A 57,671-nucleotide genomic window follows, 5' to 3' on the forward strand; every position below is an offset into this window, starting at 1 on the left:
GGCGCTCGCGCAGGCGGGCGATGCGGCGTTGCGGATGATGCGCGCGCAGCACCGCGTCGGCGTGGCGCAGGCGCGCGCCGTCGCGTTCCAGGCGCAGGCGCCAGGCTTGTTCGAGCCGGCGCAGCGCGTCCTGCTGGCGCGTGCGCAGCGCGGCCAGCCGCGCCTGCGGCCGCAGCGCGTTGAGGCGCAGGCCGGCGCGGTCGGCGCGCTGCATGGCCTGGCGCAGGCGCTGGTTGTGCAGGTTGTGCAGGCGCGCTTCGAGCACGCGCAGGCGGTGCAGCAGATCCTCGCGCTGCGGCACCAGCAATTCGGCCGCCACCGATGGCGTCGGCGCGCGCACGTCGGCGGCGAAGTCGGCCAGGGTGAAGTCGGTTTCGTGCCCGATAGCGGACACCACCGGCACGGCGGAGGCGGCGATCGCCCGCGCCAGGCGTTCATCGTTGAACGCCCACAGGTCTTCCAGCGAACCGCCGCCGCGCGCCAGCACGATCACATCAAAACGCTGCGCGGCTTGCGCGCGCATCAGCATCGCGGTGATGCGTTCGGCGGCGCCGTCGCCCTGCACCGGCACCGGCAATACCTCGGCTTGCGCCAGCGGGAAGCGCCGCGCCAGCACGCTCAGCACATCGCGCACCGCCGCGCCGCTGGGCGAGGTGATGATGGCGATGCGCGCGGGGAACCGCGGCAGCTCGCGCTTGCGCTCGTTGTCGAACAGGCCTTCGGCCGCGAGCCGCGCCTTGAGTTCCTCGAACGCGCGCCGCAGCGCGCCTTCGCCGGCCTCTTCCATGTGGTCGAGCACCAGCTGGTAGTCGCCGCGCGCTTCGTACAGGGTCAGGCGGCCGCGCGCGAGCACGCGCAGGCCTTCGCGCGGGACGAACTTCAGCCAACTGCTCTTGGGCTTGAACATCGCGCAGCGGACCTGGGCGCGGGCGTCCTTCAAGGTCATGTACAGATGCCCGGACGACGGCCGCGACAGATTACCCAGTTCGCCCTCGACCCAGATCAGCGGGAAGGTGTCCTCCAGCAGATTGCGCGCCAAGGTGTTGAGCTGGCTGGGGGTGAGGACTTCGTCGGGCTGGCTGGGGGGCATGGGGTGCGGATCGACCTGGGGCGGGTTTGACTGGGCAACGCGGCGTTTTTGTTCGTCATTCCCGCGAAAGCGGGAATCCGGCGACTTTCGTGCGGGTGACGTCAAAGTCGCTGGATTCCCGCTTTCGCGGGAATGACGACAGGGGGAAGGACGCGAATCACGAAAGTTCGCCGTCGGATATCCGGGCCGTGGAGCCGATGGTATCGCGTGCGGCAGTGCGGGGTCGTTCCCGCGGTTCCAACCGTCGCCAACAGCTGCAAACCCCCGGCGCCACAGCGTTTCCCCGCGCTTCACCCCCGCGACACGAAAGCCGCGCGCCCCGGCGTTACAATGGCGGCATGAATTCAGATGCCGTCTTGCCCTGCGCCCATTCCGGTTTCGGCCCCCTGCCGCGACGCCTGACCCGCGCGGTCACGGTCGGCGGCGTTCAGGTCGGCGGCGGCGCGCCGGTGGTGGTGCAGTCGATGACCAACACCGACACCGCCGATGTCGCCTCCACCACCAAGCAGGTCGCCGAGCTGTGGCGCGCCGGCTCGGAACTGGTGCGGATCACGGTCAATACCGTGGAAGCCGCCGCGGCGGTGCCGCGCATCGTCGATAAGCTGGCGATGATGGGCATCGAAGTGCCGATCATCGGCGACTTCCACTACAACGGCCATCAGCTGCTCACCGCCGAGCCGGCCTGCGCGCAGGCCCTGGGCAAGTACCGCATCAATCCGGGCAACGTCGGCTTCGGCAAGAAGAAAGACAGCCAGTTCGCCACCCTGATCGAGTTCGCGATCAAGTACGGCAAGCCGGTGCGCATCGGCGCCAACTGGGGCTCGCTGGACCAGGCGCTGGCCACCCGGCTGATGGACGAGAACGCCGCCCGCGCCGAACCCTGGGACGCCGGCCGGGTGCTGCGCGAGGCGCTGATCCGCTCGGCCCTGGACTCGGCCGTGCGCGCGGTCGAGCTGGGCCTGCCGGCCGATCGCATCGTGCTCAGCGCCAAGGTCAGCGGCGTGCAGGAACTGATCGCGGTCTATCGCGAACTGGCCCGCCGCGGCGAGTACGCGCTGCACCTGGGCTTGACCGAGGCCGGCATCGGCAGCAAGGGCATCGTCGCCTCCAGCGCCGCGCTCGGCGTGCTGCTGCAGGAAGGCATCGGCGACACCATCCGCATTTCGCTCACGCCCGAGCCGGGCCAGTCGCGCAACAACGAAGTCATCGTCGCGCAGGAACTGCTGCAGACCATGGGCCTGCGCGCGTTCACGCCGATGGTCACCGCCTGCCCGGGTTGCGGCCGCACCACCAGCACCTTCTTCCAGGAGCTGGCGCAGACCGTGCAGGAGCATGTGCGCGCGAAGATGCCGGAGTGGAAGATCACCCATCCGGGCGCGGAGAACCTCACCCTCGCGGTGATGGGCTGCATCGTCAACGGCCCGGGCGAATCGCGCCACGCCAACATCGGCATTTCGCTGCCGGGCACGGGCGAGACGCCGTCGGCGCCGGTGTTCGAGGACGGCGAAAAGACCGTGACCTTGCGCGGGGAAAACATCGCGCGGGAATTCGTCGCGCTGATCGACACCTACGTCGAACGCAATTATGGCGCCCGCCTCGCAGGCGCCTGATTCCCGCGCGGCCGCGCCGCCTGCGGCCGCGACCAACGAAGACCGGGCCGCGATTCGCCGCGGTCCCGGCGACAGCGCGGTCGAGCAAGAGGCGCGTTTCGGCCTGGCGCTGCTGCGCCGCCATGGCTGGCGCCTGCTGCTGGTGTTCGCCGGCCTGCTGCTGCCGCTGTGGGGCTTCGCCGAACTGGCCGATGAAATCCACGAGCAAGAAGCCATTGTCTTCGATGAGCCGCTGTTGCAATACGCCCACAGTCTGGCCCGCGACGGCTTCGACCGTTTGTTCGTGATCGTCTCGCAACTGGGCTATCTGTACGGCGTGGTGCCGTTCGATGTGCTGCTGGTCGCGGTGCTGACCGTGCTGCGGCGTTTTCGCGAAGCCAGCTTCGCCGCGATCGCGCTGGCCGGTTCGGGCTTGCTCAATCTCGCCGCCAAGCAGTTCTTCGCACGCGAGCGGCCTTCGCTGTGGGATTCGATCGCGCCCGAGCACAACTACAGTTTCCCCAGCGGCCACGCCATGGGCTCGATGACCTTGCTGGTCACCCTGGCGCTGCTGAGCTGGCCGACGCGCTGGCGCTGGCCGGTGCTGGCGGTGATGGTGCCGTTCGTGGCGCTGGTGGGGTTCTCGCGCTTGTACCTGGGGGTGCATTACCCCTCCGACATCCTGGCCGGATGGGCGGTGGCTACGGCGTGGGTGGTCGCGACCTATCTGGTGGTGTACCGCGGCGGGCTGCTGAGCCCGTGGCGTAAGCGCGGCGCGGCGTAGCGAGAAGTCAAGCGGCGACGGCTGTTCAAACGACCGTTCGTCCGAGAAACATTTGATCCGTTTATCAGAAGGACGCCCCGGCCAGGTGGGGGGGGACTGGCCTGTGCGCGTTGGCACTAGAGGGGAGCGCACTAGGCACTGATTATGTGCCGGGATCGAATCGCATCCTGATCACGGGCCGTCGCGCCCGCGCCGAGGCGCGGGTGTTGCGGATTGCTTTGCACACTGAAGTGGGGGACGTTTCAGATGCACAAGGTGTTTAAGAAAACTTCGATCGCGCTCGGTGTAGCGGCCGTGGCCGCCATGGCCGGCGCGAGCGTGCTGAGCCTGTCCGGGGGGACGGCCGGCAGCGCCGCTATCGGCGCGGCGCCGGCGCCGACCGGCGTCAGCAGCCTGGAGAACAAGAGTCAGCGCTACATCGTGCTGTACAAGGACGCGCCGCTGAGCACTTACAAGGGCAGCGTGCAGGGCCTGCCAGCGCCGGCGCGGCTGGAAGGGCGCGGCGCGATGACGGCGATGTCCGGCCCGAGCGAAGGCCGCATCGACGTCAAGAGCGCCAACGCGCGCAACTACGTCCGCCATCTGGACCAGGTGCAGAGCGGCTACGAGCAGCGCATCGATCGCGCGCTCGGCCGCCAGCTGCGGATCGAGCGGCGCATGCGCCACGCGCTCAACGGCATCATCACCACGCTGTCGCAGAGCGAAGCGGCCAAGGTCGCCTCGATGCCGGAAGTGATGCTGGTCGAGGAATACCGCGAATACGAAATGGCCACCGACACCGGCCCCGCGCTGATCGGCGCGCCGGCGTTGTGGAACGCCACGCCGACGGGTTTCCGTGGCGAAGGCATGGTGATCGGCGTGCTCGATTCGGGCATCAACTTCGGCAGCCCGTCGTTCACCGCGGCCGATGAAACCGGCTATCAGCACATCAATCCGCTCGGCGCCGGCCACTACCTGGGCACCTGCGCGCCCGGCGGCATCGATGAAGGCCGTTGCAACGACAAGCTGATCGGCGGCTACGATTTCGTCTGCGCCTCGCGCGCCAACCAGTGCGGCCAGCCCGACATCCGCGAAGAGCCCGGCTTCGGCGACACCAACGGCCACGGCAGCCATGTCGCTTCCACCGTCGCCGGCAACGTGCGCACCGCGACCTTCCGCGGCCGCGACGTGCATATGTCCGGCGTGGCGCCGCGCGCCAACATCATCGCCTACGACGTGTGCTACACGAAGGTCTCGACCAGTCAGGGCCTGTGCCCGAACGTGTCGGCGGCCGACGCGGTCGATCAGGCCATCGCCGACGGCGTGGTCGATGCGATCAACTACTCGATCGGCGGCGGCGCCAATCCGTGGAGCGAAGCGGTGTCGCTGGCGTTCCTCAACGCCACCGACGCCGGCATCTACGTCGCCGCCGCGGCCGGCAACGACGGCCCCGGCCCGGCCACCAGCGGCCATCTGGAACCGTGGACGGCAACCACCGCCGCGGCCCAGCACGGCCGCGGCGATTTCGTCTATCTGTTGCAGGTCACCGGCCCCGGCGCGGTGCCGGCGCCGCTGCAGACCGTGCAGTTGTCGGAAGGCACCGGCGGCGTCGCGTTCGCGGCGGCGCTGCCCGGCACCACGCCGCTGCGCGTGAGCGCCGGCATCAACGGCGCCGACGACGGTTGCGCCGCGTTCCCGGCCGGCACCTTCCAGGGCGCGGTCGCGGTGATCCGCCGCGGCACCTGCAGCTTCGCCATCAAGGCCGGCAACGCCGCGGCGGCGGGCGCGACCGCGCTGGTGGTCGTCAACAACGCCGCCGGCGGCATCGTCCCGAGCGTTCCGGGCGCGACCATTCCGGCGTTCGGCATCACCCAGGCCGACGGCAACGCGATCCGCGATTTCTCCGCCGCCAACACCAACACCTCCACCGCCGGCATCGGTTATCCGCCCACGCCGCTGCCGAACACGCCCGACGTGCTCGCCGGCTTCAGCTCGCGCGGCCCGGCCGGCAAATTCGATCTGGTCAAGCCCGACATCACCGCGCCCGGCGTGGCGGTGCTCGCGGTCGTCGCCGGCACCAGCATCAGCGGCAGCGAGAACGAGATCGGCCTCAAGGACGGCACGTCGATGGCCTCGCCGCATCATGCCGGCGCGGCGTTGCTGGTGCGTCAGGCGCAACCGACCTGGACCGTGGCCGAGGTCAAGTCGGCGCTGATGATGACGGCCAAGCAGGAAGTGTTTAAGGAAGACTCGGTCACCCAGGCCAACGCCTTCGCCATGGGCGCCGGCCGCGTGCAGGTCGATCAGGCGATCAAGTCCGGCCTGGTGCTCAACGAGACCACCGCCAATTACCGCGCGGCCAATCCGGCCACCGGCGGCGATCCCTCGTCCTTGAACGTGCCCAGCATGGGCAAGGCCAAGTGCCCGAACAGCTGCAGCTTCACCCGCACCTTCCGCAACACGCTGAGCACGCGCCAGACCTGGAACGTGCGCGGCGAGGGACTGAGCGTGGTGGTGACGCCGTTGTCGCTGGTGCTCAACCCGGGCGAGAGCAAGGCGGTCAAGGTGACCGTGCTCAGCGGCTCGCTGCCCAAGGACGGTTCGTGGAACTTCGGCAAGCTGGTGCTGACGCCGCAGGGCGGCAACACCGCGCAGCCGACGCTGCGTCTGCCGATCGCGGTCTCGGTGCCGCCGCCGGCGATCGCGCTGGCGCCCGATCAGGTGGCGTTGAGCCTGACGGCGGGCGCGACCGGTTCGGTCAACTTCCGCATCGACAACGCCGGCGGTTCCGCGCTCGATTACCAGATCGACAACACCGGTTCGGGCACGCGCACCTTCATCAATGCTCCGGTCGGCGCGGTCAGCAGCGGCTTCCGCAGCACCCAGTACACCGATCCGGCCACCGCCGGCTCGCCCGGCCAGTACTCCTCGGACGATTTCACCGTCACCGAAGCGACCCAGATCACCCGTCTGTACACGGAAGGCTTCGTCTCCAGCGGCCAGCCGCTGGCGACCACGTCCACCGGTCTGACCTGGATGATCTACCGCGACAGCGGCGGCAACCCGGAAGGCAATCCGCAGACCAGCCCGGGCACGGCCGTGTGGAGCTACTCGTCGCTTCCGACCGGCAACGGCGTGGCCATCAACGGCGCGCACATCACCTTGAACCTGGCCGCGGCCGGGCAGAACGTGAATCTGGCGCCGGGCCGCTACTGGTTGATCGTGTATTCGCGCAGCACTTTCGCTAACCGTTGGGTGTGGTTCGCCTCGACCACCGGCGACAACCTCTTCCGCGCGATCACGCCGGGCACCGCCGGCACCGGCGCGTGGACGGCCAGCACCGGTTTCGCCGGCCAGGCCTTCAACGTGCAGGGCGCCAACGCCTGCGGCGCGTCGTGGATCGGCGCACCCGATCGCGCGTTCGGACGGCTCAACCCGGCCACCGGCATCAACACCCAGGTGCAGATCAGCGCCGCGGGCCTGACGCCGGGCCCGCGAGTGGGCTTCGTGTGCGTGTCCAGCAACGACCCGCTGCGTCCGAAGGTTTCGGTGCGGGTGGCGTTGACGGTCACGCCGGCGCCGTAAGCGCGGGTATCGAGCCGACCGCGCAACGCAGCGCTGAGCCGCTGCGTTGCGCTCCTACACACGGGCCGGCATCCGGCCGGCCCGTTTCCGCATTCGACGGGTCGGCGCGCGCATGCGCCGCGATCCGCACGTTCCAGGGGATTACATGAAGACCATGCAGCCTTCCATTCTCGCCGTCGCCCTGTTGCTGGCCAGTTCGTCCGCATGGGCCGGTTCGGCCTGTCAGCTCGACGACGGCCTGGGCAACGTCGACACCGGCGGCGCCACCGCCAACGGCGTCGATGCCACCGCCTGCGGCAACGGCGCCAGCGCCGCCGGCTTCGGCAGCGTCGCGGTCGGTTCCGGCGCGCAGTCGGCCGGCGATCTCAGCATCGCCGTGGGCCAGGGCAGCGCCGCCAGCGGCCAGGCCAGTTCTGCGCTCGGCGCCGGCAGCACCGCTTCGGGCGATCAGAGCACCGCCAGCGGTATCGGCAGCACCGCCAGCGGACTGGGCAGCGTCGCCACCGGCACCGGCAGCACCGCCAGCGGCGAGCAGAGCGTCGCCGCCGGCAGTTCGGCCAGCGCCAGCGGCGTCAACGCCACCGCGATCGGCGCGAGCAGCAGCGCCGGCGGCGCCAACGCCACCGCGCTGGGCAACACCAGCAACGCCAGCGGCGACAACAGCGCCGCGCTCGGCAACAACGCCAGCGCGACCGCGGCCGACAGCGTCGCGATCGGCGGCAACTCCGTCGCCGACCGCGCCAACACCGTCTCCTTCGGCGCCGCCGGCAGCGAGCGGCAATTGGTCAACGTCGCCGCCGCGACCCAGGACACCGATGCGGTGAATCTCTCGCAGCTCAACACGCTGAGCGGCGCGCTCGGCGGCGGCGCCAGCTTCGGCGGTGGTGTGTTCACGCCGCCGACCTACGTGATCCAGGGTTCGAGCTTCAACGACGTGGGCTCGGCCTTCGGCGCGGTGGATGGTCGCCTAACCGATCTGTACGGCCGCATCGCCGCGATTCCGGCCGGCACCGGCGGCTCGGCACTGTCGGCGAACTACACCGACGCATCGAAGACCCAACTGCCCTTGGAAGGCGCCGGCGGCACGCGCGTTTCCAACGTCGCCAACGGCACCGCCGCGACCGACGCGGCCAACGTGGGCCAGGTCCAGGCCGGCGATGCGCAGACGCTGCGCAGCGCCAACACCTACACCGATTCGCGCGTCGCGCAGATGCTGGCCGCGCCGACCGAGGCGGTGAGCCGCTTGCGCGACGACATGAACTGGCGCTTCGCCCGGCAGGACGAGCGCATCGACAAGATGGGCGCGATGACCGCGGCGATGGTGCAGATGTCGGCCAGCGCATCGGGCCTGCGCACGCAGAACCGCGTCGCGGTCGGCGCCGGTTTCCAGGGCGGCGAGCAGGCGCTGTCGATCGGTTATCAGCGCGCGATCAGCGATCGCGCGACGGTGACCGTGGGCGGCGCGTTCAGCGATTCGGAAAGCTCGGTCGGCGTCGGCGCGGGTTTTGGCTGGTAACGACGCGGCCGGCACACGCGGTGTCGCGAACACGAACAAAGGAGCGCTTCGGCGCTCCTTTGTTTTTTACGCATGCGAGATGAAACAACAGAACTTCGCGCAATTCATGAACATGACGTTTCAATGCTGAAACATGCGCGATAGGCATCTGTAACCAAAGCCAAAACGTGCGCATGATCACGCCGTAACTTTTCCGCCTCGCGCAGTGTGCGCGCAGGGCGGGAAGGTTCGGCCCGGCGCGTGCGGATGCGCCGGGCGTTACGGGAAGGGCGGACGGCCGGGGCCGCGATCGCGGTCGGGCGCACGGACGACGCTGACCGACGCCGATTCCTTCTTCCCCAAACTGGACCGCGACGTGCCTGGAAGGGGGGCAGGCGTGGGGCGGTGTCTTCGCGCAATTCGTGGAGGACCTCTCGATGCCAAATGTAGTCAATCGATTGACGATCGCCGTCAGCCTGGTAGGGCTGGCCGCGCTCGCAGGCGCCGCCGTTCGCGGCCTGAGCAACGACAGTCCGGCCGATGCCGGAACCATCGGCGGCGCGCCGCCGCCGCAACGCGCCGACAGCGCGCTGGAAACCCAGACCAGCCGCTACATCGTGTTGTTCAAGGAAGCGCCGCTGAGCACCTATCACGGCGAGGTCGCCGGTTTGCCGGCGCCGCAGCGCCTGGCCGGCGCGCAGAACGCCAACAGCGCCGCGGCCGCGAAGCGCGCGGGCGGCGGTGCCGGCGGCCGCGTCGATGTGCGCAGCGCCCAGGCGCGCAGCTACGTGCAGCATCTGGACCAAGTGCAGCGCGATCACGAAAGCGGCATCCGCGCCTTGATCGGCCGTCCGCTCAACATCGAACGGCGCATGCACCACGCGGTCAACGGCGTGATCACCCGCATGAGCCAGAACGAAGCCGCGCGCATCGCCAAACTGCCCGGCGTGGAACTGGTCGAGGAATACCGCGAGTATCCGCTCGCCACCGACGTCGGCCCGCAATTGATCGGCGCGCCGGCGTTATGGAATTCCACTCCGGCGAATTTCCGCGGCGAAGGCGTGATCGTCGGCGTGCTCGACACCGGCATCAACTTCGGCAGCCCGGCGTTCGCCGCCATCGACGACACTGGCTATCACCACGTCAATCCGAACGGCAGCGGCAATTACCTGGGCACCTGCGCGCCCGGCGGCGTCGATGAGGGACGTTGCAACGACAAGCTGATCGGCGGCCACGACTTCGTCTGCGGCCCGCCCGGCAACACCTGCGGCATTCCCGGACTGCGCGAAGAGCCCGGTTTCGGCGATACCAACGGCCACGGCAGCCACACCGCCTCGACCGCGGCCGGCAATGCCTGGACCGCGAACTTCAAGGGCCGCGAGGTGCGCATCTCCGGCGTCGCGCCGCACGCCAACGTGATCGCTTACGACATCTGCTACACCATCGCCGCGACCAACCAGGGCCAATGCCCCAACACCTCGGCGGTGGCGGCGGTCGATCAGGCGATCGCTGACGGCGTGGACGTGATCAACTACTCGATCGGCGGCGGCGCTTCGCCGTGGGGCGAGTCGGTTTCGCTCGCCTTCCTCAACGCCTCCGACGCCGGCATCTACATCGCCGCGGCGGCCGGCAACAGCGGCCCGGGCGCCAGCACCATGGGCCACCAGGAGCCGTGGACCTCGACCACCGCGGCGGCCCAGCACGGCCGCGGCACCTTCGCCTATCTGCTGCAGGTCACCGGCCCCGGCGCGGTGCCGCCGGCCTTGCAGGCGGTGCAACTCACCGAAGGCGTGTCAGGCACGCCGTTCGCCGCCTCGCTGCCGCCGACCACGCCGTTGCGCGTGAGCGCCGGCATCGACACCGCCGCCGACGGCTGCGCCGCGTTCCCGGCCAATGCGTTCCAGAACGCGATCGCGGTGATCCGCCGCGGCACCTGCAACTTCACCGATAAGGTCAACAACGCCAGGAACGCCGGCGCGGTCGGCGTGGTGATCGCCAACAACCAGGCCGTGGTGGTGTCGCCCAGCGTGCCCGGCACGACGATCCCCACCTTCATGGCTGCGCAGACCGACGCCGACGCCATCCGCGATTTCTCCGCGGGCAACGCCAACACCTCCACCGCCGGCATCGGCTTCCCGCCGACGCCGATTCCGAACACGCCCGACGTGCTGGCCGCCTTCAGTTCGCGCGGACCCACCAACGGCCTGGATCTGATCAAGCCCGATGTCACCGCGCCCGGCGTCAACGTGCTCGCGGTGCTGTCCGGCACCACGGTCAGCGGCTCGGAGAATCTGGTCGGCCTGCTCAGCGGCACGTCGATGGCCTCGCCGCATCAGGCCGGCGCCGCCGCGCTGCTGCGTCAGGCGCGTCCGAGCTGGACTTCGGCGGAGATCAAGTCGGCGTTGATGATGACCGCCACGCCGAAGGTCTTCAAGGAAGACGAGGTCACCCCGGCCGACGCCTTCGCGATGGGCTCGGGCCGCATCCAGGTCGATCAGGCGGTGCATGCCGGTCTGGTGCTCAACGAGACGACGGCGAACTTCCTCGCCGCCGATCCGTCCACCGGCGGCGACGTGTCCGCGTTGAATCTGGCCAGCCTGGACAAGCGCGAGTGCGTCAACAGTTGCACCTTCGAGCGCACCTTCCGTCATGCCGGCAACGGCCTGCAGTTGTATCTGGTGCAGGTCAAGGGCGTGCAGGGCATCGCGTTCCCGCCGCTGTTGCTGTCGGGACCGGGCCAGACCACCAAGCTCAAGGTGATCGTGCTGAGCAATTCGTATGCGAAGGACGGCGCGTGGCACTTCGGCCAGGTCGAACTCAAGCCGCTGATCGGCCGCGACTCGCCGCCGCTGCACCTGCCGATCGCGATCGCGGTGCCGCCGCCGCAGATCGTGCTCACGCCCGAGCAGGTGGCCCTGAGCCTGCCGGCCGGCAGCCGCGGTTTCGCCGATTTCAGCATCGGCAATCGCAGCGCGTCGGCGCTGGAGTTCCAGATCGACAACACCGGCACCGCCTCGCGCACGGTCACGCACTCCACGGCCGAAGGCGTCAACAGCGGTTTCCGCAGCACGCTCTACACCGATCCGGCCACGGTCGGCTTGCCGGCGCAGTTCTCGTCGGACGATTTCGTCCTCGCCGACAGCACGCGCCTGTCCAAGCTGTTCTCGGAAGGGTTCGTGTCCAGCGGTTCGTCGCTGGCCAGCACCGCGACCAGCCTGAGCTGGAGCGTGTACAGCGACAACGCCGGCAATCCGAGCAGCAATCCGCTGGCCGGCGCGGCGGTGTGGAGCTACACCGCGGCGCCGAACGCGGCCGGGGTGACGATCGACGGGGCCAACATCACCCTGGATCTCGCCGCCGCCGGACAGAACGTGCAATTGCCGCCGGGCCATTACTGGCTGGTGGTGCACGCGCGCACCAGCTTCGCCAACCGTTGGGTGTGGTTCGCCTCCAACACCGGCGACAGCCAGTTCCGCACCATCGCGCCGAACGCGAGCGGGGCGGGAAGCTGGATCGCCGGCGCCGGTTTCGCCGGGCTGGCCTTCGACATCCAGGGCGAAAGCGCCTGCGGTGCGCCGTGGATCGGCGCGCCGACGCGCGCGTTCGGCCGGGTGCCGGCGCAGGGCAGCGTGGCCAACCGGGTGCGCATCGATACCCGCGGCCTCGCTGAGGGTGCGCACATCGGTTACGTGTGCGTGGCCAGCGACGATCCGGTGCGGCCGAAGGTCGCGCTGCGGGTGGCGCTGACGGTGACGCCGCGCTGATCGCGGGATATTGATCGTTCGACGACAAGCCGGGCCCGTTCGCGGGCCCGGTTTTTTATTGGCCGCGTATCACGGCCGCGGACTCACCACTCGCGCCATTGCTCGGTGATGTCTTCCTCGCGCTGCACCGCGCCGGCTTGCGCGGCGGCGCCCAGGATCAGTTCGCACAGTCCTTCGCGCTGATCGGTTTCGATCAGGTTGTAGCCGCAGCGGGCGTTGAGCGCGTTGAGCGCGAGCACGGCCTGCTTGATCGCGGCGCGTGCGGCGTCGCGATCGCCCTGGGCCGCGTCGATGGCGTCGAGGAAACGGTCGATGATGCGCTCGCACTCGTCGATCTCGCCGTCGCTGTAACCCGCATCGGCGCCGTCCTGAGCGAGGTCTTCCCTGTAGCTGCGCATGCCGTCGAGGATCTCGCTTTTCAGCTCGACGTAATCGTTCGTTTCCACCTGCATCGGGTTCCTCGGTTCGGCCAGGGCGCGTGCTCGCGCGCGGTGTGCGCGGGCCGCCGCCGCACGGCGGCGCGGCCTCGCGGGTCCGAGTGTATCGGCGCGACATTGCAGGCGATGGAAGCCGCGCGGGCACCCGGTCGCGGTCGCGGCGTGACCGGCATCGATGCTTCGACAGGGCGCGGCGCGGGCGCATTGACTCGGTGCGCCGGGCGTGATCCGCAAGGGCGATGGCGTCGTTGGCGGGGGCAAATCCCCCGCGCGGGCGGGGTGGATTTCGCAGTGGCCTCGCGCGCTGCCCCCTCCGCAAAGGGGGCTTTCTCGTGGCTACGGGCGGCGGTTGGTCAGCGGTAGATCCGCTCGCGCTCGGCCTGCAGGCGCTGGCGCAGGTACTCGTTGCGGGTCAGGCCGCTGGGAATGGTCTGCATCGCCATGACCTCGGCGACCACGATCTGTTCGCGCTGCTTGTAGCTTTGAAAGCGCGGATCGTGCTGCTGCTGATCGGCCCATTGCTGCTCGCGGCGCTGCGCGTCGGCGCGATAGCGTTGCGCCAGTTGCCGCACCATCGCCTTTTGCTGCGACGGATCGGCCACCGTAGCCTGGATCAGGCCGATGCGCAGCATCAGGCTTTCGCCGGCCGACAGTTCGCGCGCCTGTTCGTAGCCGTCGATCTCGCGTTGCAGCGTCTGCGCGCGGCGTTCGCGTTCGACCGGGCCCAGCGAAGAGGCGTCGCGGAAAAAATCGCGGGCCTCGTGCTGGAAGCGCTGGCGTTGTTGATAGCTGCGCGCCTGCGGCGTGGCCAGCAGACTCTGCAGCGGCGTGCCGCGGCTGGCGTTGGCGATCGCGGTGACCGCGGCCGGCGCCGGCGTGGCGTCGGCGCGGGCCGGATACATCGGCAGCCAGCCCATACTGACCGCCGTGGCGAACGCCACGACGGTCAGGGCCAGGCCCAGCATGACTGGATTGCGTTTCATGCCGTCGTCGCCTCGTCAGGCCAACAGTTGATCGACCAGCCAGTACAGCAGGTTGAACGGCTTGGCCTTGTCGGCCGCATCGCTGGCTTCGCTGGCGTCGAGCACCTTGCCGTTGCCGTCGAGAACGCTGTCGATGAAGTTCTTCAGCTCCAGGTTCTGCGCCTGCACGTCGCCGTTCTTGAAATCGACGATGGTCGTGCAGTGGCTTTCGTTCAAGGCGCGGTACTGCGGGAAATAACCGCCGAAATTGTCCAGCCCGTTCAAACGCGCGGCGAGCCGCTGGGTGTCGGCGCCCCACTTGGCGTGGATCAGCGCTTCCTTGGCCGCTTGCGTCGGCGCCTGCTGGATGTCGGCGTGGAAACGCTCATACGAATACGACGAATAGTTCAGGTCCTGCCAGAAATGCGTCTGGCCCAGGCGATCGTTGCGGTGCTTGTTGGCCAGCGCCGGATAGATCGAGCCCAGTTCGTTGAGATCGATCTGCGGCAGGCCCGCGGCGAGGAAGGCGAGCGGGCCGTTCGGCGCGTCCAGTCCCCACACGTCGCGGATCTTGCTCATCAGCGGTTGCGAGGGATATTCGGCCGGATTGCCGTTGCTCGGGGTGGGGAAGATCGGGCCGGAATCGTCGATCAGGTAGGCGCTGGTCGGGGCCAGATCGCTGCGCACCGAGTCGTAGGAGATCAGGCTGCCGGCGCCGCCGGCGCTGCAGCCGGTGCTGAGCATCTGGCCCGGGCGCGGCAGGTTGTCCTTGAGCCAGGCGGTGATCGCGCGGGTGTTGCGCAGGCCGTTGTGGTGCCACACCAGCGGCGGCTTCTGCCCGCTGGGATCGTCGTACACCGCGACTTTGTCGCCGCTGTAGATGTCGCCGGTGCAGTAGGGCACGTAGACCATGTTCCAGCCCTGGGTCTTGACCGCATCGAACGGGCTGACGCGGGTCACGAACGGACTGACCAGGCTCGCGCCCGGATTGAGCAGTTTCATGTAGTCGTCGGGCACGCCGTTGGGATTGCGCGCGCCGCGCACGCCCGTGGCGCCGGTGCAGCTGGCGTAGTCCCAGCACGCGCCGCCGCCTTCCATGTAGATGATGGTGTTGGTGGTGTCGGGGACGCGATTGACGAAGACCTTGTACGGCGAACCGTTGCCGCAGATCGCGCCGGTTTCCGCTGGCAGTTGCACGGTCTGCCATTGGTAGTACGCGGCCGGATCGAATCCGTCGGCGCGTGCGGTATCGCGGCTCAGCAGCGGGTATTGGCCGGTGCGCTGCGCGGGTTGGACCTGGTTGTCCGCCTTGGGCGGCGAAAACAGGTTGCGGATCGTTTCGAAGAAACCGTAATCGCCTTGCTCGGCCTGCGAGGGCAGGCTGGACAGGGCGACGGCGCCGCCCAGAAGGACGACGGCCACGTGACGGCTCAGTGCCATGATGTCTCTCTCCTTTGATCGTCATGAAGGGAGGAGGCAAACGCGCTCCGGCGCGTGCTAGGGCAGGCGCGCGACCGGGTTCCCCTCCGTACTGCAGCGTCTGGATAGCCGTGGGGGCGTGAACGGTCAATCGCGATAAGGCGTGTTTCGTCGTGCAAGGGCAGATTGACCGCGAATGCGGCTGCCAGTGACCGCTATTGCCCCGTTGCGCGTCACGGAAACCGCTGTCGCGCGAGGCGGGTTCTTGCGCTGCAGCATGTGACTGACATCGACGAATGCGCGGAGGTGTCGTGGGTCAAGCGGGTTGCGTGATGTGGCGTCGTAGTAGCAGCAGTTGTTGTCGCGGTTGCCGTTGCTGTTTCCCCTTTGAAAAAGGGGCAGGGGGGATTTGCTCTTGCTTGCCCATCACCGCAAAAAAGCAAATCCCCCGCGCGATGGAAGCAAGTTCGAACATCGAACGGACGCAGCGCGCCGCCCCCTTTTTCAAAGGGGGCGAATTGACGTGCTTGATTGGAATCGCAGCCGTTGCTGTTCCCCCCTTTGAAAAAGGGGGGCAGGGAGGATTTGCTCTTGCTTGCCCATCACCGCAAAAAAGCAAATCCCCCGCGCGATGGAAGCAAGTTCGAACATCGAACGGACGCAGCGCGCCGCCCCCTTTTTCAAAGGGGGCGAATTGACGTGCTTGATCGGAATCGCAGCCGTTGCTGTTCCCTCCTTTGAAAAAGGGGGGCAGGGGGGATTCGCTCTTGCTCGCCCATCACCGCAAAAAGCAAATCCCCCGCGCGATGAAGGCAAGTACACAGATCGAGTTCACGCAGCGCGCCGCCCCCTTTTTCAAAGGGTGCGAATCGACGCGCTTGTTCGATGTAGCCGACGCAAACCCGGCCGCCCCATCACTCCCCCGGCACCGCCCCCGCCGTCGCCGCGACCGAAGCCCGCCGCCGCGCCAGCACCGCTTCGCGATGGGCGATGTAGGCGTTGGAGCCGAGAATGATCGCCGCGCCGATCACCGTGTAGCGGTCCAGCGATTCGCCGAACCACAGCCAGCCCGCGATCGCGACCAGCGGCAACTGGGTGAAGCTGATCGGCGTCAGCGCCGAGACTTCCCCGAGTTTGAGCGCATGCGTCCACAACACCTGCCCGCCGGTGCCGAATATGCCCGCGGCGGCGATCCACGCCCAGGTGATGCCGTGCGGCCACTGCCATACGAACAAGGCCGGCAACAACGACATCGGCACCCAGAACGCATAGGTGTACAGGACGATGGTGTTGGCCGAATCGATTTTCGACAGTTGCTTGATCTGGATCGAAATCACGCCGCCCAGCACTGCTGCCAGCAACGCCGCCAGGCTGTCGATGGAAAATTCCGCCGAACCCGGCCGCACGATCACCAGCACGCCGATGAACCCGGCCGCGACCGCCAGCCAGCGCCGCGCGCGCACTTGTTCGTGCAGGAACAGCACCGCGGCGATGGTGACGAAGATCGGCGTGGAATAGGTCAGCGAGATCGCCTGCGCCAAGGGCAGGTGCCCGATCGCCCAGAACCCGGCCAGCATCGAGCAGATGCCGATCAGGCAACGCACGAAATACTTCGGCAGCTGCTTGGTGCGCAGCTCGGCGCGCTGCGCGCCCAGCAGCAGCGGCAATACCGCGAGCAGGCCGAACAGGTTGCGGAAGAACGCGACCTCGAAAGTGTGCAGCGACTGCGAGGAAACCCGGATCGCGATGGCCATGACGCCGAAACACAAGGTGCTGGCCAGCATCAGGCCGGCGGCGCGCATCGGGTGGACGGGCGCGGCGGTGTTCACCAGCGCGCGCCGACGATGCGCGGCTCCGGTTCGATGGCGACCTCGAAGCGCGCCTGCACCGACTCGGCGATGCGGCGGGCGAGGTCGAGCAGTTGCTGTCCGCTCGCGCCGCCGTGGTTGACCAGCACCAGCGCATGCGCCGGCGACACGCCGGCATCGCCGTCGCGATGGCCTTTCCAGCCGCAGGCGTCGATCAGCCACGCCGCCGAAAGCTTGCGCGTGCCGGCATCGGCGCCGCGGAACACCGGCATCGCCGGGTGCTGCGCCAGCAAGGCCTCGGCTTGCGCCGCGGGCAGAATGGGATTCTTGAAGAAGCTGCCGGCATTGCCCAGCACGGCCGGGTCGGGCAGCTTGCGGCGGCGGATCGCGATCACCGCGTCGGCCACGTTCTGCGGCGTCGGCGCGTCCACGCCCATCGCCGCCAGTTCCTCGCGAAGGCCGGCGTAGTCGAGCTTGAGCGCGGGCCGCAGCGGCAGAGCGAATTCGACTGAGCCGATCAGATAACGGTCGGGCGATTGCTTGAAGCGGCTGTCGCGGTAGCCGAAGCCGCAGGCGGCGTTGTCGAATCGATGCCATTGCCCGCTGGCCGGTTCGAAGGCTTCCACGGCATGGACGAAATCGCGCACTTCCACGCCGTAGGCGCCGATGTTCTGGATCGGCGAGGCGCCGACCGTGCCGGGAATCAGCGCCAGGTTTTCCAGCCCGGCGTAGCCCAGCGCCAGCGACTGCAGGACGAAGCCGTGCCATTGCACGCCGGCATCGGCGCGCACGATCGCGTGTTCGTCTTCATGGCGCAGCACCTGCACACGGCGGCCGCTGAGTTCCAGCACCGCGCCGTCGGGATCGCCGGCGAACAGCAGATTGCTGCCGCCACCGAGCACCAGGGCCAGTCCGTCGCGCAGCGGCGCGGCCTGCAGCGCCTGCGGCAATGCGGCGGGATCGTCGATCGAGACCAGCCACGGCGCGCGCGCATCGACGCCGAAGGTGTTGCGCTGTCGCAGCGGGGCATCGCGCACGATGCGAAGGTTCGAAGTCATGCGCGTGATTCGGAGCGGGACGGTGGGCGAGGGATGGCGGCGGGCTCAGATCGTCGGCGGCACGTGGCCACGGCTGGGCGCTTCCTTGCGGCGGCGGATGGCTTCGACGCATTCGTTGACCAACGCCGGCCCGCGATACACCAGGCCCGAATAGCACTGCACCAGACTCGCGCCGGCCGCCATCTTGGTGACCGCGTCGGCGCCGGTGAGGATGCCGCCCACGCCGATCATCGGGATGCTCTCGGGCAGGCGCGTGCGCATCTTGCGCAGCACCGTGGTGGACTGGCTCATCAGCGGCCTGCCGGACAAGCCGCCGGTTTCGTTCGCGAACGCGCTGCCTTCCACGCCTTCGCGGGCGATGGTGGTGTTGGTCGCGACCACGCCGTCGACCTGCAACTCGCCCAGCACGCGGCCGGCGGCTTCGATGTCGTCGTCGGACAGGTCGGGCGCGATCTTGACCAGCATCGGCACCCGCTTGCCCTCGCGCGCGGCGAACTTTTCCTGGGCCTCGCGCAGGGTGCCGATTAGGCGCCGCAGCGATTGCTCTTCCTGCAGTTCGCGCAGGCCGGCGGTGTTGGGCGAGGAGATGTTGACGGTGATGTAGTCGGCCAGCGGATACACGCGTTCCAGGCAGTGCAGGTAGTCGTTCTCCGCGCTGTCGTTGGGCGTGTCCTTGTTCTTGCCGATGTTGATGCCGAGCAGGCCGCCGCGGCGGCGCGCCTTGGACACGTTGCGCACCAGCGCATCGACGCCGTCGTTGTTGAAGCCCAGGCGGTTGATCACCGCCTGCTGCTCGGGCAGGCGGAACATGCGCGGCCTGGGGTTGCCGGCCTGCGGCTTGGGCGTGACGGTGCCGATTTCGATGAAGCCGAAACCCAGCGCCAGCAGCGCGTCGATATGGCTGCCGTTCTTGTCCAGTCCGGCGGCCAGGCCGACTGGGTTGGGGAAGCTCAGGCCGAGGACTTTGGTCGGCAGCGGCTTGGGCACTCGCGCCATCAGCGGGTTGAGGCCGCTGCGATAAGCCGTCTCCAGCGCTGTCAGGCCAAGTCCGTGGGCTCGTTCGGCATCCAGTCCGAAGAGGAAGGGGCGGGCAAGGCTATACACGAGGTCGGGGGGGCGCTCGGGTCGAGGAAACCCGATTATCGCCCAAGCCGGTGCCCGCGGGCGAGCATGACGATCGGCCACTGGCGCGATTTGGGATGCGCGGTCCGGGCCAGTTCATCGCTCGGCCCTTGTTTACTGCGGCGGCGTGACCCGAATCAACGTCGAGGCGGGATCGGCGATGGGTGCTTCGCCAAACCGTGCCGCGGTGCGCGCGAACGCCGGCGCACCGCGGCGCCGGGCTCAGATTTCCATGACCGGGCAATCCAGCGTGCGCACGCACGCGGCGAAACGCGTCTCGCAGCCGCTGGCCTGGTTCGGCGATTCGGCGGTGAGCAGGCAGTGCTCGTATTCGAAACGGCAGCGCTCGCACTGCGCCTCGTCGCCGGCCAGGGCGCTGAGCGAAGCGCCGAAGCCGAAGACGGCCAGGGCCACGGCGGCGAGTCGGGTGTTGCGGGTCCATGCCTTCATGTGTGCGTCCTTGAGTGAGGTGGGTGGTTCCGGCGCCGCGTTCCGGCGCGCCGGAACGCGCCACCCTGGGGGCGCGCGCGGACGCAGACAAGCTGCGATGCAGCAGATGGAGGCCGGCGCGCGGCCGCAGCGCTCAGCGCGAGCCGGCGAAGGCCAGCACCGCGGCGATGCCGCCGAAGAACAGGATCGCCACGATCACGGTCAGCACGGCGACGATCACCGAGCTCCAGCCCAGGATCAGGCCGCCGAGGGCCAGCCCGTCGCCGTCGTAGCGCTGCGGCTCGCGGCGGATCTGGCCGCGGGCGAGGTGGCCGGTGATGATCGCGGCGATGCTGCCGAGGAAGGGCAGCAGGCTCCAGCCGAGAATGCCTGCGATCAGGCTCAGCACGGCCAGGGTATTGGTCTGGCGGACAGGCATTTGCATCGGATCCGTTCCTTCGTTATTTGAACACCGTCACAGCATACGATGTGCGCCGGCGGTGGGCACGTCCTGCGCCTGTGTGTTCGTCGCGCCGCTTGCCGCGTGGCGCAAAAAACAAAACCCGCGCATTGGGCATGCGCGGGTCGGCTTGCCACTCCTCACGCGCGTGATGCGTCAATCCGGCGGCAGGCTCGGGTCGCACCGGTTGTCGATCTGGCACTGGAACAGCTGATCCAGGCAACTGGGCTGCGCGTCCGGCGTGTTGTCCCTGCACTGGTAATAGCCGTCCAGACAATACCTGCAGTCCGGAATGCCCGCGGTGGCGGTCAGCGCGGCGGCGAAGCCGAAGACGCCGAACGCGATCGCGGTGAGGCGGATGCTACGGTTCCGTGTGTTCACAAGGCTTCCTCATGTGTCGCCAGTCCGTCTGGCGAATTCACGCTAGGCACGGGGGATGGGGGCGGTCAAGCGATGGCGTCGCAGTCTGGGACCATCCGCTCATGACGGCCTCGGCACTCGTCTGGGGCTGAGGCGGGGGCTGCTTTTGTGGGAGGGGCTTCAGCCCCGATGCTTTTCTTTCCGGACCCGAGAACTTCCGCGATTTGAAAGAAAAGCATCGGGGCTGAAGCCCCTCCTACAAAAGCGCCGGAGGTCAGCGCGTAACCACCGCTTTCCCGTCCGCGATCGCCTGCCGGTAATCATGGACATCGCGATTTTGGCAGGCGGATTCGCTTGGGAGCGCGGGCGCTTCGATCGGCGGCTTCTGTCCAGCGCGCAGGGCCTGCTTGTTCGCACGGATGAATCGCAAGTGCTTGTCCGTGGCCAATTGCTGGATTCGATAGCGAGTCAGATCGACCCGGCGCGCATCGACAAAACCGAGCAAGCCGAGTACCGAGTTGTTGGACTCGCAACGCCGATCCATTCGGTAACCGGCCGACAAGGCCATGCCACCGAACACGACCGCATTGCCGATCAGAAACCACATCTGAACCGTCAGCGGATCGCGCAACCAGGGGCCGCCGAGCCACGACGACAGCCCGATCATCGCGGCCATGCCGGGCGCGCACAGGCAGAACAGCCACAGGGCCAGCCGCCGCTCCGCCTTCGCATCCGCCGCGCTGCCGCGCGCGTGGTGCATCCACAACCAGCCTTGCTGCGGGTCGAGGATCGCATGCGCGAGCAAGGCCTCGCCCTTGCGCGAAACCGCGGCTTTCACCCAATGGCCGGGCTTGAGTTTGCCGGCGCCGGCGAACTCGCCGCACACCACCTGGCCATCGATCAGGCAAGCGAAGTACTGCGTGTCTTCGGCGAAAACCAGCGCGCGTTCGATGTCGTGCGCCGCTCGCGCGATCGAGGCGGCGGTACCGGTGTCGTCAGGAGGGATTTGCGCGATCCGGGCCAGCAGCCGCTGCGGTTCGTCTTCGACGCACAACGCGTCCAGCACGCCTTCGAGCAGGAACGGCGGGATATCCGCGGGGCTATCGGCCGTCATGGCGTGCGCCGAATGCCGATGATGGTGCGGCGACGAGCATCCATCGCCGCCAGGGCGAACCCTGGCGGCAACGGCGCATGCGGCGGAGCGAAGCAGCGCATCGTCCGCCGCGTGGTGTTACAGATCGAACTTGATGCCCTGCGCCAGCGGCAGCGCATCGGAGTAGTTGATCGTGTTGGTCTGGCGGCGCATGTAGGCGCGCCATGCGTCGGAACCCGACTCGCGGCCGCCGCCGGTTTCCTTCTCGCCGCCGAACGCGCCGCCGATCTCGGCGCCGGAGGTGCCGATGTTGACGTTGGCGATGCCGCAATCCGAACCCGCGGCCGACAGGAACGCTTCGGCGGCCTTGAGGTTGGCGGTGAAGATCGACGACGACAGGCCCTGCGGCACGTCGTTCTGCAGCGCGATGGCTTCATCGAGCGTCTTGAACTTCATCACGTACAGGATCGGCGCGAAGGTTTCGGTCTGCACCACTTCGGCGTCGTTGGTCAGGCCGGTGACGATGGTCGGCAGGACGAAGTTGCCCTTGCGCTCGATCGCCGCGCCGCCGGTGGCGACGGTGCCGCCGCTGGCCTTGGCCTTCTCGACCGCGTCCAGGTAAGCCTGCACCGCATCGCGGCTGTTGAGCGGGCCCATCAGATTGGCCGGGTCGGTCGGGTCGCCGATCTTCTTCTCGACCTGCTTGAACGCGGCGACCAGCTTGGCCAGCACGTCGTCGTGGATCGACTCGTGCACGAACAAACGGCGCGTGGTGGTGCAGCGCTGGCCGGCGGTGCCGACCGCGCCGAACGCGATCGCCGGGATCGCCAGCTTCAGATCGGCCGAGGCATCGACGATGATCGCGTTGTTGCCGCCCAGTTCCAGCAGCGAACGGCCCATGCGGCGGGCGACGCGCTCGCCGACGACGCGGCCGACCTTGGTCGAACCGGTGAAGCTCACCAGGCCGATGCGCTTGTCATCGACGAAGTTCGAGGCCAGCTCGGTGCCGGCATCGTTGAACAGGAAGAAGATGTCCGGGAAGCCGCCGGCGCGCAGCGCTTCGTTGCAGACCTTCATCGACGCGATCGCCGACAGCGGGGTCTTCGGCGACGGCTTCCAGATGGTGATGTCGCCGCAGATCGCCGCGATGAACGAATTCCACGCCCACACCGCGACGGGGAAGTTGAACGCCGAGATCACGCCGACGATGCCGAGCGGATGCCACTGCTCGTACATGCGGTGGCCGGGACGCTCGGAATGCATGGTCAGGCCGTACAACTGGCGCGACAGACCGACGGCGAAGTCGCCGATGTCGATCATCTCCTGCACTTCGCCGTCGCCCTCGGGCTTGGACTTGCCCATTTCCAGCGCGACCAGCGAACCCAGCGCGTCCTTGTGCTTGCGCAGCGCGTCGGCGCACAGGCGGATGGCTTCGCCGCGGCGCGGAGCCGGGGTGGTGCGCCACACCGCGAAGGCGGCCTGGGCGCGCTCGACGATGGTGTCGTAATCGCTCTGCGAGGACGCCTGCACGCGCGCCAGCACTTCGCCGTCGGTGGGGTTGACGGGCTCCAGCACGCCGGCGTCGGCGGTCTTGGACCATTCGCCGTGGCCGAGGTAGGTGCCGGACTCGTTGTCTTTGAGTCCCAGGGCGGCGAGAACGGGGTGGGTCATACCGAAAGCTCCATGTGGTGGCACGCCGGGGGGCGTGGCGAAACGGAAAGGCGAGCGCCGCGAAGGACGCGACGGCAACGCGCGGGACGCGCGCTGCGCATGGATGGCGACCCCGACACGATTCGAACGTGTGACCTTCCCCTTAGGAGGGGGATGCTCTATCCAGCTGAGCTACGGGGCCTGGCTTTAAAATCAATTGGTTACGTGCGCCGGACGCAAGGTCCGGAGCCGGCGCGCGAAGCGCCCCGGCGACGCGATGCAGCGCAGGCAGGATCGACGCGACCGGCCGGGATTGTACTCGGCCGGGCCCGAAGGCCGCCATGCCGCGGCGGGCGGCGAGGGCGCGATGCGCCATGCGGGAGGCGTCGCGAGGCCGTAACGCTTCGGTTACATGCGGCCCGTGCGCCGCGGCTATGCTCGGGCCGACGCGATCGGCCTGCCCGCGCCCGCGCCATCGATCGATGGCGGCGCGCCGGCAGCCAGGGACTCGATCCGCCGGTCCGTCCGGACCCAGCAGCAATCAAGGAGCAGTGCATGCAATCGATCCGTTTCCGTCTTGCCCCCACCGTGTTCAAGACCGCCGCCGTGGCCGCGCTGGCGCTGTGCGCCAACGCCGCGTATGCGCAAAGCGACGCACAGGTCTACGAGTCGGCGATCGCCGAAGCCGCGCGCCTGTGTCCCGGCCATTCCAAGGAACGCACCACGCCGGGCATCCGCGCGGTCCCGGTCGGCGCGCTGCGCGTGCTGGCCCAGCGCAATTACACGATGTGCCCCGACCGTCGCCTCGACGCCGCGACACCGGCGGTGTGGTACGGCGCGGCCGGCGTATTCGCCTGGAACCCGGAAACCAAGGGCGCGGTGAAGTTGATCGCGGGCAAGGTCGATGCGATGACGCGCAAGGAAGATTTCCCGCCCGAAACGCTGGTGTGGAAAGCCGACGGCAGCGACGCCCAGGGCGTGACGGTGCCGATGTTCGAACGGCGGCCCAGGCCGGCGGGTTCGTACTGATCGCGATCGTTCGCGTTCGCCGCGGCCGTGGACCGGCGGCGGCGAACGCTTGGGTTCGGTGGTGCGCAGCGATGTGGCGACCAGCGATTCGGTGAGCGCCTGCTGCCGGTAGCGGCGGCTTGATCCGCGCTTACGACGCAAACCGCAAACCGCAAACCCGCGCCGCGGCATGCGCGGCCTTTGCCTCTATGCACGAAGGCCCGATGGCTTCGTACTCAGCCCGCATCGCCTCCAAGCGACGCCACCAGCTTATCGACGATGGCGTTGTAGAGCCCGGCGGCGAATTCGGCATCGTTGCCGGTGTCGTCGGTCATGGCGTACTGGCCGCTGGCCAGCATTCCCGCAGCCAGATGCACTGCGACTTGTTCTGCTTTTTCGCGATTCATATCCGTCTCCGTTGAAGTGTCGTGCGCGTGAGGCGCGCAGCGCCCCCGAGGGCGTGAGCGAAGGCTACTCCCGCCCGCCGTGGTGCGCGGAGGCGAAAATGGAACTGATCGGATCAGCAACGTCCAGCCGGCAAAATCGGCAACGGCGAGTGTCGTTCGCGGAAAGACGGCGCGCGTTTCAGCGCGTCGCGAGCATGTAGCGCAAGGCGCGATAGCGGGTTTCATCCACGCCCAGCGCTCGCAGCCAGTTGGCGAAATACTGCGCCAGCACTCGCGAGTTCGGGTGCGAGCCGAGATGGAGGGTCTCGAAGTCCTTGCGGTTGCGCACCTTGTCGGCGATCAGCATCTGTCTGACTTCGGCCAGCGGGCCCAACGCGATCGCGTCGTCTCCAATTCGCCGGCCAGGAACGCGTAAGCATCTGCTTTGCGCAGGGTTCCTTCCATGGATGCGGCGGTGCCGGCGTTGCCGCTTAGTCGCTTGCGTGCCTCGCTGCGAGTGAGGGCACGCAAAGCGCGCGTGCGCAGGCCGTGCGGGGACTTCGCGACGGCGCCGCCGGGCTTCGGTGTCCGATGACGATCGGCCGCGACAAGGACACGCGCCCCATGACGATGGTCCATGGCCGACCGGAAATTTCAGACACGTCTGATTTGTCGCGCTCAAAGCGTTCGCGCAGTCCGCATCGATCGCCTCGCATCGATATCGCAGCTGACTCCGTCATGGGCGCTAGCGCATGCGGACGTTCGCAGCGCGCTTCGCGCGTCCGGGCTTTCGCGCGGACGCAAGCGGGAGCGCTTCACCGGCAGACTTCAGGGGATCATCGATGACTGTTACGACTAACGCGGCGGCGCGCCTGCGCGCGGGGATACGCGCTGGCGCGAGCGCGCCACGAATGCGCGGATGGGCCGCCGTGCTCGCCGCCGCGCTCGCGCTCGGCGGACTCGGCGCAAGCGCCGCGGCCCAGGCGCAAAGCTGCGCCGCGGGCGAGACCGCGGTGAGCTTCGGTTACATCGCCGATTTCGGCGACGTCGCGAACCAGACCCTGACCGTGCCTGCCGGCGTCAATGCGATCAGAGTCCATTTGGGCGGCGCGCAGGGTGGAAGCACCGGCACTTCCGCCGTCTCTGGCGGACTGGGAGGGCAGGTGGAGGGTGTCCTGGCGGTTACGCCGGGCGATGTGGTCGGCGCGCTGACCACGGGTTACGAATACGCCGGCGACAAGCTGCACCTGACCGGCTATGGCCGCATCGACATCAACCGCACGCGCCTTCGCGGCTATGCCGAGCGCGGCCTGGGCGACCTGGATCTGCGCTACGGCGCGCAGACGCTGCGCGACAAGGGGCTGGCGCTGGGCCTGGAAGGCCAGTACGCGACCGGCGCCAACTGGCATCCGTACTGGATGCTGGAATACCGCGACGGTTCCAACGATCGCAGCGATGTCGCGTTGAACTACGTGCAGCGTGCCTCGGCGACCGATTACGTGCTGGGCTTGCGCAGTTACGGCGACCGCTCCTTTACTTACGGCGGCGGCATGGACCTGGACCTGTCCGCGGCATGGCGCCTGTCGTTGTTGCTGCGCCGTCAGCATGCGAGCAGGCAGGACGCGGCCTCGACCTTCGGCGTGTTGTTGTCCTATTCGCCGGGCGCGACGCGGACTATTGCGGTGTCGTCGATGCCGACTGCCGATGCGGTTGGTCGCCAGGCTCCTGCACGGGCCGATACCGGCGGTGGTGAAGACGGGCGCTGAGCGAGAGACCCGATACGACGCCCGCGGCGCCAGCCGCGGGCGTTCTTGCCTGAGGCCGGTGGCTTTGTTCGAAAGCACAGGCAGGCCAGTGGTCCGGCCCGGAACTCGCGGTGCATGCCATTTGTCGTTGTGGGAGGGGCTTCAGCCCCGATGCTCTTGTCACAGATCGCCGTGATTTGACCGAAAGGCGTCGGGCCTGAAGGCCCTCCCACAAAAGCGGGCCCTCCCACCAAAATCCCGCGGCTGACGCGGCGGCTGTTGTAGGAGGGGCTTCAGCCCTGATGCTCTTGTCACAGATCGCTGCGATTTGATCGAAAGGCATCGGGCCTGAAGGCCCTCCCACAAAAGCGGGCCCTCCCACCAAAATCCCGCGGCTGACGCGGCGGCTGTTGTGGGAGGGGCTTCAGCCCCGATGCTCTTGTCACAGATCGCCGTGATTTGACCGAAAGGCGTCGGGCCTGAAGGCCCTCCCACAAAAGCGGGCCTCCCACCAAAATCCCGCGGCTGACTCGGCGGCTGTTGTAGGAGGGGCTTCAGCCCCGATGCTCTTGTCACAGATCGCCGCGATTTGACGATGACGATGAATGCCTATCCTTCGGCCGAGGCCGGCGGGTTCGAGTTGGAGATGACGATGGCGGTGGGCGAGGCGAAGCGGTAGGTCTCTATAAAGTCGTCATTGCCGCGAAAAGCGGCTCCGCTTTACTTCGGCGGGGCCGAACATCCAACGACTTCAGCGACTTCAGCGACTTCAACGACTTCAGCGTCATCTTTCCAGACCGTCATTCCCGCGAAAGCGGGCTCCGCTTTAAGTAAAGCGGAGCCCGCTTTAGCGGGAATGACGAGCAGCCGGCCCGCACACTCTCTTGCCGCGCCACACTCCAGTGCCCCACGGCCGGTATCGCCCCCTCTTTGCGTTCAATCATCCAGATAGCCGTATTCAGGATCGAGTAGGAACCTCCTGAGCGCGGGTTGTCTCGCCGATGAAGTTCTTGCTTCCCGGGACGATGAAGAGGGCACGGCTAGCTTGCCGTGTGGGGTGTTGTGCTGACGGCGCGCGGGGGTGCGCGTCTTCGGCATCGGGGCTTGCGGACGCGATGAGGCGATCCGCGCTGGGGGCAAAATGAAGGATTTGAATCACGTCGCGACGCATATCGGCGCGTCGCTGGCTGCGCGCGCACAGGCTGCTGCGCGAACCCTGCGCGCAGGCGCGCGCCGCTACGGTTGGCTGCTGCTGTTGCCGGGCCTGGGCCTGGCCGGCGGCGCCCGGGCGCAGAGCTGCGGAGTCGGCGAAACGCCGGCCGCGTTCGGTTTCACCGGCGGCGAACAGACCGCCATCGTGCCGGCCGGCGTGCATTCGCTGACGGTGTATCTGAGCGGCGCCCAAGGCCGCGCGGGCCGCAGCGGTGCGGGGGACGGTCCAAGTTCTCCCGGCGGCGGCGGCGGATTGGGCGGACGCGTGCGCGGCACCCTGGCGGTCACGCCGGGCGCGGCGCTGTCCATTTGGGTGGGCGGACAGGGCTCGCAGGCGGTGAATCCCGGTGGTCTGGGGGACAGCGTGGACGGCACCGGCAGCGGTGGCGGCGCCACCGATCTGCGTCTGGGCGGCAACGGCATCGGCAATCGGGTCGGTATCGCCGGCGGCGGCGGCGGCGGCGGTAACGCCGGCTGGAGCATCGACGACGTTATCGCGGGCGGAGCCGGCGGCGTCGGCGGCGGTGGTGTGGGCGGTGCGGGGGCCAACGTGCCCGGAGGCCCCGGTCCGTTCGGCGGCAGCGGCGGTTCGGTCGGCACCGGCGGCGCCCCGGGCGCGGGCTGCCCGAGCTATCCGGGCACCACGGGTAACGCGGCCACCGGCAAAGGCGGTGTGGCCTTCAATTTCAGCGGTTCCTTCACCGGAGCCGGTTTCGCCGGCGGCGGTGGCGGCGGCGCCACGATCGGCGCGGGCGGCGGCGGTGCCGGTGTCGGCACGACCAGTTGCCAGCAGAACTGGAACGGCGGCGGCGGCGGCGGCGCGGGCGGCAGTTCCGGCGCCACCGGCCTGAGCGCGGTCACCATCAACAACGGCGTACAAAGCGGCGACGGCGCGGCGCTGATCTGCTTCGCCCAGACCGAGTTCTCGGTCGGTGGCGCCGCGACCGGCCAGACCGGCCCGGTCACCCTGCAACTCGCCGCGACCAATCCGGGCAGTTCGCAGCAGGTCGTGGTCGCGCAGGCGGCCGCGAGTTTCGTGTTTCCGACGCGATTGCCGCAGGGCGCGAACTGGAACGTCAGCGTGCTCAGCGCGCCGGCCGGACAGTTGTGCACGGTCAATCCGTCCAGCGGCCTGTCGATCGCCAGCGATGTCACCAATCTTGCGCTGAGTTGCGTGACGGTGACCACGACGGTGAACCCGCCCACCTTGCCCAACGGCGCGCTAGCGGCCGCGTATTCGCAGACGCTCACCGCGAGCAGCGCGAACGGCGGCACCGCGCCGTACACCTTCGCGATCAGCGCCGGCGCCTTGCCGGCGGGCCTGAGCTTGTCGAGCGCGGGCGTGCTGTCGGGAACGCCGAGCGCGGCGGGCACGGCCAACTTCACCGTGCAGGCGACATCGAGCAACGGCTTCAGCGGCACGCGCGCATATACCTTGACGATCGCGCAAGGCAGCCAGGCCATCACCGGCTTCGCCGCCAATCCGGCCGCGCCGGTGTACGCGCCGGGCGGCAGTTTCACGGTCTCGGCCAGCGGCGGCGCGTCGGGCAATCCGGTCGTGTTCGCTAGCACCACGCCGGCGGTGTGCACGGTCGCAGGCAGCACGGTCAGCACGCTCGCGGCCGGCAACTGCGCATTGACCGCCAATCAGGCCGGCAACGCCAACTACAGCGCCGCGCCGCAGGTTCCGCTGGCGGTGACCATCGGCCAGGCCGCGCAGGTCATCACCGGTTTCGCCGCCAATCCGACCGCGCCGGTGTATGCGCCGGGCGGCAGCTTCACGGTCTCGGCCAGCGGCGGCGCATCGGGCAATCCGCTCGTGTTCGCCAGCACCACGCCGGCGGTGTGCACGATCAGCGGCGCCACCGCCAGCATCCTCGGCGCGGGCACCTGTTCGCTGACCGCGAATCAGGCCGGCAACGCCAACTACGCCGCCGCGCCGCAAGCGACGCTGGCGGTGGCCATCGGACCGGCGACGCAGGCGATCAGCAACTTCGCCGCCAATCCGGCCGCGCCGGTGTATGCGCCGGGCGGCAGCTTCACGGTCTCGGCCACGCCTGGCCTGTCCACCAGCCCGGTGCTGTTCGCCAGCGCTTCGCCGGCGGTGTGCACGGTCGCCGGCAGCACGGTGTCGATGTTGAGCGCGGGCGCTTGCGCGCTTACCGCCGATCAGGCCGGCGACGGCAACTACAGCGCGTCGCCGCAAGTGGCGCTGACGGTGACGATCGCCGCGGCGGCGCAGGCGATCACCGACTTCGCCGCCAATCCGGCGGCGCCGGTGTTCGCGCCGGGCGGCGGTTTCGCGCTCAGCGCCACGCCGGGCGCTTCGACCAGCCCGGTCGTGTTCGCCAGCACCACGGCGTCGGTGTGCACGGTCAGCGGCAGCACGGTGACGATGTTGAGCGCGGGCACGTGTTCGCTCACCGCCGACCAGGCCGCCGACATCAACTACAGCGCCGCGCCGCAAGTGACGCTGGACGTGATCATCGGCGCGGCCGCGCAGGCGATCACCCACTTCAGCGCGAATCCGGGCACGCCGGTGTTCACCCCGGGCGGCAGCTTCACGGTGTCGGCCAGCGGCGGCGGCTCGGGCAATCCGGTGATCTTCGCCGGCGCCTCGCCGAGCGTGTGCACGGTCGGCGGCAGCACGGTGACGATGCTGAGCGCCGGCACCTGTTCGCTGACCGCCGATCAGGCCGGCAACGCCAGCTACACCGCCGCGCCGCAGGTCGCGTTGCAAGTGATCATCGGCGGCGCGACGCCGAACCTGTCGTGGCTCGGCGATATCGCCAAGACCGTGGGCGAGCCCGCCTTCGATCTGCCCGATCCGAGCAGCAACAGCAACGGCGCCTTCACCTTCACCAGCGCCAACACCGCGGTGGCGACGGTGAGCGGCCGCAAGGTCACCATCGTCGGCGCCGGCGTGGCGACGCTGATCGCGACCCAGGCGGCCACCGCCAATTACCTGCAGGCCACCATCAGCGCCACGTTGACCGTCGCCGACCGTCCGGACCCCACCCGCGATCCCAGCGTGGTCGGCGGCCTGCAGGCGCAGGTCGATGCCAGCGTGCGCTTCGCTTCGGCGCAGCAGTCCAACATCCACGATCGCCTGCGCCAGCAGCGCTACGCCAGCGGCAACAGTTCGAGCAACGGCCTGAGTCTGAGCCTGAGCAACGCCAGCGGCGCCGGAATGTCGTTGACGGCGGGCCAACTCGCGCCGGCTTCGGCGATGCGTTTGCCGGAAGACTGGGGCGTGTGGACGGCCGGCACCATCACCAACGGCCAGCGCGAACGCAACGCCCGCGGCGACGGCTTCGACTTCCGCAGCGACGGCATCACCGTCGGCGCCGACTGGCGCATCGGCGATCGCTTCCTGCTCGGCGTCGCCGGCGGTTACGGCTGGAACGACACCGACCTGGACGATGCGCGTTCCAAGCTCGACGCCAGGCAGCGATCGTTGTCGCTGTACGGCCTGTGGCGCCCGAGCGAGCGTTGGTTCGTGGACGGCATCCTGGGTTGGGGCCAACTGGACTTCGACATCCGCCGTTACAGCGCGACCGCCGGCACCACCGGCACCGCGCAGCGCGACGGCGATCAGGTGTTCGGCTCGATCACCGCCGGTTACGAACACAGCACCGGCAACGGCCTGAGCCTGACCGGTTACGGCCGCCTGGACAGCAGCCGCAGCAAGCTCGATGCGTATCGCGAACACGGCCTGGGCATCTACGACCTGAGCTACGGTTCGCAGACCGTCGAAAACAGCGGCGCCGCGCTGGGCGTGGAAGGCAGCTTCCCGATCGTGACCACCCGCGGCAACGTGTTCCGACCGTACTGGATGCTCGAATACCGCGATTCGATCGACAACCGCAGCGACGTGAACTTGAACTACGTGATCCTGCCCGCGGCCAACGATTACATCCTGGGCATGCGCAGCTACGGCGACAACGCGCTGACCTACGGCGCCGGCATGGACATGGAGATCGCCCGCGGTTGGAAGCTGTCGGTGCTGGCGCGTCGCCAACACGGCAGCGGCCAGGACCCGAGCACCAGCTTCGGCCTGCTGCTGTCGTTCGCGCCGCGCGCCGAGTCGGGCACGATTCCGTTTAATGGCTATCAAAGCGGTTTGATGACGCAAGACGGCGTGACGCCGGACCGCGGTAACGAGACCGGGCACTAAGTCCGGAGCGTTCGGCCGGCGCCGCGGATCGCGGCGCCGGCTTGATGTTCGCCTGGTCAGTGTTCCGGCCCGTCGGGGTCGCAGCGCGTCGCGGACTTGAGCCGGCCGATGCGAAGTGGCACGATCGCGCCGGTGAACAGCCGACCCGCCCCTGCGCAGCATCTGCGCGACCTCGCACGGCTGCGCCGCGTCCGCGACCGCATCGACCGCGAGTACGCGCAACCCCTGGACGTCGAGGCCCTGGCCCGCGGCGTGCACATGTCGGCCGGTCACCTGAGCCGCCAGTTCCGCCTGGCCTACGGCGAATCGCCTTACTCCTATCTGATGACCCGGCGCATCGAACGCGCGATGGCTTTGCTGCGATGCGGCGAACTCAGCGTCACCGATGTCTGCTTCGCGGTCGGCTGCGCGTCGCTGGGGACCTTCAGCACCCGTTTCGCCGAACTGGTCGGCGTCCCGCCCAGCGTTTATCAGCGTGAGGCCGCGCAGGCGACGGCGGGCATGCCCTCGTGCGTGGCCAAGCAGGTCACGCGACCGATCAGGAATCGAGAAGCGCCGGTCGGGGAGCCGCAATTAGACTGAGCGCCCTCGAACTCACACGCATCGGAACGAACACATGGACATCCGCATTCACGCCAGCTTCCTCCCGCACACCGACGCCGACGCCGCGCTGACCTTCTATCGCGACATCCTCGGCTTCGAAGTCCGCAACGATGTCGCCTACGCCGGCATGCGCTGGATCACCGTCGGCCCGGCCGGCGCGCCCGGCACCCCGTCGATCGTGCTGTTTCCGCCCGCCGCCAGCCCCGGCGTCACCGAGGACGAGCAGCGCACCGTCGCCGAGATGATGGCCAAGGGCACCTACGCCGCCATCGTCCTGGCCACGGCCGATGTCGACGGCAGTTTCGAGAAGATCCAGGCGCAGGGCGCCGAGGTCGTGCAGGAACCGACCGACCAGCCTTACGGGGTTCGCGATTGCGCGGTGCGCGATCCGTCGGGGAATCTGATCCGGTTGCAGCAGGTGCGCTGAGTATTTGTTTGCGCAATCGTGGAAGGGGCTGCAGTTTTGCGGCTCCGTTTTTGCGAGAAGCTTTGGCTCGATGTTCTCGCGGACTCTCATTGCCCCGTCATTCCCGCTTTCGCGGGAATGACGGCTGGGAGAGGACCAGGGAATGAAGGAGCGCGTTCCCCGGAATGACGAAACCTCCAACCACCCACCCACCTCCGCACCCGCACCGCGCCACCCACGGAGAACCGATGACCAAGTCCACGAGGAAGCCCCCGCAGCCGCCTGCCGCCAACGCGGCCGACCGTCACGACCTGATCCGCGTGCAGGGTGCGCGCGTCAACAACCTCAAGGACGTCAGCGTCGAGTTGCCCAAGCGCCGGCTGACGGTGTTCACCGGCGTCTCCGGCTCGGGCAAGAGCTCGCTGGTGTTCGGCACCATCGCCGCGGAGTCGCAACGGCTGATCAACGAGACCTACAGCGCCTTCGTGCAAGGCTTCATGCCGACGATGGCGCGGCCCGAGGTCGATGTGCTCGACGGCCTGACCACGGCGATCATCGTCGATCAGGAGCGCATGGGCGGCGACCCGCGCTCCACCGTCGGCACCGCCACCGACGCCAACGCGATGCTGCGCATCGTCTTCAGCCGCCTGGGCAAGCCGCACATCGGCCCGCCGAGCGCGTTCGCCTTCAATGTCGCCACGGTCAAGGCCGCCGGCGCGATCACGGTCGAGCGCGGCGCCAAGACCAAGACCGTGCGCGAGACCTTCACCCGCACCGGCGGCATGTGCCAGCGCTGCGAAGGCCGCGGCGCGGTGTCGGACTTCGATCTGACCGCGTTCTACGACGACAGCAAATCGCTCAACGAAGGCGCGCTGACCATTCCCGGCTTCAGCATGGAAGGCTGGTACGGGCGCATCTACAACGGCTGCGGCTTCTTCGATCCGGACAAGCCGATCCGCAAGTTCAACAAGAAAGAACTGCACGACCTGCTCTACAAAGAGCCGACCAAGATCAAGGTCGACGGCATTAATCTCACCTACGCCGGCCTGATTCCGCAGGTGCAGAAGTCGTTCCTGTCCAAGGACGTGGACGCGATGCAGCCGCACATCCGCGCCTTCGTCGAGCGCGCGGTGACCTTCAGCGTCTGTCCCGAATGCAACGGCACCCGTCTCAGCGAAGCGGCGCGTTCGTCGAAGATCAAGGGCGTCAACATCGCCGATGCCTGCTCGATGCAGATCAGCGATCTGGCGCAATGGGTGCGCGGCCTGAAAGAACCATCGGTGGCGCCGCTGCTGGCGAAGTTGGCGCATACGCTGGATTCGTTCGTGGAAATCGGCCTGGGCTATCTGTCGCTGGACCGCTCCGCCGGCACGCTGTCGGGCGGCGAAGCGCAGCGCACCAAGATGATCCGCCAGCTCGGCTCCTCGCTCACCGATGTCACCTATGTGTTCGACGAGCCGACCATCGGCCTGCATCCGCACGACATCCAGCGCATGAACGACCTGCTGCTGCGGCTGCGCGACAAGGGCAATACGGTGCTGGTGGTGGAGCACAAGCCGGAGATGATCGCGATCGCCGATCACGTCGTCGATCTCGGCCCCGGCGCCGGCAGCGGCGGCGGCACGGTCTGCTTCGAAGGCAGCGTCGCCGGCCTGCGCGCCAGCAAGACGCTCACCGGGCGTCATCTCGACGATCGCGCCAAGCTCAAGAAGACACCGCGCACGGCCAGCGGCGCGCTGAAGATCCGCGGCGCCAGCACGCACAACCTGCGCAAGGTCGATGTCGATATCCCGCTCGGCGTGCTGGTGGTCGTCACCGGCGTCGCCGGCTCGGGCAAGAGCTCGCTGGTGCACGGCTCGATTCCGCCCGGCGCCGGCGTGGTGTCGGTCGATCAGGGCGCGATCCGCGGCTCGCGCCGCAGCAATCCGGCGACCTACACCGATCTGCTGGAACCGATCCGCAAGGCCTTCGCCAAGGCCAACAACGTCAAGCCGGCCTTGTTCAGCGCCAACTCCGAAGGCGCTTGCCCCACCTGCAACGGCGCCGGCGTGATCTACACCGACCTGGCGATGATGGCCGGCGTCGCCAGCGTCTGCGAGGACTGCGAAGGCAAGCGTTTCCAGGCGCAGGTGTTGAAGTACAAATTCGGCGGCCAGGACATCAGCCAGGTGCTGGCGATGTCGGTCGCGCAGGCGCGCGACTTCTTCGGCGGCGGCAAGGCGCATCTGCCGGCCGCGCACGCCATTCTCGAACGGCTCGCCGATGTCGGGCTGGGCTATCTGAGCCTGGGCCAGCCGCTGACCACGCTGTCGGGCGGCGAGCGGCAGCGGCTCAAGCTCGCCACGCACATGGCGGAGAAGGGCGGGATCTATGTGCTCGACGAACCGACCGCGGGCTTGCATCTGGCCGATGTCGAGCAATTGCTGGGGTTGCTGGATCGGTTGGTCGATGCCGGCAAGTCGGTGATCGTGGTCGAGCATCATCAGGCGGTGATGGCGCATGCGGACTGGATCATCGATCTGGGACCGGGCGCGGGGCACGAGGGCGGGCGGGTGGTGTTCGAAGGCACGCCGGCCGCTCTGGTCAAAGCGCGTTCTACGCTGACGGGGAAGCATTTGGCGGCTTACGTCGGCGGGTGAGCCAAAGCAAATCCCCCGGCGCAGTTGTATTCACCTGAAGCGGGCTACGCAGGCGCCAGCCCCCTTTTTCAAAGGGGGCAACGGTCCGCGCTCGGTATCGTCCTCGCCACCGCCACCATCGCCGTTGCTGTTCCCCCCTTTGAAAAAGGGGGGCAGGGGGGATTCGCTCTTACCAACAGATCGCCGCGCAGCCCCAAAAAAGAAACGCCCCGCAATGCAGGGCGTCTCCATAAACCAGCTCAAGCGACAGCGAAAACTCACTCCACCGCCAGCCCTTCCACCTTCTGCCACCCGCGCGGCAACAACCCGCCGCGCGTAGCGCGAGCCCCCAGATACGGCTCCAGTTCCTTGAACGACAGACTCATCGTCCGCGAACCCGACCTGATGCTCAGCGTCGTGCCCGGCGCGACCACCGCCACCGCGACCACGCGCTCGGTGCCGAGCTTGGCCTTGGGAATATCGATGATCTTGTTGCCCTTGCCCTTATCGAGCTCCGGCAACTCCGACACCGGGAAAGCGAGCAGATGGCCGACGTTGGTCACCGCGACCACGCGGTCGTGCTCGACATCGCCGACCTGCGCCGGCTGCAATACCTTGGCGTTGGGCGTCAGCGACAGCATCGCCTTGCCGGCCTTGTTGCGGCCGGTGAGGTTCTCGAAGCGGGTGACGAAGCCATAGCCATGCGAACTGGCGAGCACGAAGCGGTTGTCGTTGTCGCCCGCCGCCAGCGCCTGGAACGAAGCCCCCGCGACCGGCGCGAACCGCCCCGTCAACGGCTCGCCGTTGCCGCGCGCCGACGGCAGGCTGTGGATCAACGCCGAATACGAGCGGCCGGTCGAATCCAGGAACGCGACCTGCTGCGTGCTGCGGCCGCGCGTGGCGCCGAGCAGGCTGTCGCCGTCGCGATAGCTCAGCGTGGCCGCGTCGATGTCGTGGCCCTTGGCCGCGCGCACCCAGCCCTTTTCGCTGATGACCACGGTCATCGGTTCGCTGGCGACCAGTTCGGTCTCCGACAGCGCCTGCGCGGCGCTGCGCGAGACCAGCGGCGAACGGCGCGCGTCGCCGAATTTCTTCGCGTCCGCGATCAGTTCGTCCTTGATCAGCTTCTTGAGTTTGGCCTTGCTGCCGAGCAGGGCGATCAGTTGTTCGCGCTCTTTCTGCAATTCGTCCTGCTCGCCGCGGATCTTCATTTCTTCCAGGCGCGCGAGCTGGCGCAGCCGGGTTTCCATGATGTAGTCGGTCTGCTCCTCGCTCAGGCCGAAGCGCTTCATCAGCACCGCGCGCGGTTCGTCCTCGGTGCGGATGATGCGGATCACTTCATCCAGGTTGAGGAATGCGACCAGCAAGCCTTCCAACAGGTGCAGGCGGCGCTCGACCTTGTCCAGGCGGTGGGTCAGGCGGCGGGTGACGGTGTCGGTGCGGAAGGTCAGCCACTCGCTCAGCAGCGCCCTCAGGCCCTTGACCTGCGGGCGCCCGTCCAGACCGATGATGTTGATGTTGACCCGGAAGCTCTTCTCCATGTCCGTGGTGGCGAACAGGTGGCCCATGAGCTGGTCGACATCGACCCGGTTGGAGCGCGGCACCAGCACGATGCGGGTCGGGTTGGCGTGATCGGATTCGTCGCGGATGTCTTCCAGCCACGGCAGCTTCTTGGCCCGCATCTGGGTGGCGATCTGCTCGATCACCTTGCCCGGCGAGGCCTGGTAGGGCAGCGCGGTGACGACGATGTTGGCGCCGTCTTTTTCGAAGATGGCGCGGGCGCGCACGCTGCCCAGGCCGGTTTCGTACATCTGCAGCAGGTCGGCGCGCGAGGTGATGATCTCGGCCGGGGTCGGGTAGTCCGGGCCGAGCACGTGCTCGCACAGGTCGCGGGTGGTCGCGTCCGGATCGTCGAGCAGGCGCACGCAGGCGCTGACGATTTCGTTGAGGTTGTGCGGCGGCACGTCGGTGGCCATGCCGACCGCGATGCCGGTGGTGCCGTTGAGCAGCAGGTGCGGCAGGCGCGCCGGCATCCAGGTCGGCTCTTCCAGGGTGCCGTCGAAGTTAGGCGTCCAATCGACGGTGCCGTGGGCGAGTTCGCCCAGCAGCACTTCGGCGATCGGGGTCAGCTTGGACTCGGTGTAGCGCATCGCCGCGAACGATTTGGGATCGTCGCTGGAACCGAAATTGCCCTGGCCCTCGACCAGCGGATAGCGGTACGAGAACGGCTGCGCCATCAGCACCATCGCCTCGTAGCAGGCGCTGTCGCCGTGCGGGTGGTACTTGCCGATCACGTCGCCGACGGTGCGCGCGGATTTCTTCGGCTTGGAGGCGGCGTTGAGGCCGAGCTCGCTCATCGCGTAGATGATGCGGCGCTGCACCGGCTTGAGGCCGTCGCCGATGAAGGGCAGGGCGCGGTCCAGGACCACGTACATCGAGTAATCGAGGTAGGCGCGCTCGGCGTACTCGCGCAGGGGGATCTGTTCGAAGCCGTGGAACACCGGACGTACGGAATCAGTCATGGAACCTTGGGGCAGGGTGGGGCTGAGCCCGGGATTCTACCCGGGGACGGGTTTCACCGGGTGCGACTGGCGCGCGATGCAGGCGCGGCAAGGCTTTGGCGGTATCCTCGGCGGTCTGTAAAACGCCAGAGCCGATGCCCGTGAGCCCCATGTGGATGCGTTCGATCGCCGTCGCGGCGCTGATCCTGGCCCTCGCCGCCGCCTGCTCGCAGGTGCCGGCGCAGGCGCGCAGCGGGCTGCCGGTGTACTCGTACAAGGTGGTCGCGACCTATCCGCACGATCCGCAGGCCTTCACCCAGGGGCTGATCTTCCGGGGCGGCTTCCTGTACGAGAGCACCGGGCTGAACGGCCGGTCGTCCGTGCGCAAGGTCGAGCTCGTCACCGGCCGGGTCGTGCACAAGGCGGATCTGCCGGCGGACGTGTTCGGCGAAGGCCTGGTCGATCGCGGCCAGCAAGTGGTGGTGCTGACCTGGACCAACGGCGTGGGCTTTGTGCTGAACCTGCCCGATTTCGACCCCGCCGGCACCTTCCGTTATGCGGGCGAGGGCTGGGGCCTGACCCGCTCGGCCGACACGCTGTACATGAGCGACGGCAGTTCGCAGATCCGTTTGCTCGATCCGCAGACCTTCAAGGAGCGCTCGCGCATCCAGGTCAGCGACGAAGGCCGCCCGGTCGCCCAGCTTAACGAACTGGAGTGGGTCAAGGGCGAGCTGTACGCCAACATCTGGCAGAGCGACCGCATCGCCCGCATCGATCCCAAGACCGGGCATGTGCTGGGCTGGATCGATTTGAGCGGTCTGCTGGCGAAGCACGGCCGCTCCACTCGCGGCGTCGATGTGCTCAACGGCATCGCTTACGATCCGGCGCGCGACCGGTTGTTCGTGACCGGCAAGCTTTGGCCGGATTTGTTCGAGATCAAGCTGGTGGCGCCTGCGGCGGCGCGTAAGGCCAAGCACTGAGGCGAGTGCGCGTGGGCCTGTGTCATGGCCTGCGCAGTTGATGGAGGCGCGATTGCTGTGCGAACGCGCGCGAGCGTCTGAGCGCTTATTCACAGTCACCGCCGTTTTTTTGCCCGTCATTCCCGCGAACGCGGGCTCCGCTTTACTTCGGCGGAGCCGAACATCCAGTGCCTTTCGTGCGAGAACGTTTGAAGTCGCTGGATGTTCGGCTCCGCCGAAGTAAAGCGGAGCCCGCGTTCGCGGGAATGACGGACTTGAAAGATGGCGCTGAAGTCTCTGGATTCCCGCTTTCGCGGGAATGACGATCTGGAGGGATGGCGCTGAATGATCTGGATGTTCGGCTACGCCGAAGTAAAGCGAAGCCCGCCTTCGCGGGAATGACGAGCAAAAAAGCGCGGGCGCTCGAAACCGTAGCAGGACTTTGAACAGGCGAAGAACGCGCATCCGCGCCTCTCCCTGCCGAAAGTCATGCCCGCGCACATGACAGCAACTGACGGATTTGTCAGCCAAGCGACAGCGCCGCGTAGGCGGCGCGCGCCTACAGTCGCCGCATGGTCCGCGCCATCCCCTCGCGGATCATCGGCGGCGTTTTTCTCCAAGGACGCCGCCACCTCTTCCCCTATCTGCCACGGATGCCGGACATGCCGCCCCAAACCGCACACGCTGTGTCGCCGCGCGCCCGCAAGACCGTCTACGCCGCCCTCGGCCTCGTCGCGATCGTCGGCGCCGGCCTGTCGCTGGGCGGATTCGGCAGCCGCGGCGCGCCGCCGCCCCAGGCGCCGCCGCCGGTGCCGGTCAACCTGACCCAGGTCGAACGCCGCGACGTTCCGCATTGGCAGGAAACCATCGGCACCGTGACCTCGCTGCAAAGCGCGGTGCTGCGCAGCCAGGTCGATGGCGTGCTGACCGACGTGCTGTTCCGCGAAGGCCAGACGGTCAAGCGCGGCCAGTTGCTGGCGCGCATCGACGATCGCGCCATCGCCGCCAGCCTCGACGGCGCGCAGGCGCAACTGGCGCGCGACGACGCGCAGTTGCGCTCGGCGCAATCGGATCTCAACCGTTTCCGGCAATTGTCCGGCAGCCAGTTGATCGCCCGCCAGATGCTCGATCAGCAGACCGCTTCGGTGCAGCAACTGCAGGCGACCACGCAGGCCAATCAGGCCGCGATCGACGGCGCGCGCGTGCAGTTGTCCTACACCCGCATCGTCTCGCCGATCGACGGCCGCATCGGGCTGCGCAAGGTCGATCCGGGCAACGTCGTGCGCGCCAGCGATCCCGACGGGCTGGTGACGGTGCAACAGGTCGATCCGATCTCGGTGGTGTTCGCGCTGCCGCAGGATCAACTGCCGCGCCTGCGTACGGCCCAGGCCGGCGGCAAGGTCGACGTGCAGGCGCTCGATCGCGACGCCGGCAGCGTGCTGGCCGACGGCGAATTGCGCGTGATCGACAACCAGATCGACGAAGCCACCGGCACCGTGCGCGTGCGCGCGGTGTTCGCCAACGCGAAGGACAAACTCTGGCCCGGCCAGTTGGTCAGCGTGCGCGTGCGCACCGGCCTGAGCGCGGGCGCGATCGTGATCGCGTCCGAAGCGGTGCAGCGCGGCAACGAACGCAACTTCGTCTATCGCCTGGAAGCGGGCGACAAGGTCGCGATGGTGCCGGTGCGGGTGGAGTACCAGAACGACGAGATCGCGGTGGTGCACGGCCTGCGGGCCGGCGATCGGGTGGTGCGCGACGGCCAGTCGCGGCTCAAGCCCGGCATGACCGTGGCGCCGGTCGCGGCCGCGGCGGTCGCGGCGAACACGGCCGGCGCCGACGCGCGCGTCGCGGCGGCCACGCCATGAGCGGCCAGCCTGCCGCGCGCGTTTCGATTTCCGGCTGGTTCGTCCGTCATCCGGTCGCCACCACGCTGCTGACCGCGGCGGTGCTGTTGCTCGGTCTGTTCGCCTTGCCGCGACTGCCGGTGGCGCCGCTGCCGCAGGCCGAATTCCCGACCATCCGCATCAGCGCCAGCCTGCCCGGCGCCAGCCCGGAAACCATGGCCTCGGCGGTCGCCACGCCGCTGGAAACCCAGCTGACCTCGGTGCCCGGCATCACCGAGATGACCTCGACCAGCGCCCTGGGCAGCACCAACATCACCTTGCAGTTCGTGCTCGACAAGAGCATCGACACGGCCGCGCAGGAAGTGCAGGCGGCGATCAACAACGTCTCCGGCCGCCTGCCGCGCGACATGCCGGCGCTGCCGACCTGGGGCAAGGTCAATCCGGCCGACAGCCCGATCCTGGTGCTGAGCATGAACTCCGAGCTGATGCCGCTGACCGAACTCAGCGATCTGGCCGAGACCGTGCTCGCGCGCAATCTGAGCCAGATCAACGGCGTCTCGGAAATCTTCATCGCCGGCCAGCGCCGTCCGGCGATCCGCATCCAGGCCGAACCCGAACGCCTGGCCGCGGTCGGCTTGACCCTGGCCGATCTGCGCACCGCCGCGCGCAGTTCCAGCGTCAATCAGGCCAAGGGCGCGGTGGTCGGGGCGCAGCGCATGTCGACCCTGGAAACCAACGATCAGTTGTTCAAGCCCGAGGACTATCAGCGCCTGGTGGTGACCTATCGCAACGGCGCGCCGGTGCGCCTGGGCGAGGTCGCTCATGTCAGCTTCGGCGCCGAGAACGACTACGTCCGCGCCTTTCCCAACGGCAAGGACGGCGTGATGCTGGTCGTGTTCCGCCAGCCCGGTGCCAACATCATCAACACCACCGACGCGGTGCTGGCCGCGCTGCCCAAACTGCGCGCCAATCTTCCGGCCAGCGTGGACGTGTCGGTGTTCAACGACCGCACCCGCACCATCCGCGCGTCCTTGCACGAGGTCGAACTGACCCTGGTGCTGACGGTGGCGCTGGTGGTCGCGGTGATGGGCCTGTTCCTGCGCCAATGGTCGGCGACGCTGATCGTCGGCGCGGTGCTGGTGGTCGCGCTGGTGGCGACCTTCGCGGCGATGTACGTATTCGGCTTCAGTCTCAACAATTTGACCTTGGTCGCGCTGGTGATCGCGGTCGGTTTCGTGGTCGACGACGCCATCGTCGTGGTCGAGAACATCCACCGGCATCGCGAAGCCGGCATGCCGATGCTGCAGGCGGCCTTGCAAGGCTCCAGCGAGATCGGCTTCACCGTGCTCACCATCGGCCTGTCGCTGATCGCGGCGTTCATCCCCTTGCTGTTCATGGGCGGCGTGGTCGGGCGCCTGTTCGCCGAGTTCGCGCTGACGGTCACGGTGGCGATCCTGATTTCGATCGTCGCCTCGCTGACCCTGGCGCCGATGTTGGCCTCGCGCTTCATGCGCAACGCGCCCAGGCACGATCCGCACAACCAAGGTTTCGGCGCGCGCGTGATGGCCGGTTACGACCGCAGCCTGCGCTGGGCGCTGTCGCATCAACGCCTGATGCTGGTCGGATTCGGCGTGACCCTGAGCATCGCGATCGCCTCCTACGCCTACATCCCGAAGGGCTTTTTCCCCTTGCAGGACACTGCCTTCGTGTTCGGCACCACCGAGGCGGCGCAGGATATTTCCTATGACGACATGATGGCCAAGCACAAGCAACTCGCGCAGATCGCATCCACCGATCCGGCGATCATGTCCTACGGTCATTCGGTCGGCGCGACCGGCGGCAGTCCGACCATGTCGAACGGACGGTTCTGGTTCGTGTTGAAGGACCGCGGCGATCGCGACGTGTCGTCGGAGCAGTTCATCGACCGCATGCGCAGCAAACTGTCCAAGGTGCCGGGCATCGCGATCTACCTGCGTTCGGCGCAGGACATCAATATCGGCGCCGGCCCCTCGCGCACGCAGTACCTGTACGCCCTGCGCGACGCCGACAGCGCCGAGCTGTCCGTGTGGGCCGACAAGCTGACCCAGAAGCTGGCGCAATTGCCGCAGTTGCGCGATGTCTCCAACGATCAGCAGATCGGCGCGAGCATCGTGCGGCTGGCGATCGACCGCACCGCCGCGGCGCGTTTCGGCTTCAGCGCGCAGGACATCGATCAGGTGCTCTACGATGCCTACGGCCAGCGCCAGATCAACGAATTCCAGACCCAGACCAATCAGTACAAGGTGATCCTGGAGATCGATCCGCGCATGCGCGGCAGCATCGACAGTCTGGCTTACTTCCATCTGCGTTCGCCGCTGACCGGGCAGATGGTGCCGCTGTCGGCGCTGGCGCGGATCGAGCCGCCCGCCAACGGCCCCTTGTCGATCAGCCACAACGGCCTGTCGCCGGCGGTGAACATCTCCTTCAACCTGGCGCCGAACGTGGCCCTGGGCGATGCGGTGCGCGCGGTCGAACAGGCCAAGACGCAGATCGGCATGCCGGCCAGCGTCAGCGGCAATTTCCAGGGCAGCGCGCAGGCCTTCCAGGACTCGCTCGCGACCCAGCCGCTGCTGATCTTCGCCGCGCTGCTGGCGGTCTACATCATCCTGGGCGTGCTGTACGAGAGCTTCGTGCATCCGCTGACGATCCTGTCCACGCTGCCCTCGGCCGGCATCGGCGCGGTGCTGATGCTGTGGCTGTGGAAACTGGATTTCTCGATCATGGCCTTGATCGGGCTGGTGCTGCTGATCGGCATCGTCAAGAAGAACGGCATCCTGCTGGTCGATTTCGCCGTCGACGCGCAGCGCAACCGCGGGCTGGGGCCGGTGGAGGCCATCCACGAAGCCTGCCTGACCCGGTTCCGGCCGATCATGATGACCACCATCGCCGCCTTGCTCGGGGCGATCCCGCTGATGGTCGGCCTGGGCACCGGCTCGGAGCTGCGCCAGCCGCTGGGCGTGGCGGTGGTCGGCGGCCTGCTGATCAGCCAGGTGTTGACGCTGTACAGCACGCCGGTGATCTACCTGGCCCTGGACCGCCTGTTCCTGAGCCGCCGCCGCACCGCCGCGGCCGCGGCCGCGGCCACGGCCCCGGGCGCGGCCGCCGAACCGACCATGGCCTGAGCGGAGCTGTACGATGCCCGCTGGCCCGCCACCGTCATGAACCGCACGCCGAGATGAAACTGCTGATCGTCGAGGACGAAGTCAAAACCGCCGACTATCTGCGCGACGGCCTGTCCGAGCAGGGCTGGACCGTGGACGTGGCGCGCGAAGGCCTCAGCGGCCTGCATCTGGCGCGCGAGTTCGACTACGACGTGATCGTGCTGGATGTGATGCTGCCGGGCATGGACGGCTTCACCGTGCTGCGCGAGCTGCGCGCGCGCAAGCAGACGCCGGTGATCATGCTGACCGCGCGCGACCGCGTGGACGATCGCGTCCACGGCCTGGGCGCGGGCGCCGACGATTATCTGGTCAAGCCGTTTTCCTTCATCGAATTGCTGGCGCGGCTGCAGGCGCTGGTGCGGCGCGGCCGCCAGCAGGAGCCGACCGAGCTGCAGATCGGCGATCTGCAGATCAACCTGCTCGCGCGCCGCGCTTTCCGCGACGGCACGCGCCTGGACCTGACCGGCAAGGAGTTCGCGCTGCTGGCATTGCTGGCCCAGCGCCGCGGCCAGATCCTGTCCAAGACGGTGATCGCCGCGCAAGTGTGGGACATCAATTTCGACAGCAATACCAACGTGGTCGAAGTGGCGATCAAGCGGCTGCGCGCCAAGATCGACGGCCCGTTCCGCAACAAGCTGCTGCACACCGTGCGCGGCATGGGCTATGTGCTGGAAGCGCGCGAGGACGACCAGGACGATGCCGCGCCGCCGCCGGGACGGGTGCTGGCATGAAGCCCTTGCGCGATCTGTCCATCGCCCAGCGCCTGGCGGCGATGTTCGCGCTGGCCGCGTTGCTGGTGTTCACCCTGGTCGGCGTCACTTTGTACAAAGTGCTGGAGACGCAGATCGTGCGTTACCAGCGCGCCGAACTGGAAACCAAGCTGCGCTACGTCGCCGGCAGCGTGGCGGTGTGCGACATGCGCGATCGCTGGTACAAGGTCAAGGACAAGGTCGAGAGCCTGACCTCCAGCGACCGCAGCACCAAGATATGGGCCTGGAGCGACGACTCGGGTTTCCGCATCGGCCACTCCACGCCCAAGGTGGAGGCGGCGAAAAAACGCGATCGCGGCATGGGCCGCTTGTGGCTCGGCGACAGCAACGCGCCGTACCGGACCTTGGAAGAAGTGATTCCGCCGCGCGGCGAGCGGCCGCAGGTGCGGTTGTGGATCGGTATCGACTCGTGGCCCTACGTCGCCGCGCTGCGTTCGTTCGCCTGGGCGCTGGTCGCGCTCGGCGTGGTCGGCACCGCGCTGGTCGCCTTGCTCGGCCATTGGATCGCCCTGGTCGGCCTGCGGCCGTTGCAGCGCCTGTCCAGCCAGGCGCAGAGGCTGAGTCCGAGCAATCTGTCGCAACGCCTGCAGCCGACCGAACTGCCGCCGGAACTGGGCCGGCTGACCGGCGCGTTCAACGGCGCGCTCGACCGGTTGGAGGCGGCGTACACGCGCCTGGACGCGTTCAACGCCGACGTCGCCCACGAGCTGCGTACGCCGCTGACCAACCTGATGGGCCAGACCCAGGTCGCGCTGTCGCGGCCGCGCGAAGTCGCGCAGTTGGAGGACGTGCTGCAGTCGAATCTGGAAGAACTCGAACGCATGCGCGGCATCGTCAACGACATGCTGTTCCTGTCGCGCGCCGACCAGGGCGACATCGCCCTGGACCGGGTTTGCGTGCCGCTGGCCGCCGAAGTCGCCAAGACCGGCGAGTTCATGGAATACCTGCTGGAAGAAGCCGGCATGCGCCTGCGCATCGACGGCGCCGCCGATGCCTGGATCGACACCTCGCTGTTCCGCCGCGCCATCACCAACCTGCTGCACAACGCCGTCCAGCACGCCACCCCGGGTTCGGAGATCGTGGTGGAGTTGCGCGAAGGCGTCGGCGCGGCAAGCGAATGCGGCACCGGCGCCAGCGTGGCGGTGCGCAATCTCGGCAGCAGCGTGGAGGCCGAGCATCTGGTGCGCATGTTCGACCGTTTCTATCGGGTGGATGCGGCGCGCCAGCATCGGGGCGAGCGGCATCACGGTTTGGGGCTGTCGATCGTCAAGGCGATCGCCGCGTTGCATGGCGGCAATGTGTTCGCCAGCAGCGGCGATGGCGCGACGACGGTGGGATTCAGTCTGGCCGCGCCGGAGAGCGTCAAAGCTTGAATGCGGGGCAGTGGGCTGTCGCCACCGGGTCGGCGCGAAAGCCCCGAGGACTTTTGTAGGAGGGGCTTCAGCCCCGATGCTCTTCGGCCAGAAATCCTTTTTCATCACATCTGATCGAACAACATCGGGGCTGAAGCCCCTCCCACTTGGGGTGCTGGATGCGAGCGAACGCCGGCTCGCGGAGTTGCGTATCGAAACCGAGCCCGCGTTCGGACGGTTGGTCGCCGACTGGGAACGCCGCTTCGCCGCGTTGATCGCTCAGATCGACCCGGCCGCCGTGCCCGCGCACCTGTGGCCGCGCCTGCGCAGCCGCCTGGGCTGGTCGCCGGTGGAAGGCGCACCGCCGCGCGGGCTGTGGAACAGCGTCGGCTTGTGGCGCGCCACCGCCGCGCTGGCCGCGGCCTTGGCCGTGGTCGCGCTGTTGTTCGACCGCGCGCCGGCGCCGACACCGCCGCCGCTGGTGCAGCAACCGCCGGTGCGACTGCCGCCGGTGGAAGCCGAGCCGACCCGTCCGGTCACGCGGCTGGCGCGCGACGACGGCAGCACCGGCTGGCTGGCCACGGTCGATCGGCGCCAGTCCAAGGTGCTGATGGCGCCGGTGCCCGGGCCCGGAGACGCGCAGGGGCGCATCGCCGAGCGGCGGCTGATTCCCAAGGGCGAGGCGCCGCGTTCGCTGGGCCTGGTGTCGACGCAGGTGGCGCATTCGGTGCCGGTCCCGGCCGATTTGCTGTCCAAACGGGTGGCCGGCGCGACCCTGGCGATCAGCCTGGAACCGCCGACCGGCGTGCCGCATAGCGCACCGACCGGGCCGATCATCGCCAAGGGCGGTCTGTCGCGGTGAACCCCGGGCCGCGGCGTCCCGCGCCGTGGCCGGGTCCGAGCTGTGTGGCCCCGGGAGGGGCCGCCGGCTGAAAAAAAGTTGTCACGCAACCGTTGACAGCGGAGGCGCCGCAACGCAACATACGCCTCCTCGCAGCGGCGACGGTTCATCGAAACCGCAGCGATTGGCCCAGGTGGCGGAATTGGTAGACGCACTAGTTTCAGGTACTAGCGGGTAAAACCGTGGAGGTTCGAGTCCTCTCCTGGGCACCATACAAGCAGCTCTGTACAGCTCTCAACGTCTCAGAAATGCACAAAAACCCGCGCGAAAGCGCGGGTTTTTTGTTTCTGGGAGGGTCTATCTGTCTCCCAGCAGCTCGCCCGCTCCGTGACCAAAGCTGTGTACAAGTCGCTGGCCTCGGCTGAGACTTGTACACGCGCACCGAGGACCGCGAGAAATGGGGAAATTGACAGACAAGGCGCTGCGCGCGATCAAGCCGCAAGAGCGCATCTACAACATCGCAGACGGCGACGGGCTGTCTCTTGAGGTATGGCCGAACGGTGGTCGCTACTGGCGCTTCCGATATCGATTTGCCGGGAAGGCCAAGCGGCTGAGCCTGGGCGTCTACCCGGAAGTCTCTTTGAAGGAGGCGCGCGACAGTCTCACTGTCGCCAGGGCGACGCTTCGGGGCGGTGTTGATCCGTCCCGTGACCGGAAAGAAGCTAAGCAGGCCCTGCTCACCGCTGAAGACCGCGATTTCTCCAAAGTTGCTGCCGACTGGCTGGCGTACAACAGGCCCGGCTGGGCATCAGAGACCTATCGAAAGGCTAGCTATGTCGTTGAACAATGTTTGCAGCCTTTCTGCGCGTCGGCGGAGGTCCCTATCGGCCAAGACACGGCGCATGCAACGTCACTGCTCTTGGGGACGAGCACCAATTCTAAATCGCCCAGGGTTTCATAGCCGCTCCCCGGGCGAGACCACTCCGCAGTTCCCAGCTGTCTCACGCTGGCCAATACCACTCGCGCCGGCCCGCCGACTGGGGCTAGTGGGGGTCGTTGGGGGCTAATAAGGCCCAATGAGGGCTATTGGGGGTTGGTGGAGCGTGGGCAACCGGAATCCAACTCTCTTGATTACCCAGGGTTATCCACAAGTACCCATCGTTACCTAGGATCATGATGGCGCGACGCCAACCGCGTTTGATCGCGCCATACCAGATCCTGAATTACCGCTCGTCGGAAACCGCCTGAGACGTTGACCTGACGCGACTGTTCGGTCCGTTGGTCTGACAGCAATCGACGGCACGATGCCGCGAGTAGGGGCTCGGGCGACGCGGCGTACGGACAGCTAACAGGGGATCACATGCGTCAGACAGGGGTGACACTCATATTACTTGGATGCCTACGTCAGCGAGGATCTTGCTGTGCTGCACTCGTACTTCGGTCCACTGGTTCGAGTGTCTGCCGCGGCTGACTAGCGCTCGTTCTCACCAGCCTTGTGTCGCGCCGCGGGCTTCTCGGGTCATGCCGAGGCTGATCGGCGCGTGGGCCGCTTAAGGCATGCGCACGCCGGAATGTTTCCGAGCTGGCTTGAGCCCAGCCCGCCAAGCGAAGCGTGGGCAATGAGCGGGCAGCCCGGGACTACTCCGGCTCCCACAGTTCGGTGGCTATAGACCGCTATCGGCCATTGGTGGTCCCTCAAACTGACCGCTGGGATGCGTATTGATCAGCTTTATCATCAGCACCGGCACCGCGACATCGACAGTAACGAGACAGTTACTACTTGCGCGTCGGTGTCGGCTGCACCGCGACTGATCGGTGCTACAGTTGAGCGCGGCGTTGGCGCCGGCACCTCGGAACACTGCACAAAAGGGGATCGGGGATGAGAATGCTCAAGGTGCTAGCCGCCATAGGTCTGTTTGTGTGCGCTGCGGGGCCCGCGGCTGCACAGTCTTACAAAGTAGGCAGTTGCAACGACCAGATGGGGAAACTCGAGATTGTCGAGTCGATTCAGCACTTTCCCGGAGGCCAATCGAACAAGGTCACACAGTTCGTCCGGCCTGGCCTGTGGGGTCCACAGCAGGTCTATGACTCGATACCGGATGGTTCGGGCATCCATCTGGCGCAGATCAAATCGGGCGCCGCAGGTGTCGCGTTCTGGCTCGCACGGAATGGCAACCTCGTCGCCACGAACCAATATGGCTGGCAAATCGTAGGTGCTTGCCAGTATCAAACTGCGTGGGCAGAGCAGTTCCCAGCGCCCGTCTTCGTTCCCGCGCCGCAGCCCGTTCCGTTTGCCCTCGGTGCAGACGTGCTGGCTGAGATGCCGACCATCACCTCGGTCAACGGCGCGCAGATTCCGGCCGGCATCCTTCAGCCGGGCGTGCTCCCTGGCGTGCCGGCGCTGATGTCTCTGGATGAAGCACGCGAGTGCTACGAGCGGGCCGACGGTGATCAGGATGAGCTGTTCCTCTGCGGCGCCGAAAAGGCGATGGGAAGCAAGGAGCGCGCGGCAGCCGAGTGCGTGCGATCGGCACCCGACAACACCGCGGCGGGCCTGTGCTTGCTTGGCAACCAACTTCCCGACGCGCAGGCGAAGGCGGCCAAAGACGTGGCGGACTGTTACCAGAAACACGGGGCGAGCTGGAACGATTACCCAGTTTGCATGGCGGAAAAGCAGGCAGATCCCCAAACGGCCCGGCTAATCAACTGCGCGCGTCAGCAGATGCAACAGGGCCAGCAGCCTGACTACTGGACAATGGGCTACTGCGCGTTCGGACGGGCGCTGCTCAATCCCAATCCGGAATCGACGATTGCGATCCAGTGCGCGCTGGCGACGAAAGGACAGCCTGGCCCGTTTGTGGGTTGCGCGGGCGGCAGGTTGCTCTACCGCGAGCTGGACAAGTGCCTGAATGATGGAATCGGCGGCGACGACGGTTGCTTCGGAAAGAACAACACGCTCACCAAAGCCTACGATCGCGTCGAGGAGGAGCTGCGCAAGGCGCTAGGCGGTAACAGCGTGGCCTTCAAGGCCTGGCAAGCAGCGCGTCTGAGCATGGACCCGCACCAGATGGCTGAGGCGGCCCGCAAAGTAAGGAATGAGCTCAATCAGGCTATCGCCAACGGCAACGCAGCGATGAAGCAGGCCGGTAAAGATGCGATGGAATGGGTCGATGCGGCCACCCCGGACATCACGGTCAGCACCTCAGGCATCAAGATCGAGGGCGTTAAGGTAGGGCAGATCGGCAAGGGCCTGAAGTGCTGCAAGCTCTGAACATTTGAATAGGAGGAAACATGCGTACCTGCCCGCTCTGCGTCGTTGCTCTTGCATGCTCATTCGCAGCCTCCTGCGCGACTACCGCTCCGGATCAGCCGGATGAAATGGTCGCAGCGGTGGCAGTTCCCGTCGTCTACCGTCTCCACGCCTGCGCTGATTCCGCCCATCACAATTGCGACGCCGTGAGCGAGCATTCAAGCAGTGGTGCCTGCGAAACAGCGAAGAAGGCCTACCTCGCCGCGCATCCGACACATTCGGCCGGCTGCATGAAGAAGTGATCACCCGCATCAGTTCACGGGTGAAGTGACCCATGGGGCGCCGCAAAGAGTAGCGGCATGCGGGCAAGGACGCCTCCCGCTGTTATCCCAACCCACTCTATCGTGACCGCGGCTGGACAAACAATTAGTCGTGCCTGCAAGCGAGGATTCTCGCCTGAGGCGTACACCGCACTGGCGCTGCCACCGACCGATGGGGCCGGTGTATGTTTTTCCGCAACCTGACCTTCTTCCGTATTCCCGCCTCCCTCAACTTCGATGCGCTCATGAATTGGGGGGCTTGGGGTTGATATTCGCTTAGGGTCGAAAGCAGCACCAGCGGCGGGCAAGGCCGAGAAGCCGGATCCAGCCACAGCTAGCTCATGCTGATAGCAGACCATTGGGCGCCCTTCCGTTAGCCGGCTCGTCTCGCTCAATGAGACACAGATTGACTACCGTCCGCGGAACATCGAGCGGGGTGCCCCCATGCCGAACGTGCTTGTAGATACCCGCGTTTCCCTGATTCCGCTAGGTCAGCCGGTCCGCTGGAATGCGAAGAATCAGCAGGTCAGTGACGAGGATTTCCATCTCATCGCGGAGCGCCTGCGCGAGCTCGAAGAGATCGGGGTGGTCGCGATCTCTGCCGCTAGGCGAGAGTCATTCAGTGGTCGCCGACGATGGTCGGCGATTTTCTTTGAGCGCCTGCGCTAACGCATCATCTGACCGTTGACGGTCGCTGCCGCGAGCCGTGCCAGAGCGTTAGTCGCAAGGAAGGGGCAGTGCCCCTCCCTTTCTTCATTGAAGCGTAGCCGGCGTCCCCTCACCAACACGGCCCTGACTTCCCGTTCGGGCCCGCAGCGCTTGGTCCGAAACGCCGCGCCCGGTTCGCGCAGGGTACTCTCACGGCTTCAACGGCCTGGGGTGGATCATGTTGGACCGACTGAACGGCTGGCAGCGCATCGGCGTGGTTGCGACAGGCCTTTGGTTCGCCTTCATCGTCTGCGTAGGCGCGCTGGAGGGCGGGATTACGCAGCGGGTGGCGGGAGCCCCGGCGGAGTACGAGTACGTTCCGCGCACCCCTTGTACCCCGGACCCGCCCCGACCTGACGGAAGCATCAGCTTTGAGGAAGGTTTGGGGCAGCCGCCGTGTACAGATGCCCGGTTGATCAGGGAGGAAGTGCCGGAGGTCTATCGCACGAATTGGGGCGCCATGTTCTTGGCGGCCATCATCCCCGCTATCTTGGCTTGGCTGCTTGTCTACGGCACCATCGGGGCGGTCCGGTGGGTCGCAAAGGGGTTCCGGGAAGGGCGGCAGTAACGGGATTGAGGGCGGCAGGGCAGGTCAAACGGCCAAGGGGCAAGCCGGCCCTTGACGCGCCGGGCACTGCCAGAATGCACATTGCGATGGAGTTGCGTCGGCGACAATTCTGATCTGGAGGCCACGGTAGGCCGGATTTTCCGGACGGAAGGTCCGCTATCCCACCTGCGGGATGTTCGTCGGCGTGCCCTGGTGTTCCCTAGCGTGCAGAGACTGTTTTGAACTCGGGAGCCGTGGGCGCGCCAGTTTCTAGCGGTGAACCCTCTCCGCTCTCCGCACGCCCCTCTGAAAGCCCCAGTCCTGGCGGCCTTCCGCGAGGGGCGTTTGGTTTTGGGCTTCTGGCCAGACCGCCGAAACGGTCCGTTTTCCCCTCTCTCCACCCCGTTTTTCTCCGGTCGGTTGGTCCTGAGACCAAACGCTCGTGTGCGCAAAGCGCCAAAAACAAGGTGGATTTCGCCGGCCTATTTTCTACGTTGGATTCGGACTTAGGTTATCCGTCGCGATACGAACCGCAAGAACTGGCCTTGCCGGCAGGCGGAATCAACCCGCAATCCATGGCCAGCCGTGCCAGTGCAATCTCGCCGCGCACCCCGAGCTTGGCCATCACCTTCGCCCGCACGGTGCGGATGGTGGACTCCGTCAGATCCAACTCCAGCGCGATTTCGGCGTTGCGCCTGCCATGCACCATGAGCAATGCGACCTCCAGTTGGCGCGGGCTGAGTTGGTCGAATGGCGTCGTCTCAAACAGCACCCGCGCGCCCAGCGTGTCGTCCAGATAACGCCGACCGGCGGCAACCTCGCGCACCGCGCGGATGACCGCACTCCCGTCGCGCGCCTTCGACACGTAACCCATCGCGCCGGCGGCCAACAGACGGCGCGGCACCGGTCCGCCCTCGACAACCGAGACGATTAGAACCTTCAGATCGGGATGCTCCGCTAGCAGTCGCCGGGTGACTTCCAAGCCATCCATATCCGGCAAGTGGAAGTCGCACAGCACCACGTCGACACGACGGCGTGCGATGGCGACCAGCGCGTCCTTACCGTTGGCTGCCTCGCCCACGACGCGGAAGTCCTTCTGCGTCTCCAGCACCCACGTCATCCCGATGCGAACTAGCGGATGATCGTCGATCACAAACAAGCGAATCATTTTCGTCCCCGGCATAACGCTCCGGGGACAAACTTAACCAACACACTCGCGGCGCTATCAATTCAATCATTTCAAATTTGCTTTTCGCTGAGTCGAATCTCGGCGCAACGCAGTGTAGAGATAGACGAACGCTGAAATCATCTCGGCAAACGCGCAAACAAAATCAGAGCTTTCCTACAGCATCGCCACCTTCGCTTTTGTTAGCGTCTTCCGCCTCCCTGATTGCTGGAGCATGCGATGGACAATGCTGACGATTCGTTGGTCACCTACTTCGATGTCGTTCGTCTAGATTCGAAGCGCTGGCAAGTGCGCGCAGTCGGTATACACCAGCCCGTTCCGTTCACGAGTCGCGATAGCGCGGCCTCCGTCGCGCGCGCCCAAGCCAGACAGTTTCATCTGTGGAGAGGGTTCTCAACCTGCGTAAGGGTGACCGACTCAAGCGGCGCCCTTAAACGCACAAATCGTTACAGTCAGTTCCCGGCTGAACCCCCCACCGAATTCCGACGGACGGTCTCACCTCCCGAGATGTTTGTCGGCGAAACTCTGCTGAAGCATCCTGTCCCCAACCGCCACACGGATCCCGTGGCCGCGCCTCGCACTGACATGGAATCGTCCTACCGTGCAGATCAATCCACCGTTCTTTTGTCCCTGCCCTTCTTTAGGCAGCTGACCGCGCTCGTCCGAATCGCCTCCCCAAGCACCGGCCCCCTGCCTGTGCTGTTGCACCGCGCCAAAAGGAGTTGTCTCTTGAATGCAAGATCAAAGCGCGTTATCGCGCAAAAATCGTCGCCCCAACAAAGCCCACCAGGACACAAGCTGCGGCCTCTGTGGATGGCCGGAGTGGCCCTGCTAGTTGCGCTCACTTCCATTGGAGCCGTGGCACAGGAAACCGAGAAGGTCTGGAGCACCTCCGACGCGGTCGGCAGCCCCTTCATCAGCGAACACGAAGCCCAGGAGGCCATCAAAAGGGACGTTGTGGACAACGTGCCCGATGGCCCCATGCTCAAGTTCCGCAGTGAAGGCAATTTGATCCTAAAGGACCGGACCCTCTACTGGTACGGCATTACCCCTATGCCACCGAAGACCGGGGAATGGGACTACTCATTCATTATGCCCCGCGTGTTCAACGCACCGTCCATGGACAGTGCCGTTGCGCAAACGAAGGCGTACTACGACAAGGAGAGTGTCGCCACAGGGTGCGCACCTAACACGACGGTACTCGTCCATCCAAGCAGCCAAAGGACCTTTTGGGACGACGGCGTGACCCTGCGGCAGGAATTCTTCCCCGTCACCGTGGTTTACCAAAGCGGGTTATCTGGCACCTGTACACCCATTACTTTCAGTGGCGAAAGCTATGGCATTGGCGCCGGCCGAAGTGTGGGCTGCCCCAGTTACTTGCAATGGGACCCCCAAAAGCAGGCCTGTGCCGGTGGGGGCCTATTCGCCAGCGGAAACTCGGCCATTTACTCAGCCCCGGTGCTCGCACCCGGACAATGCAAGGTCGGCAATCCCTGCGACCCATCAACCGGCGACAAGATGCAGCCAGAGACCGATTTCGATCTGGGCTGGATCAGCTTTACACGGTACTTCCACTCACTCACTTCGACGCCGATGGGCGGGTTCGGTGATGGCTGGACGCATTCGCACAACCTGCGCCTGACCGCGGGCAAGGACCCGACCAGTTGGGACGACACCGTGCACGTCGGCTTGGTCGAGGCCGATGGTTCGCAGATTTCGTTCACTCCGGTGGGCGATGTTTATGAGAGCGATGACGGCCGTGGCGACCGAGCCGTCAAAGATGGCGATCAATGGTGGGTCTATCGCAGCGATCGGGTGCTGCGTTTCGACGCCGATGGCCGGCTGCTGGAGCAGCGGTTCGAAAGCGGTGCGTCGTTGACCTATGCCTACGACGCGGTGCATCGACTCAGCACCATCACCCACAGCAGCGGCCGCAGTCTGGCGTTCGACTATGCCGCCTCGGATGGCGACGCACCCATCGCGGCGATCCGCTCGTCCGGGCGGGCGCTGGCTACCTATGGATATACGGCGGCCGGCCAGATCGAAACGGCGACCTACGCGAACTCCACGAATCGACGCTACCACTATGAGGACACGCGCTTTCCGCGCTATTTGACCGGCGTAACCATCGAGGGCGATAAGCGCTTCAGCACCTTCGTTTATGACGCCAAGGGCCGAGTGATCTCGAGCCAGCACGACGGCGGCGCCGATGGCGTGACGTTGAGCTATCCCGAAGAAGGGGGCTCCCTCATCACCAATGCATTGGGCCAACAGACCACATTGGGATTGGGCAGCGCTCCCCCTAGCGATGCGCCGCGCAAGATCAGCGACCTGACCGATAGCCGCGGTACGGCGGGAACCACTTACTACGACGAAGAGACGGATTTCCGTCGCCGGGTAGCTACGACCACCGATCGCAAAGGCATTGTGACCGAGCATGCCTACACCGAAGCCAACGATCCGGTCACCGGTCTGTTGGCACGAACCCATACCGTTACCGAGGCCAAGGGAAAACCGCAACAGCGGATCAGCGTGACCGTGACCGATGTGGCCAGCAATCGCCCGATCCTGGCGAAGGTCGGCAGCCAAGAAACCCGCATCGTGCGCAACGCCCGCCTGCAGCCGGCCAGCATGAGCGTGCGCGACACGGTCAGTAACGAAGTTCGCACCACAACCTACGCGTACTGCGAGGCCGCTGATGTCACGGCCAGCAACAGCACGTGCCCTGTGCTCGGCCTTTTGAAGTCGGTGGACGGACCTCGGACCGACGTTAACGACGTCACCCACTTCGAGTATTACGGCAGCGACGACTCGGTCTGCGCGGCGACCCCGGAGCTTTGCACATATCGCAAGGGGGACCTGCGCAAAACCATCGACGCGCTGGGCCGGGCGACGGAAATCATAGGCTACGACCCTGACGGCCATCCGCTGTCAGTGGTGGACGCCAATGGCCTCGTTACCGACTTCACCTACAACCCACGCGGCTGGCTCACTGCGACTAAGGTGCGAGGCACCGACGACACTACCCAGCAAGACGACCGTATTACCGAGATTGCCTATTACCTGGATGGCCCGGTCCAGACCGTCACCCTGCCGAGTCAAGCCCCCGTCTATTTTGATTACGACAAGGCGCGGCGCTTAAATTCCATTAACGCCAGCACCGGCGATAGGATCGATTACACGCTCGACAATGCCGGCAATATCAAGAAGCAGGAGAACCGCACCGGCAGCGGCCAACTGACCCACACCCTGTCCCGGGTCTACGACGCGCTGGGGCAGTTGATCACGGCCAAGGACGCATCGCAGAACCCGACCAGCTTCACTTACGACGCCAACGGCAACGCTGAATTAATCACCGATGCTCTGGGCCGCAAGACGAGTCAGTCTTACGATTCGCTCAATCGCTTGTCTGAGACCTTGCAAGATGTTGGCGGGTTGGCGGTGAAAACCGTCATGACGTACAACGCACTCGACCAGGTCACCAAGGTCACGGATCCGAAGGGGCTGAATACCGTCTATGCCTATAACGGCTTCGGCGATCAGACCAAGCTCACCAGTCCAGACACCGGCATCACCGACTACACGTATAACGCCGCAGGCCTGCCCGCGACCAAGAAGGACGCCAACGATGCCGCCGCGCATCGCTACACGTACGACGCGCTGAACCGGCCGACGGCGATCTTTTATACGGCGACCGGTCCGGCCGATGTGGAATACGACTACGACGCCGTCAACACCGTCTGCGCCACCGACGAAACCTTTGTCCTGGGGCGCGTTACCGCCATGCGCGCCGAAGGCACGCAGTTGCAGTATTGCTACGACCGTTTCGGCCAAGTCGTTCGCAAAGTCCAGACGGTCGCTGGCAAGAGCTTCACCCTGCGCTACGCCTACAACAAGACAGGCCTGCTCCAGGCAGTTACGTATCCTGACGGTGCCGTGGCCGACTATTGGCGCGACAACCTTGGCCGCATCCTGGAGATCTATGTCACGCCGGCCGGCGGTGTCCGGACCAAACTGCTCTATGGCACTATTTATCAGCCATTTGGACCGTCGCTGGGTTGGACCTATGGCAACGACCGCTATGTGATGATCGACTCGGATCTGGACTACCGCACCAAGTCCATCCGCGACATCGCCAGCGGTGGTTTGTCACTCGGCTACGTCTACAACCAGGTCGGCGAGATCAAGGAACTGAAGGACGGTCTGCTGGGCACCAGCTTGGCGCAGTACGACTATGACGCGCTAAGCCGACTGAGGGTGACCCGCGACGGCCCGACGAGTACCGCGATCGAGACCTACGAGTACGATCTGACGGGCAATCGTAAGAAACTGATCCGCGGCACGGTCCAAGAGGATTACGTTTATCCGGCGGCCAATCATCGCTTGAGCAGCATCAACATAGCAGGTGGCAGTACCACCAGTCGCAGCTACGACGCTATAGGAAATACCATTGCCATCGGCGGCACGGCCAAGGTGTACGCATACAACGCGAACGACCGTCTGGCCCAAGTCAAGCAAGCCGGCGTGGTTAAAGCGAGCTATCGCTACAACGCGCTCGGAGAGCGTGTCGCGGCGACGAATGGCACCTCCAGCATCATCGATGCGTACACGCTATACGACGAGCGTGGCAACTGGATCGGCGACTACGACGCCAATGGCGTGGCCAAGCAGCAGGCGATTTGGTTTGACGGCATCCCCGTTGGCTTACTGGTAGGTAGTGGTTCGACGCAGTCCTTGAAGTATGTTCAGACCGATCACCTGGGCACACCGCGTGCGGTCATTGATCCAACCCGCAATGTCGCGATCTGGACATGGGATGCAAAGAACGAAGCGTTCGGCAACAGCCCCCCGAATCAGGATCCGGACCTGGATGGCACCGCCTTCGTGTTCAACATGCGGTTTCCGGGGCAACGATTCGACACGGGTAGCGGATTCGTCTACAACTACTTCCGGG

The 57,671-nt window shown here is 66.8% G+C and carries 38 protein-coding genes and 2 tRNA genes (1 of these 40 running past the window's edge); 23 read left to right on the top strand and 17 right to left on the bottom strand.

What is annotated here, in order from left to right:
* Positions 1-1,090, bottom strand: a 1,090-nt coding sequence (gene xseA, locus J7J50_RS14285; RefSeq protein WP_215056295.1) for an exodeoxyribonuclease VII large subunit, incomplete at its 3' end; no start/stop codon positions are given.
* Positions 1,091-1,428: 338 nt separating this feature from the next.
* Between xseA and ispG the strand changes: the two genes are divergently transcribed.
* From ispG to J7J50_RS14310, 5 genes are all read left to right on the top strand, one after another.
* Positions 1,429-2,700, top strand: coding sequence for a flavodoxin-dependent (E)-4-hydroxy-3-methylbut-2-enyl-diphosphate synthase (gene ispG, locus J7J50_RS14290; protein ID WP_215056294.1), 1,272 nt, complete (start codon positions 1,429-1,431; stop codon positions 2,698-2,700).
* Positions 2,675-3,463, top strand: a complete 789-nt coding sequence (locus tag J7J50_RS14295) for a phosphatase PAP2 family protein (protein WP_215056293.1) — start codon at positions 2,675-2,677, stop codon at positions 3,461-3,463. Before ispG ends, J7J50_RS14295 begins: the two co-directional genes overlap by 26 nt.
* A gap of 246 nt (positions 3,464-3,709) precedes the next feature.
* The gene (locus J7J50_RS14300; RefSeq protein ID WP_215056292.1) at positions 3,710-7,027 is read left to right on the top strand and encodes a S8 family serine peptidase; all 3,318 of its coding nucleotides are present in this window, start codon (positions 3,710-3,712) and stop codon (positions 7,025-7,027) included.
* Positions 7,028-7,172: 145 nt separating this feature from the next.
* Entirely contained in the window at positions 7,173-8,543 is a 1,371-nt protein-coding gene (locus J7J50_RS14305) for a YadA-like family protein (protein ID WP_215056291.1), read from the top strand.
* 416 nt (positions 8,544-8,959) lie between these two features.
* The gene (locus J7J50_RS14310) at positions 8,960-12,286 is read left to right on the top strand and encodes a S8 family serine peptidase (protein ID WP_215056290.1); all 3,327 of its coding nucleotides are present in this window, start codon (positions 8,960-8,962) and stop codon (positions 12,284-12,286) included.
* 83 nt (positions 12,287-12,369) lie between these two features.
* Here the strand turns inward: J7J50_RS14310 and J7J50_RS14315 are convergent, their stop codons facing one another.
* The 12 genes from J7J50_RS14315 to J7J50_RS14370 form a co-directional block, all read right to left on the bottom strand.
* Complete coding sequence (locus tag J7J50_RS14315; RefSeq protein WP_215056289.1) at positions 12,370-12,738, bottom strand: hypothetical protein; 369 nt, start codon at positions 12,736-12,738, stop codon at positions 12,370-12,372.
* Between the two features lie 338 nt (positions 12,739-13,076).
* On the bottom strand, positions 13,077-13,706 hold the full coding sequence (locus tag J7J50_RS14320) for a hypothetical protein (protein WP_215056288.1): 630 nt from the start codon (positions 13,704-13,706) through the stop codon (positions 13,077-13,079).
* A 15-nt stretch (positions 13,707-13,721) separates the two neighbouring features.
* Positions 13,722-15,125, bottom strand: a complete 1,404-nt coding sequence (locus tag J7J50_RS14325) for a pectin acetylesterase-family hydrolase (protein ID WP_215056287.1) — start codon at positions 15,123-15,125, stop codon at positions 13,722-13,724.
* Positions 15,126-16,018: 893 nt separating this feature from the next.
* Positions 16,019-16,906 carry a DMT family transporter gene (locus J7J50_RS14330; protein ID WP_215056308.1) on the bottom strand — a complete coding sequence of 296 codons (888 nt, stop codon included), beginning with the start codon at positions 16,904-16,906 and terminating at the stop codon, positions 16,019-16,021.
* Positions 16,907-16,929: 23 nt separating this feature from the next.
* Positions 16,930-17,970: a UDP-N-acetylmuramate dehydrogenase gene (gene murB, locus J7J50_RS14335; RefSeq protein ID WP_215056286.1), complete on the bottom strand. Its 1,041-nt coding sequence runs from the start codon at positions 17,968-17,970 to the stop codon at positions 16,930-16,932.
* Positions 17,971-18,015: 45 nt separating this feature from the next.
* Positions 18,016-19,074, bottom strand: a complete 1,059-nt coding sequence (locus tag J7J50_RS14340; protein WP_215056285.1) for a quinone-dependent dihydroorotate dehydrogenase — start codon at positions 19,072-19,074, stop codon at positions 18,016-18,018.
* Positions 19,075-19,314: 240 nt separating this feature from the next.
* A complete protein-coding gene (locus tag J7J50_RS14345; RefSeq protein ID WP_215056284.1) occupies positions 19,315-19,542 on the bottom strand; it encodes a hypothetical protein in 228 nt (75 codons plus the stop codon).
* A 133-nt stretch (positions 19,543-19,675) separates the two neighbouring features.
* Positions 19,676-19,966 carry a DUF4190 domain-containing protein gene (locus J7J50_RS14350; protein ID WP_215056283.1) on the bottom strand — a complete coding sequence of 97 codons (291 nt, stop codon included), beginning with the start codon at positions 19,964-19,966 and terminating at the stop codon, positions 19,676-19,678.
* A 171-nt stretch (positions 19,967-20,137) separates the two neighbouring features.
* Positions 20,138-20,362, bottom strand: coding sequence for a hypothetical protein (locus J7J50_RS14355; RefSeq protein ID WP_215056282.1), 225 nt, complete (start codon positions 20,360-20,362; stop codon positions 20,138-20,140).
* 253 nt (positions 20,363-20,615) lie between these two features.
* The gene (locus tag J7J50_RS14360; protein WP_215056281.1) at positions 20,616-21,455 is read right to left on the bottom strand and encodes a hypothetical protein; all 840 of its coding nucleotides are present in this window, start codon (positions 21,453-21,455) and stop codon (positions 20,616-20,618) included.
* Positions 21,456-21,572: 117 nt separating this feature from the next.
* A complete protein-coding gene (locus tag J7J50_RS14365) occupies positions 21,573-23,105 on the bottom strand; it encodes an aldehyde dehydrogenase family protein (protein WP_215056280.1) in 1,533 nt (510 codons plus the stop codon).
* 104 nt (positions 23,106-23,209) lie between these two features.
* Positions 23,210-23,286: transfer RNA gene (locus tag J7J50_RS14370), tRNA-Arg, on the bottom strand.
* A gap of 404 nt (positions 23,287-23,690) precedes the next feature.
* On the opposite strand from J7J50_RS14370, the gene J7J50_RS14375 reads away from it, so the two are divergent.
* Entirely contained in the window at positions 23,691-24,113 is a 423-nt protein-coding gene (locus J7J50_RS14375) for a hypothetical protein (RefSeq protein WP_215056307.1), read from the top strand.
* Positions 24,114-24,328: 215 nt separating this feature from the next.
* Here J7J50_RS14375 and J7J50_RS14380 read toward each other — a convergent pair whose 3' ends face one another.
* Together J7J50_RS14380 and J7J50_RS14385 are read right to left on the bottom strand one after the other, a co-directional pair.
* The gene (locus tag J7J50_RS14380; RefSeq protein WP_187313152.1) at positions 24,329-24,499 is read right to left on the bottom strand and encodes a hypothetical protein; all 171 of its coding nucleotides are present in this window, start codon (positions 24,497-24,499) and stop codon (positions 24,329-24,331) included.
* A 178-nt stretch (positions 24,500-24,677) separates the two neighbouring features.
* The gene (locus J7J50_RS14385; protein ID WP_215056279.1) at positions 24,678-24,845 is read right to left on the bottom strand and encodes a hypothetical protein; all 168 of its coding nucleotides are present in this window, start codon (positions 24,843-24,845) and stop codon (positions 24,678-24,680) included.
* 544 nt (positions 24,846-25,389) lie between these two features.
* On the opposite strand from J7J50_RS14385, the gene J7J50_RS14390 reads away from it, so the two are divergent.
* The 5 genes from J7J50_RS14390 to J7J50_RS14410 all read left to right on the top strand — a co-directional run bounded on the left by J7J50_RS14390 (position 25,390) and on the right by J7J50_RS14410 (position 35,260).
* Positions 25,390-26,244, top strand: coding sequence for an autotransporter outer membrane beta-barrel domain-containing protein (locus tag J7J50_RS14390; protein ID WP_215056278.1), 855 nt, complete (start codon positions 25,390-25,392; stop codon positions 26,242-26,244).
* 1,120 nt (positions 26,245-27,364) lie between these two features.
* Positions 27,365-31,612 carry an autotransporter domain-containing protein gene (locus J7J50_RS14395; RefSeq protein WP_215056277.1) on the top strand — a complete coding sequence of 1,416 codons (4,248 nt, stop codon included), beginning with the start codon at positions 27,365-27,367 and terminating at the stop codon, positions 31,610-31,612.
* 132 nt (positions 31,613-31,744) lie between these two features.
* Entirely contained in the window at positions 31,745-32,194 is a 450-nt protein-coding gene (locus J7J50_RS14400; protein WP_215056276.1) for a helix-turn-helix transcriptional regulator, read from the top strand.
* Between the two features lie 34 nt (positions 32,195-32,228).
* On the top strand, positions 32,229-32,642 hold the full coding sequence (locus tag J7J50_RS14405; protein WP_215056275.1) for a VOC family protein: 414 nt from the start codon (positions 32,229-32,231) through the stop codon (positions 32,640-32,642).
* 227 nt (positions 32,643-32,869) lie between these two features.
* Entirely contained in the window at positions 32,870-35,260 is a 2,391-nt protein-coding gene (locus tag J7J50_RS14410) for an excinuclease ABC subunit UvrA (protein WP_215056274.1), read from the top strand.
* A 257-nt stretch (positions 35,261-35,517) separates the two neighbouring features.
* On the opposite strand, the gene parC is transcribed toward J7J50_RS14410, so the two are convergent.
* On the bottom strand, positions 35,518-37,761 hold the full coding sequence (gene parC / locus J7J50_RS14415) for a DNA topoisomerase IV subunit A (protein WP_215056273.1): 2,244 nt from the start codon (positions 37,759-37,761) through the stop codon (positions 35,518-35,520).
* Positions 37,762-37,910: 149 nt separating this feature from the next.
* On the opposite strand from parC, the gene J7J50_RS14420 reads away from it, so the two are divergent.
* From J7J50_RS14420 to J7J50_RS14470, 11 genes are all read left to right on the top strand, one after another.
* A complete protein-coding gene (locus J7J50_RS14420; protein ID WP_251044632.1) occupies positions 37,911-38,720 on the top strand; it encodes a glutaminyl-peptide cyclotransferase in 810 nt (269 codons plus the stop codon).
* Positions 38,721-39,361: 641 nt separating this feature from the next.
* On the top strand, positions 39,362-40,564 hold the full coding sequence (locus tag J7J50_RS14425) for an efflux RND transporter periplasmic adaptor subunit (protein ID WP_215056272.1): 1,203 nt from the start codon (positions 39,362-39,364) through the stop codon (positions 40,562-40,564).
* Complete coding sequence (locus J7J50_RS14430) at positions 40,561-43,704, top strand: multidrug efflux RND transporter permease subunit (RefSeq protein ID WP_215056271.1); 3,144 nt, start codon at positions 40,561-40,563, stop codon at positions 43,702-43,704. Before J7J50_RS14425 ends, J7J50_RS14430 begins: the two co-directional genes overlap by 4 nt.
* Positions 43,705-43,757: 53 nt before the next feature.
* On the top strand, positions 43,758-44,474 hold the full coding sequence (locus J7J50_RS14435; protein ID WP_215056270.1) for a heavy metal response regulator transcription factor: 717 nt from the start codon (positions 43,758-43,760) through the stop codon (positions 44,472-44,474).
* Positions 44,471-45,886 (top strand): heavy metal sensor histidine kinase, encoded by a 1,416-nt coding sequence (locus tag J7J50_RS14440; protein WP_215056269.1) that lies wholly within the window; start codon positions 44,471-44,473, stop codon positions 45,884-45,886. The genes J7J50_RS14435 and J7J50_RS14440 overlap by 4 nt, the downstream gene beginning before the upstream one ends.
* Positions 45,887-46,070: 184 nt before the next feature.
* The gene (locus J7J50_RS14445; protein WP_215056268.1) at positions 46,071-46,727 is read left to right on the top strand and encodes an anti-sigma factor; all 657 of its coding nucleotides are present in this window, start codon (positions 46,071-46,073) and stop codon (positions 46,725-46,727) included.
* A gap of 166 nt (positions 46,728-46,893) precedes the next feature.
* Positions 46,894-46,978, top strand: a tRNA-Leu gene (locus J7J50_RS14450).
* A 185-nt stretch (positions 46,979-47,163) separates the two neighbouring features.
* Entirely contained in the window at positions 47,164-47,667 is a 504-nt protein-coding gene (locus J7J50_RS14455; RefSeq protein ID WP_215056267.1) for an Arm DNA-binding domain-containing protein, read from the top strand.
* A 918-nt stretch (positions 47,668-48,585) separates the two neighbouring features.
* The gene (locus tag J7J50_RS14460; RefSeq protein WP_215062957.1) at positions 48,586-49,977 is read left to right on the top strand and encodes a hypothetical protein; all 1,392 of its coding nucleotides are present in this window, start codon (positions 48,586-48,588) and stop codon (positions 49,975-49,977) included.
* A gap of 743 nt (positions 49,978-50,720) precedes the next feature.
* Positions 50,721-50,945 (top strand): hypothetical protein, encoded by a 225-nt coding sequence (locus tag J7J50_RS14465; RefSeq protein ID WP_215056265.1) that lies wholly within the window; start codon positions 50,721-50,723, stop codon positions 50,943-50,945.
* A gap of 217 nt (positions 50,946-51,162) precedes the next feature.
* Positions 51,163-51,552, top strand: a complete 390-nt coding sequence (locus J7J50_RS14470) for a hypothetical protein (RefSeq protein WP_215056264.1) — start codon at positions 51,163-51,165, stop codon at positions 51,550-51,552.
* 490 nt (positions 51,553-52,042) lie between these two features.
* On the opposite strand, the gene J7J50_RS14475 is transcribed toward J7J50_RS14470, so the two are convergent.
* Entirely contained in the window at positions 52,043-52,699 is a 657-nt protein-coding gene (locus J7J50_RS14475) for a response regulator transcription factor (RefSeq protein ID WP_215056263.1), read from the bottom strand.
* Positions 52,700-53,539: 840 nt separating this feature from the next.
* Here J7J50_RS14475 and J7J50_RS14480 point away from each other — a divergent pair.
* Positions 53,540-57,671 carry the 5' portion of an RHS repeat-associated core domain-containing protein gene (locus tag J7J50_RS14480; RefSeq protein WP_215056262.1) on the top strand. It continues 692 nt past the right edge of the window, so only the first 4,132 of its 4,824 coding nucleotides appear in the window; the start codon lies at positions 53,540-53,542; its stop codon lies off the right edge, out of view.

The sequence above is a fragment of the Lysobacter sp. ISL-50 genome, from assembly GCF_018612875.1.
Classification (GTDB): Bacteria; Pseudomonadota; Gammaproteobacteria; order Xanthomonadales; family Xanthomonadaceae; genus Lysobacter.

What these genes read in the sequence shown, in the direction of transcription:
- J7J50_RS14360 (WP_215056281.1), bottom strand. Translation starts at nt 21,455, where the DNA reads ATGACGGCCGATAGCCCCGCGGATATCCCGCCGTTCCTGCTCGAAGGC.
- parC (WP_215056273.1), bottom strand. Translation starts at nt 37,761, where the DNA reads ATGACTGATTCCGTACGTCCGGTGTTCCACGGCTTCGAACAGATCCCC.
- J7J50_RS14345 (WP_215056284.1), bottom strand. Translation starts at nt 19,542, where the DNA reads ATGAAGGCATGGACCCGCAACACCCGACTCGCCGCCGTGGCCCTGGCC.
- J7J50_RS14390 (WP_215056278.1), top strand. Translation starts at nt 25,390, where the DNA reads ATGCGCGGATGGGCCGCCGTGCTCGCCGCCGCGCTCGCGCTCGGCGGA.
- J7J50_RS14435 (WP_215056270.1), top strand. Translation starts at nt 43,758, where the DNA reads ATGAAACTGCTGATCGTCGAGGACGAAGTCAAAACCGCCGACTATCTG.
- J7J50_RS14395 (WP_215056277.1), top strand. Translation starts at nt 27,365, where the DNA reads ATGAAGGATTTGAATCACGTCGCGACGCATATCGGCGCGTCGCTGGCT.
- J7J50_RS14475 (WP_215056263.1), bottom strand. Translation starts at nt 52,699, where the DNA reads ATGATTCGCTTGTTTGTGATCGACGATCATCCGCTAGTTCGCATCGGG.
- J7J50_RS14465 (WP_215056265.1), top strand. Translation starts at nt 50,721, where the DNA reads ATGCCGAACGTGCTTGTAGATACCCGCGTTTCCCTGATTCCGCTAGGT.
- J7J50_RS14455 (WP_215056267.1), top strand. Translation starts at nt 47,164, where the DNA reads ATGGGGAAATTGACAGACAAGGCGCTGCGCGCGATCAAGCCGCAAGAG.
- J7J50_RS14325 (WP_215056287.1), bottom strand. Translation starts at nt 15,125, where the DNA reads ATGGCACTGAGCCGTCACGTGGCCGTCGTCCTTCTGGGCGGCGCCGTC.
- ispG (WP_215056294.1), top strand. Translation starts at nt 1,429, where the DNA reads ATGAATTCAGATGCCGTCTTGCCCTGCGCCCATTCCGGTTTCGGCCCC.
- J7J50_RS14425 (WP_215056272.1), top strand. Translation starts at nt 39,362, where the DNA reads ATGCCGCCCCAAACCGCACACGCTGTGTCGCCGCGCGCCCGCAAGACC.
- J7J50_RS14305 (WP_215056291.1), top strand. Translation starts at nt 7,173, where the DNA reads ATGAAGACCATGCAGCCTTCCATTCTCGCCGTCGCCCTGTTGCTGGCC.
- J7J50_RS14300 (WP_215056292.1), top strand. Translation starts at nt 3,710, where the DNA reads ATGCACAAGGTGTTTAAGAAAACTTCGATCGCGCTCGGTGTAGCGGCC.
- J7J50_RS14470 (WP_215056264.1), top strand. Translation starts at nt 51,163, where the DNA reads ATGTTGGACCGACTGAACGGCTGGCAGCGCATCGGCGTGGTTGCGACA.
- J7J50_RS14295 (WP_215056293.1), top strand. Translation starts at nt 2,675, where the DNA reads ATGGCGCCCGCCTCGCAGGCGCCTGATTCCCGCGCGGCCGCGCCGCCT.
- J7J50_RS14330 (WP_215056308.1), bottom strand. Translation starts at nt 16,906, where the DNA reads ATGCGCGCCGCCGGCCTGATGCTGGCCAGCACCTTGTGTTTCGGCGTC.
- J7J50_RS14405 (WP_215056275.1), top strand. Translation starts at nt 32,229, where the DNA reads ATGGACATCCGCATTCACGCCAGCTTCCTCCCGCACACCGACGCCGAC.
- J7J50_RS14380 (WP_187313152.1), bottom strand. Translation starts at nt 24,499, where the DNA reads ATGAATCGCGAAAAAGCAGAACAAGTCGCAGTGCATCTGGCTGCGGGA.
- J7J50_RS14460 (WP_215062957.1), top strand. Translation starts at nt 48,586, where the DNA reads ATGAGAATGCTCAAGGTGCTAGCCGCCATAGGTCTGTTTGTGTGCGCT.
- J7J50_RS14420 (WP_251044632.1), top strand. Translation starts at nt 37,911, where the DNA reads ATGTGGATGCGTTCGATCGCCGTCGCGGCGCTGATCCTGGCCCTCGCC.
- J7J50_RS14320 (WP_215056288.1), bottom strand. Translation starts at nt 13,706, where the DNA reads ATGAAACGCAATCCAGTCATGCTGGGCCTGGCCCTGACCGTCGTGGCG.
- J7J50_RS14310 (WP_215056290.1), top strand. Translation starts at nt 8,960, where the DNA reads ATGCCAAATGTAGTCAATCGATTGACGATCGCCGTCAGCCTGGTAGGG.
- murB (WP_215056286.1), bottom strand. Translation starts at nt 17,970, where the DNA reads ATGACTTCGAACCTTCGCATCGTGCGCGATGCCCCGCTGCGACAGCGC.
- J7J50_RS14440 (WP_215056269.1), top strand. Translation starts at nt 44,471, where the DNA reads ATGAAGCCCTTGCGCGATCTGTCCATCGCCCAGCGCCTGGCGGCGATG.
- J7J50_RS14430 (WP_215056271.1), top strand. Translation starts at nt 40,561, where the DNA reads ATGAGCGGCCAGCCTGCCGCGCGCGTTTCGATTTCCGGCTGGTTCGTC.
- J7J50_RS14315 (WP_215056289.1), bottom strand. Translation starts at nt 12,738, where the DNA reads ATGCAGGTGGAAACGAACGATTACGTCGAGCTGAAAAGCGAGATCCTC.
- J7J50_RS14350 (WP_215056283.1), bottom strand. Translation starts at nt 19,966, where the DNA reads ATGCAAATGCCTGTCCGCCAGACCAATACCCTGGCCGTGCTGAGCCTG.
- J7J50_RS14385 (WP_215056279.1), bottom strand. Translation starts at nt 24,845, where the DNA reads ATGCTGATCGCCGACAAGGTGCGCAACCGCAAGGACTTCGAGACCCTC.
- J7J50_RS14410 (WP_215056274.1), top strand. Translation starts at nt 32,870, where the DNA reads ATGACCAAGTCCACGAGGAAGCCCCCGCAGCCGCCTGCCGCCAACGCG.
- J7J50_RS14365 (WP_215056280.1), bottom strand. Translation starts at nt 23,105, where the DNA reads ATGACCCACCCCGTTCTCGCCGCCCTGGGACTCAAAGACAACGAGTCC.